This is a genomic window from Microcoleus vaginatus HSN003 (assembly GCF_022701255.1).
GTDB lineage: Bacteria > Cyanobacteriota > Cyanobacteriia > Cyanobacteriales > Microcoleaceae > Microcoleus > Microcoleus vaginatus_B.
The window spans coordinates 5195239-5252909 of the sequence record NZ_CP031705.1; the positions used below are offsets into that span (position 1 = coordinate 5195239).

The 57671-nt window shown below is 46.0% G+C and carries 49 protein-coding genes, 1 tRNA gene, 1 pseudogene and 1 CRISPR repeat array (2 of these 52 only partly in view); of the genes and pseudogenes, 24 read left to right on the top strand and 27 right to left on the bottom strand.

Annotation, left to right across the window (positions count from 1 at the left end; all coding sequences use genetic code 11):
• Positions 1-316, bottom strand: partial view of a 4-hydroxy-3-methylbut-2-enyl diphosphate reductase gene (locus D0A37_RS22490; RefSeq protein WP_242717692.1) — the 5' end (the start) only. It extends 890 nt beyond the left edge of the window; 316 of the gene's 1206 nt are visible here — the first part of the coding sequence; its start codon is at positions 314-316; its stop codon lies beyond the left edge, outside the window.
• A gap of 200 nt (positions 317-516) precedes the next feature.
• Here D0A37_RS22490 and D0A37_RS22495 point away from each other — a divergent pair, with 200 nt between their 5' ends.
• Positions 517-906, top strand: a complete 390-nt coding sequence (locus D0A37_RS22495) for a GxxExxY protein (protein WP_242717694.1) — start codon at positions 517-519, stop codon at positions 904-906.
• Positions 907-1033: 127 nt separating this feature from the next.
• Here the strand turns inward: D0A37_RS22495 and D0A37_RS22500 are convergent, their stop codons facing one another.
• Together D0A37_RS22500 and D0A37_RS22505 are read right to left on the bottom strand one after the other, a co-directional pair.
• Positions 1034-2473, bottom strand: coding sequence for an ammonium transporter (locus D0A37_RS22500; protein ID WP_242717695.1), 1440 nt, complete (start codon positions 2471-2473; stop codon positions 1034-1036).
• A gap of 463 nt (positions 2474-2936) precedes the next feature.
• Positions 2937-3854 carry an SGNH/GDSL hydrolase family protein gene (locus D0A37_RS22505; RefSeq protein ID WP_242717697.1) on the bottom strand — a complete coding sequence of 306 codons (918 nt, stop codon included), beginning with the start codon at positions 3852-3854 and terminating at the stop codon, positions 2937-2939.
• 282 nt (positions 3855-4136) lie between these two features.
• On the opposite strand from D0A37_RS22505, the gene D0A37_RS22510 reads away from it, so the two are divergent.
• Positions 4137-4739 (top strand): IS607 family transposase, encoded by a 603-nt coding sequence (locus tag D0A37_RS22510; RefSeq protein ID WP_242717699.1) that lies wholly within the window; start codon positions 4137-4139, stop codon positions 4737-4739.
• Between the two features lie 417 nt (positions 4740-5156).
• On the opposite strand, the gene D0A37_RS22515 is transcribed toward D0A37_RS22510, so the two are convergent.
• A complete protein-coding gene (locus tag D0A37_RS22515) occupies positions 5157-6758 on the bottom strand; it encodes an ammonium transporter (RefSeq protein WP_242717700.1) in 1602 nt (533 codons plus the stop codon).
• An 83-nt stretch (positions 6759-6841) separates the two neighbouring features.
• Positions 6842-7363 carry a 5-(carboxyamino)imidazole ribonucleotide mutase gene (gene purE / locus D0A37_RS22520; RefSeq protein WP_242717701.1) on the bottom strand — a complete coding sequence of 174 codons (522 nt, stop codon included), beginning with the start codon at positions 7361-7363 and terminating at the stop codon, positions 6842-6844.
• Positions 7364-7598: 235 nt separating this feature from the next.
• Here purE and nagA point away from each other — a divergent pair, with 235 nt between their 5' ends.
• Positions 7599-8828 (top strand): N-acetylglucosamine-6-phosphate deacetylase, encoded by a 1230-nt coding sequence (nagA, locus tag D0A37_RS22525; protein WP_242717702.1) that lies wholly within the window; start codon positions 7599-7601, stop codon positions 8826-8828.
• A 69-nt stretch (positions 8829-8897) separates the two neighbouring features.
• On the opposite strand, the gene D0A37_RS22530 is transcribed toward nagA, so the two are convergent.
• Complete coding sequence (locus D0A37_RS22530) at positions 8898-9629, bottom strand: DUF4058 family protein (protein ID WP_242717703.1); 732 nt, start codon at positions 9627-9629, stop codon at positions 8898-8900.
• A 354-nt stretch (positions 9630-9983) separates the two neighbouring features.
• Here D0A37_RS22530 and bchM point away from each other — a divergent pair, with 354 nt between their 5' ends.
• On the top strand, positions 9984-10670 hold the full coding sequence (gene bchM / locus D0A37_RS22535) for a magnesium protoporphyrin IX methyltransferase (protein WP_242717704.1): 687 nt from the start codon (positions 9984-9986) through the stop codon (positions 10668-10670).
• A 30-nt stretch (positions 10671-10700) separates the two neighbouring features.
• Here bchM and D0A37_RS22540 read toward each other — a convergent pair whose 3' ends face one another.
• The gene (locus D0A37_RS22540) at positions 10701-11012 is read right to left on the bottom strand and encodes a hypothetical protein (RefSeq protein WP_242717705.1); all 312 of its coding nucleotides are present in this window, start codon (positions 11010-11012) and stop codon (positions 10701-10703) included.
• A 13-nt stretch (positions 11013-11025) separates the two neighbouring features.
• Between D0A37_RS22540 and D0A37_RS22545 the strand changes: the two genes are divergently transcribed.
• Positions 11026-11418, top strand: coding sequence for a DUF423 domain-containing protein (locus tag D0A37_RS22545; protein WP_242717707.1), 393 nt, complete (start codon positions 11026-11028; stop codon positions 11416-11418).
• A gap of 41 nt (positions 11419-11459) precedes the next feature.
• Here D0A37_RS22545 and D0A37_RS22550 read toward each other — a convergent pair whose 3' ends face one another.
• Both D0A37_RS22550 and D0A37_RS22555 read right to left on the bottom strand, forming a co-directional pair.
• Positions 11460-12554, bottom strand: coding sequence for a hypothetical protein (locus D0A37_RS22550; protein ID WP_242717709.1), 1095 nt, complete (start codon positions 12552-12554; stop codon positions 11460-11462).
• A gap of 604 nt (positions 12555-13158) precedes the next feature.
• A complete protein-coding gene (locus D0A37_RS22555; RefSeq protein WP_242717711.1) occupies positions 13159-13371 on the bottom strand; it encodes a hypothetical protein in 213 nt (70 codons plus the stop codon).
• Positions 13372-13435: 64 nt separating this feature from the next.
• On the opposite strand from D0A37_RS22555, the gene D0A37_RS22560 reads away from it, so the two are divergent.
• Together D0A37_RS22560 and D0A37_RS22565 are read left to right on the top strand one after the other, a co-directional pair.
• Entirely contained in the window at positions 13436-14869 is a 1434-nt protein-coding gene (locus D0A37_RS22560; RefSeq protein WP_242717713.1) for a phosphoglucomutase/phosphomannomutase family protein, read from the top strand.
• Between the two features lie 463 nt (positions 14870-15332).
• Positions 15333-15608 (top strand): LapA family protein, encoded by a 276-nt coding sequence (locus D0A37_RS22565; protein WP_242717715.1) that lies wholly within the window; start codon positions 15333-15335, stop codon positions 15606-15608.
• A 14-nt stretch (positions 15609-15622) separates the two neighbouring features.
• Here the strand turns inward: D0A37_RS22565 and D0A37_RS22570 are convergent, their stop codons facing one another.
• From D0A37_RS22570 to D0A37_RS22580, 3 genes are all read right to left on the bottom strand, one after another.
• The gene (locus D0A37_RS22570; RefSeq protein ID WP_242717717.1) at positions 15623-16624 is read right to left on the bottom strand and encodes a hypothetical protein; all 1002 of its coding nucleotides are present in this window, start codon (positions 16622-16624) and stop codon (positions 15623-15625) included.
• 154 nt (positions 16625-16778) lie between these two features.
• Positions 16779-17831, bottom strand: a complete 1053-nt coding sequence (locus tag D0A37_RS22575) for a hypothetical protein (RefSeq protein ID WP_242717718.1) — start codon at positions 17829-17831, stop codon at positions 16779-16781.
• A gap of 559 nt (positions 17832-18390) precedes the next feature.
• On the bottom strand, positions 18391-19065 hold the full coding sequence (locus D0A37_RS22580) for an Npun_F0813 family protein (protein WP_242717720.1): 675 nt from the start codon (positions 19063-19065) through the stop codon (positions 18391-18393).
• Between the two features lie 940 nt (positions 19066-20005).
• Between D0A37_RS22580 and D0A37_RS22585 the strand changes: the two genes are divergently transcribed.
• The 4 genes from D0A37_RS22585 (at position 20006) to D0A37_RS22600 (ending at position 24301) form a co-directional block, all read left to right on the top strand.
• Positions 20006-20079: transfer RNA gene (locus tag D0A37_RS22585), tRNA-Arg, on the top strand.
• Positions 20080-20527: 448 nt separating this feature from the next.
• Positions 20528-22054, top strand: coding sequence for a site-2 protease family protein (locus D0A37_RS22590; protein WP_445242558.1), 1527 nt, complete (start codon positions 20528-20530; stop codon positions 22052-22054).
• 241 nt (positions 22055-22295) lie between these two features.
• Positions 22296-23246 carry a hypothetical protein gene (locus D0A37_RS22595; RefSeq protein ID WP_242717724.1) on the top strand — a complete coding sequence of 317 codons (951 nt, stop codon included), beginning with the start codon at positions 22296-22298 and terminating at the stop codon, positions 23244-23246.
• A gap of 539 nt (positions 23247-23785) precedes the next feature.
• Positions 23786-24301: a hypothetical protein gene (locus D0A37_RS22600; protein WP_242717726.1), complete on the top strand. Its 516-nt coding sequence runs from the start codon at positions 23786-23788 to the stop codon at positions 24299-24301.
• Between the two features lie 129 nt (positions 24302-24430).
• On the opposite strand, the gene D0A37_RS22605 is transcribed toward D0A37_RS22600, so the two are convergent.
• The 3 genes from D0A37_RS22605 to glpX all read right to left on the bottom strand — a co-directional run bounded on the left by D0A37_RS22605 (position 24431) and on the right by glpX (position 30150).
• A complete protein-coding gene (locus tag D0A37_RS22605; RefSeq protein ID WP_242717728.1) occupies positions 24431-27451 on the bottom strand; it encodes a UPF0182 family protein in 3021 nt (1006 codons plus the stop codon).
• Between the two features lie 223 nt (positions 27452-27674).
• Positions 27675-28967 carry a glutamyl-tRNA reductase gene (locus D0A37_RS22610; protein WP_242717730.1) on the bottom strand — a complete coding sequence of 431 codons (1293 nt, stop codon included), beginning with the start codon at positions 28965-28967 and terminating at the stop codon, positions 27675-27677.
• A 145-nt stretch (positions 28968-29112) separates the two neighbouring features.
• Complete coding sequence (glpX, locus tag D0A37_RS22615) at positions 29113-30150, bottom strand: class II fructose-bisphosphatase (RefSeq protein WP_242717733.1); 1038 nt, start codon at positions 30148-30150, stop codon at positions 29113-29115.
• A 495-nt stretch (positions 30151-30645) separates the two neighbouring features.
• On the opposite strand from glpX, the gene D0A37_RS22620 reads away from it, so the two are divergent.
• Positions 30646-31263 (top strand): CP12 domain-containing protein, encoded by a 618-nt coding sequence (locus D0A37_RS22620; protein WP_242717735.1) that lies wholly within the window; start codon positions 30646-30648, stop codon positions 31261-31263.
• A 127-nt stretch (positions 31264-31390) separates the two neighbouring features.
• Here the strand turns inward: D0A37_RS22620 and D0A37_RS22625 are convergent, their stop codons facing one another.
• The 5 genes from D0A37_RS22625 to D0A37_RS22645 all read right to left on the bottom strand — a co-directional run bounded on the left by D0A37_RS22625 (position 31391) and on the right by D0A37_RS22645 (position 36551).
• Positions 31391-31777, bottom strand: a complete 387-nt coding sequence (locus tag D0A37_RS22625) for a VOC family protein (protein WP_006631472.1) — start codon at positions 31775-31777, stop codon at positions 31391-31393.
• 150 nt (positions 31778-31927) lie between these two features.
• A complete protein-coding gene (locus D0A37_RS22630) occupies positions 31928-32599 on the bottom strand; it encodes an SOS response-associated peptidase (protein WP_242717737.1) in 672 nt (223 codons plus the stop codon).
• 549 nt (positions 32600-33148) lie between these two features.
• Positions 33149-34093, bottom strand: a complete 945-nt coding sequence (uvsE, locus tag D0A37_RS22635) for a UV DNA damage repair endonuclease UvsE (RefSeq protein ID WP_242717739.1) — start codon at positions 34091-34093, stop codon at positions 33149-33151.
• A 238-nt stretch (positions 34094-34331) separates the two neighbouring features.
• On the bottom strand, positions 34332-34538 hold the full coding sequence (locus D0A37_RS22640; RefSeq protein ID WP_242717741.1) for a hypothetical protein: 207 nt from the start codon (positions 34536-34538) through the stop codon (positions 34332-34334).
• A gap of 360 nt (positions 34539-34898) precedes the next feature.
• On the bottom strand, positions 34899-36551 hold the full coding sequence (locus D0A37_RS22645) for an ABC1 kinase family protein (protein WP_242725704.1): 1653 nt from the start codon (positions 36549-36551) through the stop codon (positions 34899-34901).
• A gap of 315 nt (positions 36552-36866) precedes the next feature.
• Here D0A37_RS22645 and D0A37_RS22650 point away from each other — a divergent pair, with 315 nt between their 5' ends.
• On the top strand, positions 36867-37451 hold the full coding sequence (locus tag D0A37_RS22650) for a Uma2 family endonuclease (RefSeq protein WP_242717743.1): 585 nt from the start codon (positions 36867-36869) through the stop codon (positions 37449-37451).
• A 114-nt stretch (positions 37452-37565) separates the two neighbouring features.
• Here D0A37_RS22650 and D0A37_RS22655 read toward each other — a convergent pair whose 3' ends face one another.
• Together D0A37_RS22655 and D0A37_RS22660 are read right to left on the bottom strand one after the other, a co-directional pair.
• Positions 37566-38627: a mannose-1-phosphate guanylyltransferase gene (locus D0A37_RS22655; protein WP_242717745.1), complete on the bottom strand. Its 1062-nt coding sequence runs from the start codon at positions 38625-38627 to the stop codon at positions 37566-37568.
• A 355-nt stretch (positions 38628-38982) separates the two neighbouring features.
• A CRISPR array of direct repeats spans positions 38983-42953; the repeat unit is 37 nt; unit sequence GCCGGAAAATACCTAAAACCCTATCAGGGATTGAAAC.
• Positions 42954-43587: 634 nt separating this feature from the next.
• Positions 43588-44199, bottom strand: a complete 612-nt coding sequence (locus D0A37_RS22660; RefSeq protein ID WP_242717747.1) for a thylakoid membrane photosystem I accumulation factor — start codon at positions 44197-44199, stop codon at positions 43588-43590.
• 319 nt (positions 44200-44518) lie between these two features.
• On the opposite strand from D0A37_RS22660, the gene D0A37_RS22665 reads away from it, so the two are divergent.
• Entirely contained in the window at positions 44519-45421 is a 903-nt protein-coding gene (locus tag D0A37_RS22665) for an undecaprenyl-diphosphate phosphatase (RefSeq protein WP_242717749.1), read from the top strand.
• Positions 45422-45516: 95 nt separating this feature from the next.
• A complete protein-coding gene (locus D0A37_RS22670) occupies positions 45517-45681 on the top strand; it encodes a hypothetical protein (RefSeq protein ID WP_242717751.1) in 165 nt (54 codons plus the stop codon).
• 184 nt (positions 45682-45865) lie between these two features.
• Here D0A37_RS22670 and D0A37_RS22675 read toward each other — a convergent pair whose 3' ends face one another.
• On the bottom strand, positions 45866-46342 hold the full coding sequence (locus D0A37_RS22675) for a tetratricopeptide repeat protein (protein ID WP_242725708.1): 477 nt from the start codon (positions 46340-46342) through the stop codon (positions 45866-45868).
• Positions 46343-46384: 42 nt separating this feature from the next.
• The gene (locus tag D0A37_RS22680) at positions 46385-47083 is read right to left on the bottom strand and encodes a tetratricopeptide repeat protein (protein WP_242717753.1); all 699 of its coding nucleotides are present in this window, start codon (positions 47081-47083) and stop codon (positions 46385-46387) included.
• A gap of 119 nt (positions 47084-47202) precedes the next feature.
• On the opposite strand from D0A37_RS22680, the gene D0A37_RS22685 reads away from it, so the two are divergent.
• The 4 genes from D0A37_RS22685 to psbM all read left to right on the top strand — a co-directional run bounded on the left by D0A37_RS22685 (position 47203) and on the right by psbM (position 51467).
• On the top strand, positions 47203-48588 hold the full coding sequence (locus tag D0A37_RS22685) for a TIGR03279 family radical SAM protein (RefSeq protein WP_242717755.1): 1386 nt from the start codon (positions 47203-47205) through the stop codon (positions 48586-48588).
• A gap of 140 nt (positions 48589-48728) precedes the next feature.
• On the top strand, positions 48729-50639 hold the full coding sequence (locus D0A37_RS22690; protein ID WP_242717757.1) for a TolC family protein: 1911 nt from the start codon (positions 48729-48731) through the stop codon (positions 50637-50639).
• Between the two features lie 118 nt (positions 50640-50757).
• Complete coding sequence (locus tag D0A37_RS22695; RefSeq protein WP_242717759.1) at positions 50758-51054, top strand: 2Fe-2S iron-sulfur cluster-binding protein; 297 nt, start codon at positions 50758-50760, stop codon at positions 51052-51054.
• A gap of 299 nt (positions 51055-51353) precedes the next feature.
• Positions 51354-51467: a photosystem II reaction center protein PsbM gene (gene psbM, locus D0A37_RS22700; RefSeq protein WP_006631488.1), complete on the top strand. Its 114-nt coding sequence runs from the start codon at positions 51354-51356 to the stop codon at positions 51465-51467.
• A gap of 204 nt (positions 51468-51671) precedes the next feature.
• On the opposite strand, the gene D0A37_RS22705 is transcribed toward psbM, so the two are convergent.
• The gene (locus D0A37_RS22705; RefSeq protein ID WP_242717761.1) at positions 51672-52523 is read right to left on the bottom strand and encodes a universal stress protein; all 852 of its coding nucleotides are present in this window, start codon (positions 52521-52523) and stop codon (positions 51672-51674) included.
• 141 nt (positions 52524-52664) lie between these two features.
• On the opposite strand from D0A37_RS22705, the gene D0A37_RS22710 reads away from it, so the two are divergent.
• From D0A37_RS22710 to D0A37_RS22720, 3 genes are all read left to right on the top strand, one after another.
• Positions 52665-53159: an acyl-CoA thioesterase gene (locus tag D0A37_RS22710; RefSeq protein ID WP_242717763.1), complete on the top strand. Its 495-nt coding sequence runs from the start codon at positions 52665-52667 to the stop codon at positions 53157-53159.
• Positions 53160-53337: 178 nt separating this feature from the next.
• Positions 53338-54486: a hydroxymethylglutaryl-CoA lyase-like TIM-barrel protein gene (locus D0A37_RS22715; protein WP_242717765.1), complete on the top strand. Its 1149-nt coding sequence runs from the start codon at positions 53338-53340 to the stop codon at positions 54484-54486.
• An 82-nt stretch (positions 54487-54568) separates the two neighbouring features.
• Positions 54569-56032, top strand: coding sequence for an MFS transporter (locus D0A37_RS22720; RefSeq protein WP_242717767.1), 1464 nt, complete (start codon positions 54569-54571; stop codon positions 56030-56032).
• A gap of 39 nt (positions 56033-56071) precedes the next feature.
• Here D0A37_RS22720 and D0A37_RS22725 read toward each other — a convergent pair.
• Positions 56072-56515 (bottom strand): annotated as a pseudogene (locus D0A37_RS22725) (SufE family protein).
• Here D0A37_RS22725 and D0A37_RS22730 point away from each other — a divergent pair.
• Complete coding sequence (locus D0A37_RS22730) at positions 56491-56856, top strand: iron chelate uptake ABC transporter family permease subunit (RefSeq protein ID WP_242717769.1); 366 nt, start codon at positions 56491-56493, stop codon at positions 56854-56856. The pseudogene D0A37_RS22725 and the gene D0A37_RS22730 sit on opposite strands and share 25 nt — an antisense overlap.
• Positions 56857-57042: 186 nt before the next feature.
• Here the strand turns inward: D0A37_RS22730 and D0A37_RS22735 are convergent, their stop codons facing one another.
• The gene (locus tag D0A37_RS22735) at positions 57043-57255 is read right to left on the bottom strand and encodes a hypothetical protein (protein WP_242717771.1); all 213 of its coding nucleotides are present in this window, start codon (positions 57253-57255) and stop codon (positions 57043-57045) included.
• Between the two features lie 51 nt (positions 57256-57306).
• Between D0A37_RS22735 and D0A37_RS22740 the strand changes: the two genes are divergently transcribed.
• Positions 57307-57671 carry the beginning of a coiled-coil domain-containing protein gene (locus D0A37_RS22740; protein WP_242717773.1) on the top strand. The gene runs 574 nt beyond the window's last position, so 365 of the gene's 939 nt are visible here — the first part of the coding sequence; its start codon is at positions 57307-57309; the stop codon falls past the right edge of the window.

Sequence of the window (57671 nt, forward strand, 5' to 3'; positions counted from 1 at the left end):
CCCGCAAATGCTGATTGACAGACGGATTATGAATAATCTCATTAGTAATCCAAAGCCGTTCGGTTGGGAAATGCTGGCGAGTCTCGTAAGCAATAGCTACAGCGCGTTCCACCCCCCAGCAAAAGCCAAAAGCCTCAGCTAGCCGGATCGTGACTGCGCCGCGTTCCAGCCTGTAATTATTGTCGCGAATTTGCTGGATCAGACTGCTTTGATAAGCCGTCTGCATCACGCCAGCTACCTCAGCTTCGTGTCCGAAACCCTTGCGGTGGTAGTTTTCAGACTGTTGGAGCGATCGTTTAAAAGCTTTAGTATCCATGCGGTATCGAGTTGAAATCTAGGTTAATTACCTTTGATTTTAGAATGCTTGGGGTGCGATCGGGATTATTGGCTCAGTAGGGAGGAGGAGATATGCTGTTTATATTATCGACACATGAGGGGGAAGAAGGAATGAACCGCGAAGACGCGTTCGGCGAAGCCGTTCCCGTAGGGTAGGACGCGAAGGAAGAAGAAAGAAGAATGAGACAATTGGGCGAACCGCTAGAACACTTAGCCTATAGAGTGATTGGGGCGGCTATTGAGGTGCATCGGCTTTTGGGACCAGGATTTTTAGAATCAGTGTATCAGGAATCCTTAGAACTTGAATTTCGGATGCGAGGGATACCTTGTCAGCCTAAAAAGCCCGTAGCAATCACCTACAAAAGTCATCAAGTCGGCGAAGGTCAATTAGACTTTATGGTTGGCGATATCCTCATTGTCGAACTAAAAGCTGTAGAAAAGCTAGCTCCCATCCACGAAGCCCAAGTTATCTCTTATCTTAAAATGACCAAAAACAGCTTGGGCCTTCTCATCAACTTCAACGTTCCGATCCTCAAAGAAGGCATCAAACGGATCATACTCTCATCTTAACCCTTCTTCCTCTTCCTTCTTCGCGCTCTTCGCGCCTTCGCGGTTCGTTAAAAAAAAAACTAAAAAAAAGCCGAGAGACCCAGATAGCTGAGTCTCTACACGATCGAACTCCCACAAAAAATCCGCTTTAAACCTTCTTCGGCGCAAAAGGAGAACCCGATTCAAACGAACTGAAACCGCCGGCAAAATCCTCACCGTAAGCCTCTTCCCCGTGCAGGTCAATATCCAAACCTTTGTCTTCAGCAGAGGAGGATACTCGCAGTTCCATAAACTGTTCCAAAATTTTCAGGATCACAAAAGTGCCGACACCCGCAAACACGTAAGTAGCTAGAACGCCTATCAACTGGGTTCCGATTTGCCCCGGATTCCCAGCAAACAGCCCGTCATTTCCGGCAGCGTTCACCGTTTTAGTCGCAAATAGGCCCGTCAGAATTACGCCCACTGTTCCGCCGACGCCGTGAATCGGGAAGGTATCCAAAGAGTCGTCAAATCCCAGCTTAGCGCGCCAGCCAATGGCAAAGAAGCAGCAAACCGAAGTGATCGATCCGATCAAAAGCGCCCCCACTGGCAGCACGAATCCAGCCGCAGGTGTGATGCCTACCAATCCGGCGAGGAAACCGCTAGCAATTCCCACTGCTGTCGGTTTGCCTCTGAGTACCCATTCCACAATTGTCCAAGTTAAACCGCCGGCTGCTGTTGAAATCATCGTTGTGACAAAAGCCACTGTTGCTAAAGAACCAGAACCAAAAGCGCTACCACCGTTGAAGCCAAACCAGCCGAACCACAGCAGCCCAATTCCCAGCAAGACGTAGGGTACGTTGTGGGGGGTGTGGGGCTTCTTCAAGTGGTCTTTGCGGGGCCCGATTACCCAAGCTGCGACAACCGCAGAAACACCGCAACTGATGTGTACGACTGTGCCGCCGGCAAAGTCGAGAACTCCGATCGCCTCCAGCCAGCCTCTACCCCAAACCCAGTGGGCTAAAGGAGAGTAGATGAAGGTAGACCACAACAGACCGAACCAGAAATAGGTTTTAAATGTTACCCGTTCGACGATCGCCCCGGAAATCAAGGCGGGAGTGATGATGGCGAACATCATCTGGTACACCATGAAGACTTGGTGCGGTATTGTCGGTGCGTAGCCGATCGGATCTGGTGTGTCCGCCGTGACGTTGTTTAGGAACATCCAGTCGAAGCCACCGATGAAGCTTTCGATCCCTTGACCAAAGCCTTGATCATTGAGGTTGCTGGCGGTGACATCAAAGGCTAAACTGTAGCCCCACAGCGTCCAGGTGACGCCGATCAGTCCCATCATGATTAAGCTCATCATCATGGTGTTGAGGACGTTGCGCGATCGCACCAGTCCCCCGTAGAAAAACGCCAGCCCTGGTGTCATCAGCAATACCAGTGCTGAGGAGACCAACATCCAGGCGGTATCGCCGGTGTCGATCGGATTCGGCACCACCGCCACAGCAGTACCAGCCGCATCTTGAGCTAAGGCATTGTCCGTCAGCGGTACGCTTAACAGCCACAGCGCGATGATGCCGATCGTTAAACTTTTTTTGATCACGTTAGTTGTACCTTCTCATACTCAGCAATTTTCAGGGAAGACCGAGCCGATTTTAGATGCGAGGATTTTAGATGCAATAGTTATTTGGTTTTAAGTCCGTGTTTTAGCGGAACAAATCTTCAATAGATAATTCCCCAATCCTCAACCCCCCGACTTCGTATAGCCGGACTCATCTAAATTCGTCAACTCTCAATCTAATGGTCTATGCCTTTTGGATTGCACCATTTGTATAAACAGCTATTCTGTATCACCCTATACTAAATAGCTAACTATCATATTTCTTAATGTATCCCTCGCTACTTGACATAGCCAGTGACAACAGAGTAATCGGGGAGGGGGAGTTGAGGAGATGGCAAGAATTTTGAGTTGGGGAGAGTGGGAGGAGGAGAGGGGGAGAGTTAGGGAGAATGTTACTTTATCCTTTATGTTTCTAACTAATGACTAATGACTCCTTAGTTATGACTCATGACTCATTTTTCAACTGCATCTGATCGAACAATTGCAGGGCCGATCGCCAAACCAGATAACCTTGATCGTTAAGGTGCAAGCCGTCTGTGCTGAGTTCGGTTGGTAAATTGCCTTCAGCATCCGCAAACAGCGGGTACAAATCCAGATACAAAACATTTTCAGAACTAGCAATTTCTTTCAGCCGTCGATTTATTGCCCTAATCCGGCTGTTAGGAATCGCCAACAGGCGATCGCGATTTTCCCAAGTAGCTTGTTCCCCGCTGTGCGGCAAAATCGACTGCACAACCACTTGTGCTTTGGGGTGAGCCCACCGCAAATCACGAATAATCTGCCGCTGGTTGTCCAAAATCCCTTCGTTGCTTGCGCCGCGCAACAAATCGTTAATCCCAATCATTACAAACACGGTATCCGGCGCAGTTCGATCGAACAACTGCAACCGCTTCAGCAAACCCACGGAAGTCTCCCCCGAAATCCCTTGATTCAGCCAAAATCGATCGACTGGTAACAGCTTTGTTGGAAACCACATACTGAGAGAATCGCCAGCCAAAACACTTAGTCTGGAGGGTCGATTCGCCGCCGCCGCCTCAGCTTCGCGACCCAACTGCGTCACCCACTGCTGGTAAGTCCATTTATGTCGCGGTCCTGGAACGGGCACGTCTAGCAATGCCTTTGCAGAGAGCGTCGATTCGTCCATTTGTTCTTCAGCGGCTTCTGCCGTCACTGCCGCACTTACCGGGAAGCTTTCTGTCAAGTTGTTTCCCCGCACCAGTAGTTGAGCTACTGTGATTATCAGTACCCCGTTCGTCACCAAAGAGAGCAAAGCCCAAACCGGAACAGTTTTCGATCGGCTAACTTCCATCCCTAAGAGGGATTTATGAGTTCTACTTCTGCTACCTCCTCCAAACTTCTCCATAAACTCAAGCTATTTGCAGGCATCACACCGAATAATTTGCATTCATCACTACATCCAATTTTACCGCTCAATTAAAGCGTCAATTCTTGTAAGAATCAAGCGCTGTGCTGTGTTGAGCGCGACGGCGATGCAGAACTTTGCTTTTTCGCACTACTTTACCATAAAAAATCTGCCTACCAAACTTTCTTGCACATAAATTCGGGTGGGTCTCGGTCTGCTGACTGGACAAAAATATATCTAAAACTTACCGAAATTACTCATTTCTGATGCTAAAATCCAAAAATGAAAAAATTAACTATAACAGAAGCAGCCAAACTTAAAGGTGTGAGCGCTTCCACCTTGCGCCGATGGGAAGCCGAAGGCAAGCTAATACCGGAACGCACGGCTAACGGTCACAGACGCTATGACCTAGCTCATCTTCTCGGCTTAAAACGCGAGGGCGCTTTAACCGTTGCTTACGCTCGCGTTAGCAGTCACAACCAAAAAGATGATTTAGACAGACAAAAACAAGTTTTGGAATTGTTTTGTGCATCTCAGGGGTGGCAATTCCAAATCATTGATGATGTAGGTTCTGGGGTTAATTACAGTAAGCGGGGTTTACAACATCTAATTCGGGCGATCGCAGACAATCAAGTAGAAAGGTTGGTATTAACTCACAAAGACAGACTGCTGAGATTTGGTTCGGAACTAATTTTTAATTTGTGCGAGCACTTTGGAACAGAGGTAGTGATTATAAATCAAACCGAAAATACTAGCTGTGACGAGGATTTAGCTAAAGATATACTAGAAATAATCACTATTGTCTCCGCCCGCCTTGATGGCAGCAGGAACCCCAAGAACAAGCGCATCGTTGAAGAACTGAAAGCCATTGCCGGTAAACTCTGATCAATACACCAGTTTGCAAAGCTAGTCAGTTACAGATTCTCAATTCCCAATTACCAATTACCGCCCCAAATCTCATGCAATCGCAAACTACTATATGTAAGGCGTTGCATAATAGCGGCATGATTTTGATTTTTTTGTCGGATGGGATCTCTTCGCCCGAAGCCGTGTATTTTCACAGCAGGCGGGACACCCCACAATCATCATCAAATTGTGCAACGCCATATGTCAGCCCTTAAAAGTCAACTAAACATAAAATTATGCCCGCGTTCGCATCGAAGATTGAAACGCGAGCACAACGATAGATAGCCATAAGTAGGCAGATTTCAGATGGTGGTTTTTCTGAATAAAGGCGTGAATTAGCTGATAAATAGCTAACCTAGGCCACGAAAGCTCAAGTGGTCGATCCCTTCGCACACTCTACAGTTTGGTAGTCTTGCCTCCAGAACCCCCACCATAACCGCCGTAGCTGGTCTCACTTCTGTTATCCAAGCTCGTTTCCTTCACAAACCCGGTGTAAGCTTCCATCCCGTGTTCGCCGATATCCAAACCTTCAGCCTCCTCTAAAGCAGAAACGCGGATACCCAGCAAAGCTTTGAGCGCCATCCAAAAAATCGTACTCAGCAGCACGGTCATCCCGCCTACAGAGATAATGCCGACCAACTGCGCCCAGAGTTGAGCGAAACCTCCGCCCACAAGCAATCCGGCTGCCGGGCCTGTGGTATAAAGCCCAGTTGTAGGCCCGTCAGCAAACAGCCCAACTGCCAGAGTTCCCCAGATGCCGCAGACTAAGTGAACTGAAGTTGCGCCTACAGGGTCGTCAATTTTCAAGTTGTCGAAGAAAGTGACGGCGAAAACTACCAGGATACCGGCGATCGTGCCAATAATGGCAGAGTTTGGCACGTTGATCCAAGCACAGCCCGCTGTTACCCCGACTAAGCCGGCGAGGATACCGTTGATAATCATCGAAAGGTCGGGTTTGCCCAGGTACAGCCAAGCAGTAATGGTTGCAGCAATTCCCCCGAAGGCAGCGGCAGTGTTGGTGGTGATCGCAATGTGGGCGATAGCATTTGGATCGAGTGCCATTGTCGAACCGGGATTGAAACCGAACCAGCCCAACCACAAAATCAAACAGCCCAGGGTGGCAATGCTCATATTGTGTCCCGGCATCGCCACAGTATCGCCGTCGCGGTACTTACCAAGCCGCGGCCCCAAAAATGCCGCTCCCATCAAAGCAGCCCAACCGCCTACCGAGTGAACCACTGTCGAACCGGCAAAATCCCAGAAGCCTGCGTCTGCCAGCCAGCCGCCGCCCCAAATCCAGTGTCCGGTAATCGGATAAGCAATACCTACTAGCAGCAAGCTGAAAATTAAGAATTCAAGGAATTTAATTCGCTCTGCAACGGCTCCAGAAACGATCGTGGCAGCAGTTCCAGCAAAAACTAATTGGAAAAAGAATTTAGCGTTAAGAGGCACTCCCGTCCAGTTTAATGCGCTGAAAATGCCTTGATAAGCGTCTCCTGTGGCGGGGCTGTTGTCGGGTACATTCCACAGAAAAAATCCGCCGCTGCTGCCAATAAAACCATTGCCGTCGCTAAACATTAAGGCAAAGCCGATCGCCCAATATGCGATCGTTGAAAGCGCAAAAACAATCAAGTTTTTGGAGAGCACGTTGACTGCATTTTTTTGGCGGCAAAAACCGGTTTCCAACATACCGAAACCGGCGTTCATAAAGAACACTAGCATCCCAGCAACCATGACCCACATGGTATCCATGCCCACCTTAAGGCTTGCTAATTGTTCCTCGGTGGTTGGCGCGGGAGCTGTTTGGGCTACCGCCGCATATCCCCACACCAAGACGATGATTGCAGCTAAAGGTATGCAGGCTTGCCAACTTGGAGTGAGGCGGGCGATCGCCCTTTGTAATTTCTTCAACCTGTTGACTTTCGTAATAAATTTAGCTGCTGGCAAATTTAAAGCCTCCCGCCTGACTTGTTTCGACTTTTTCTTTCCGACAGTCATTTTAATCACTTTTACCCTCTTTACGGCTAGTAAGCTCAGCAATATTCGTAAAACTTTCCAATCTTACTACAAAAGTTTATGGATTATTTGTTGAGATTGAGATAGTTATGATAGCCTAGCTCTTCTAGTTGATTTTGTTTTTTCAGTACAGATTCGGACAAAGTTTTGCGGTAATGCAAAACTCGCTCTAGCAATTCTGGCTGATGAGCTGCCAGTATCTGAACTGCCAGCAAGCCAGCATTCTTAGCGTTGCCGATCCCCACTGTGGCTACGGGTATCCCGGCTGGCATTTGCACGATCGAGTACAGCGAATCTATGCCTTGCAGGTGGCGGCTCGGTACCGGCACCCCAATTACGGGCAAGGGCGTTAAAGATGCTACCATACCCGGGAGGTGCGCCGCTCCCCCGGCACCTGCGATAATGACTTTCAAGCCTTTTTGGTGCGCGGTTTGGGCATATTCCACCATGCGATCAGGGGTGCGGTGCGCCGAGATGATCGCCACGGAGCAAGCAACGCTGAATTCTTCGCAAACTGCGATCGCATCTTTCATGGTTGGCAAATCCGAATCGCTACCCATGATAATTCCAACTGTCGCTTGATTCATGCAATTTTCCGATTTCAGATTTCAGATAAATGCTAATTTTATAATGATTGCGTTAATTCAAATTTAGATATTTTGTACCAAAACTGACCCTTAAAAGCAATTTTTCCACCAGCGCCGGTCTGAGCAGCTCTGTAGCCAGCAAAAAGCCAAAAGCTCCGCATCCTCATAGCCAGCCACCGGATTTATCCGTAGCGAATATAAAATCTACAATCTAAAATCTACAATCTAAAATCGGATGACTGAAGCCAAAACCCCAACTGCCGCCCGCACAGATATTCTCAATGTTCGCCTCCCCGGTTGCAAGGATTTGCAGATGCTTGCTGTTAACAAAACGGGTATTATTCAAGAAGTTTGCCCGATGGACGCCGTATTTAAAAGGATTTGTCCTCCCGATTTGCAAGTGCTGGATGTAGCAGGCGATTGGCTTTCTCTGGGCGGTGTTGACTTGCAGATTAACGGAGCCCTCGGTTTTGCTTTTCCCGATTTAGAAAGCAAACATATTGAAATGTTGCCGAAAATTTGTCAATTTTTGTGGAATCAGGGAGTCGATGCTTTTGTGCCGACTTTGGTGACAACTTCACTCGATAAGTTTAGGCGATCGCTCTCGACTATAGCTGATTATATCCGCACTGTACAAACCGCTGCTCCCGCCACAATTAAGCCCAATACAGCGGAAATTCTTGGTGTTCACCTCGAAGGCCCTTTTCTCAACCCCCAAAAGCGAGGTGCTCACCCAGTTGAGTTTTTACTACCGCTAACTATAGAAAATGTCAAGCAAGTTTTAGGAGATTGTGCCGATATTGTCAAAATAATTACTTTAGCGCCGGAGTTAGACAGCACTGGCGAAGCCATTTCCTATTTGCAAAGTTTGGGGATTTCCGTGAGTCTCGGACACTCCCAAGCGACGGCAGAGCAAGCCAAACAAGCATTTGAGCGGGGAGCTTCAATGGTAACTCACGCTTTTAATGCGATGCCGAGTTTGCACCACAGAGAACCGGGTTTGTTGGGAGCGGCGATTGTTTATCCGGGCGTAAAATGCGGTTTAATTGCTGACGGGAAGCACGTTTCTCCGACAATGATTGATTTTTTACTGCGCGCTGGTAGGTATGAAAAAGGCATTTTTTTGGTGAGCGATGCTTTGGCTCCTTTGGGTTTGCCTGACGGTGTTTATCCTTGGGATTCCAGACAAATTGAAGTCAGAAAAGGTACAGCTTGGGTAAGATTAGATTACCACTCGCCCCTGGAATCTGCTACTTTGGCGGGTACAACTCTGCCGCTGTTGGCGGGAGTGCAGAATTTGGTGGAGTGGGGAATTTGCGATGCCGAAAGTGCGATCGCCCTGGCAACGGAATCTCCGAGAAGGGCGATCGGAATTTCGGGGTTTATCGGCCAATCGGCCAATCAATTGTTGCGGTGGAATTTAAAGCCGGGGACAAAGGAATTAACTTGGCATCGTTTGTTTTAAGTGTTGTCAGATCCTGTTTGGTTGATTTGTTCTTCCTTCTTCCTTCTTCCTTCTTCCTTCTGCTATACGCTAAGCGCTGCTAACAGCAATTCGGTGCTCTCGGCAAGTTCGATCGTAAATATTATTTAATTCCACAGCCAAGCAAATCTCGCCCCGCAGCCACAACGGTAAAGCAGGAAGCGCGCAGCCCACAGCCAGTTTTTCCTGCCAAATATCGAGGCATGGGTGGCCGTCTCGCTCGATCGCTCGATAAGCTGTACCATAGAGGTCAGCGTCCAAGGGCGAAGGGCTTGCTCCCGTCAGACGGGCTAACAATTCATTATGAAGATTGGCCTTCCTTCCCGTGACGACATCAACTATTATCAACCCAATTCCCTGGCGCAAATACGTCTCGCACTTAGAAACAAAAGCACTGCGATGAGTAGAACGATCTTTGTTGGCCGGACTTACTAATTCAATTGCACCGGCTAATACCGGGCCGGCTTCAGTGTTAAAAATACTGACTTGCACGGTTTCCGCCGCAGTTAGAAAAGGCACGGTTTGGGCTGGGGGTGACATCCAATTGTTTGGGAAATCTATTGGCAAACGAATTACCGTCTCTGGACAATCAAACTCTGGTAGAGGTTCCTCAAAAGCTGCTACATCAATTTCAATCCCAAACTGCACATTGGGTTCGGCAAAGTAATTTGCGGGTAATTTTGCATTCAAATCGGATGCAATGTAAGTCGCCCAGGCATTGTGAAAGGCGTGCCAGTGACGGCGCACAGACAGCGGCGGGTGGAAATGATCTTGTAGCACCATATTTTTAAAAGTTAGGGCTGATTAAAATCATCGATCAAATGGGCGATCGGCTGCCACTCGATTTTTATTGAATAAGTGTCTCAATTCGGGATTGTTGGAGTTGCGATCGCCCGTATCAATAAATCTAACTCAATTTTATGGGGTGGGGAGTGTTAAGAGATTTTAGATTTTAGATTTTAGATTTTAGATTTTAGATTTTAGATTTTAGATTTTATAATTGAAAATTGAAAAGTGAAGAACTGACCCCACTGATAAATCGGGGGCCCCGGACTAAATTACTTTCGGTCAACAATAGCGGCTGCTGCGGCTTTATAATATTTAACCGTTGGCAATAACTCAGCAGCAGGCAAATCGATGAATTTGGTAGACGACAAGACTATAGTTAGACAGTATTTTAACTCGACGGGCTTCGATCGCTGGCAGCGAATTTACGGTGACGGGAAAGTCAATAAAGTTCAGCTAGACATCCGCACCGGGCACCAGAAAACGGTGGATACAGTCATCGAATGGCTGCAAGCTGACGGAAATTTGCGCGGGCTGTGTGTCTGCGATGCTGGCTGCGGTGTAGGCTCTCTGAGCATTCCTCTGGCTGAGGCTGGGGCAATTGTTTGCGCTAGCGATATCTCTGAAAAGATGGTAGCAGAAGCTTACGATCGATCGACAGCAGTTCCCGGCAAGCTCTACAACATCTCCTTCGCCGCCCAAGATTTGGAAGCTTTAACCGGCAAATTCCACACAGTGATTTGTTTGGATGTGCTAATCCACTATCCTCAAAATAAGGCGGCAGAAATGATCGCTCACCTAAGTTCGATCGCCGAATCGCGACTAATTCTTAGTTTTGCCCCCAAAACTTTAGCACTCACCGCCCTCAAAAAATTTGGCGAACTTTTCCCCGGCCCGAGCAAAACTACCCGCGCTTACCAGCACCGCGAAGCTGATGTTATCAAAATCTTAGAAAACAATGGTTTTGTTATTAACAGAACAGCGATGACTAGCACTAGCTTTTACTATTCTCGCTTGCTGGAAGCTGTGCGGAAATAGGTTAAAAATATCTGCCAAAAAGATAATTTATCATAAACCTAGGGTGCGCCCCGCGCACCTTCCCTTACCAAAGTTACGCAAGTGCACCTCCATACTGTGCGATTGGTTCGCTGACACTGGCAATGACAAGTAAGGCTCGCACCCTGCACCTTCGATATCAACAATTAGATATTTTTTCTTCTTCCGTCTTCCTTCTTCCGTCTTCCTTCTTCCTTCTTCCGTCTTCCTTCTTCCTTCTTCCTTCTTCCTTCTTCCGTCTTCCTTCTTGCGTCTTCCTTCTTCCTTCTTGCGTCTTCCTTCTTCCTTCTTCCTTCTTCCGTCTTCCTTCTTCCTTCTGCCCAATTAGATAAATATTATGTCAACGCTAATTTTAATTCGCATTTTTATAGCAGCGGCAGCCGTATTCGGAGGTTTATCCGTTGCAGGCGGTGCTTTCGCCTCCCACGCTTTGAAAAATCAATTGAGCGATCGGGCTTTAGCAATTTTTGAGACCGGCGCCCGATATCAAATGTATCATGCCCTGGCTCTATTACTCGTCGCTTTACTCTTGAGCCGCGCCCAAGACTCTCAAACCTTTTTTGCAGTGGCTGGATGGGCTTTTATTGCCGGCACAATCATCTTTTCAGGGAGTTTGTACGCCCTGAGTTTGAGCGACATCAAATGGCTGGGTGCCATTACCCCTGTGGGAGGAGTTGCTTTTATTGTCGGTTGGGGATGTTTGGCAGTCGCAGCTTTTAGTTTTAAATAAACAACTGGTAAATTTTGAAGCAATTACCAATTAGCAATTACCTAATTATCAAACACATCCCTGGAAAACATCTCTGTCAAAGTACGCAAGTAAGGTAAAAATATCGTTAAATCTTCAGCAGGAAGTCGCTCGCATATTTCCCAAAACAAAATCAGCAGCATATCCTGCACTAACTCCCAACTTACATGAAGTTTCGGATACAACATCACGCAAATGGGAAACAATTCTTGCTGTACCGGATGAATGCTACCTTCCAAAACGCACCAGCACAAATAGCTTTGAAAAATCTCTACATCCCGGATACCAGAAATTTTTACCTCTCGATCGCTCAAATAACCGCTGCTGCTGCGGTATCCTTGATGCTGGAAACTAGCGCGATCGTACACTGCACTGGCAATCTGAGTCGTTTGCTGCAACAAATGCTGAACTGCTAATAAAGCTCTTGAATTCGGGGGCTGATTCGCCGCCGCCTCGTTAATCTCTCCGTAGGGAATGTGTAGGTAGTCATCTACAACTTTTAAGTATGGTGCAAATTCTGCTCTCTCTGACTCCGAAAGACATCCTAACAAAATTTTGCTAATGTATTGAAACTTCACCGTCACAAATCCCAGCACTAACGGATCTGTGTCTGAGTATTTTCGCCTCACTTTGATAAGATCTTTTCCCACCAGCACTGACAAGCGGAAAATAGGTTCTCTATCGGCATAAGCATCTATTGCTTTCCGATATAACGTGCGAGAATCGCCGGCAATTTCTAAAGAATTAATTAAGCTTTGATCGATCCCGTGCCGCTCTATTTGTTCCCCTAAAAGAGCTTCTACTCTACTCCAAGCTATCTCGCTCGCTAATTTCAGGGTATCTGTCAATTTGTCAACTATTTGGGGTCGATTCCCCTCAAAATTAGTTAACTCTGGGCTTTGGGGAATTTGTCGCGGGGCTTGGTTTTCTCGTGCGGCAACTGTACTGTAATATTTTTTGGCCCAGCTAACAGCGAAAGAAGAAACGCTGACGCTTTTAGCCTCTGGGAGTTTGTCAGTCTCCAATCCGCTAATACCTTCGGGCGCCAGACTGTCGCCATGTTGAATTTCGTCGGCTGCAGGTAAAGATTTTGAATATATTTGTGAAATACCCGTCATGATTAACCTCGTTTTTTTATTAAGCCGCACCCGATCAATTCCCCTACTTTTTAACGTTGTTAACTACAATTTTCTGGATTTGTACGCTGACAGTCATCCGCAATTGTGCTTAAAGGTATAAGCCATTTGGCTCTACTTCCTGCATCTTTTATAAGCTGCACGTTAATAACGTTATTGATTGTGCGAGGGATCACAGTCATTCTGTGATCGCAACCCTAATTTATTTGGTTGACCTATCAAGAGAGCTAGAAAGAAATTTAATTTGTCTTAAAATCTGATAATTAAATTCAAGTCTGCCTCAAAAAAACTACTGCTTGAAATACCTTATCTTTGTTTTGGAGCGCTTTGGTAGATGCCCTCGTTTCTTAAAGAAGCTAGGCTACAGCAGGATCGAGCGGTGACGTTGGTTAATTGATTTCTATAGCTGAATTAGAAATGTATTTTGAGTCTGGCGATTGTTAGGAAACCCTAACAAATTTAACGCTCGGCTTTTCTAAATAAAAAATTAAATTTGAGGTTAGAATCAGATTTATGTGCATTTCGTTACTGCCATTGCCAGTGTGGTTTTTTGCGATCAGTTTTTTAGCTTCCTCGTGAAGCGAAGCTATCCCGTAGGGAATCGCCCGCAATAGATCGTCATCGCTTCGATCGGCAAACTACCCTTCAAAACCGGAATTAGCGACTGACGAGCCCGATCGCTCGCATATTTTGCCAACTCTGACTTGTTCGAGTCCTGCAGGAGGCGGAAGCCTGGCGCTACAACCCTAGGATTAAGTTGAGGCGGGCCCCACTGGCGATCGCTCCTCAAAAACAGCATGGCCACTAGGTCTTTAAGGCTATGCCTTCGGGTAGGATGAATAGGACGAGAGGAAGTGGATAAAATGAGCGCTAGCAGCAATTCAACAGAAATCAAGTTTGGAACCGATGGGTGGCGGGGACTGATTGCCCATGACTTTACTTTTGCCAACGTGCGAAAAGTCACCCGGGCGATCGCCAGTTACCTAGAAACCGCTTACACAAAAGACCGCCCAGTTCTAGTCTCCTACGATACGCGCTTTTTGGCAGACGAGTTCGCCCGCACCTCAGCGGAAGTATTGGCTGATTTGGGATGGACGGTGAAAGTGGTCGATCGAGATTGCCCCACACCAGTCATCGCTTACAGCGCCAAGCATCTCAACTCCGCAGGAGCCCTGATGTTCACTGCTTCCCACAATCCCGCACCTTACTGCGGCATCAAATACATCCCCGACTACGCGGGGCCGGCCACCCCGGAAATTACGGATACAATTGTGGCAAATATTGCTGGTGCTTCTGATGCCCCAGCCAAAGGCAGTCACAACGATAAAATTTCCACTTTTGACCCGAAACCCGAATATCTGAAGTTTCTTTATACTTTGATCGATGTGGAGCGGATTCGCTCTGCTAAGTTAAAGGTGAAATACGACGCCCTTTATTCGACTTCTCGCGGCTATCTTGACGGCGTTTTGGAACACTGCGGCTGCGATGTCGAAAGTTTTCACACCTACCGCGATGTGCTGTTTGGTGGCGGAATGCCGGAACCCAAGGGCGAACAGTTAGTTGAGTTGGTGGAAGCTGTTAAGAAGGATGCGGCGGATTTGGGTTTGGCTACGGATGGCGACAGCGATCGCTTTGGTATTGTTGACGAGTTGGGAAATGTCTTGACTCCAAACACCGTCCTGTTGCTGCTGGCGCGTCACTTGGTTAAGAATAAAGGTTTGACTGGGGCGATCGTCCGTACAGTCGCAACTACCCACTTGCTGGACAATTTGGCCGCCAAGTACGGTTTAACAATTTACGAAACCGCAGTCGGTTTTAAATATATCGGCGAAAAAATGCGGGAAACTGCGGTGCTCATCGGTGGCGAAGAATCTGGCGGTTTGAGCGTTTTGGGTCACATTCCCGAAAAAGACGGGATTTTGGCTGATATGCTAGTTGCTGAGGCGATCGCCTATGAAGGGAAACCGCTTTCTCAGCTCGTTGAAGAAGTCATTAAAGAAGCCGACGGCCCCCTGTACAATAAGCGCTTGGACTTGCACCTAGAAGAAGCCCACAAAGCAGCCGTTTTGGAATCTTTTACCAAGAATCCCCCCACAGAAGTAGCAGGTATCCGCGTTAAGGAAATCGGCCGCAAAGACGGGATTAAACTTTATTTAGAAGACGGCGGCTGGGTACTGCTGCGGCCTTCGGGAACCGAACCTTTGATGCGCGTTTACATGGAAACCAATTCTGTGGAAAAAGAAACCAAAGTTGCCGAACACATGGAAAAGGTAATTTCTCAGTTAGAACCTGTTTAAATTTCCACCTATTCCAACGCGGGGTTTTTCTCTACCGCTTGAGATTGTGAGGTGCCCGCAGAGCACCTCACATCTTTTTGATAACTCTTGCAGATCATCTGAACATTAATCATCGATAATGGTCAGCTCGTTATATATTTGCAATACACGTGGATTTGTTAAAGTTTGGGATTGGTAAATTTATTTATTTTTAATTCTTAATTAATTAAAATTTTCTCAATTTTTTCCGCATCTACTTGACTTTTTGCCTCATTTTATTGTATATTATTAAATAATGGTATGTTGGAAAACATAAAAATTTTACACAGATTTAGATTGTCAAACAACTATAAGCTAATCCGCCTTTAAATTGCCTGGTCAAATAAATTTTCACTCTTGTGGGGTGGGCATCCTGCCCGCCATCAAAATACAATTTAAATGCACAACAGCTTATAGGGTAAATTATTAGCCTGTCAACCATTTTATGAAAACAATTCCTCTGGTCGCCATTAGTTTTTTAGTAGCAATTTTAGCAAGCGCGATCGCCATTATCTCAGTCCAGAACGCCGCCCCAGTATCCTTAAACTTTATTTTTTTTAAATCGATACAACTGCCCGTAGGAGTAGTATTGGCAATGAGCATTAGTGCAGGACTGATTGGAGGTGCGCTACTGCAACCGCTGTGGAACCTTTCAGATTCCCAAAACTCTCGTCGTAAATTTCCGGCCAATCCAGAAGAATCCGACACCGTACAATATTAAATAGATTTAATCCCTTAGACGGAATATACGTGACCCTCAATCAGCAGCCGAGTAATTCCCTTAGCTCGCAAATAAGGTGCTGCTTTTTGCAGCATACTGCTGTCAGGAATCTTGAAAACTCTTTGATTGCGAGTAGCAAATCGGCGGGCCACTCGGTGATTGTCAAACACTGCTAGGGTTTTCTCGCGAATTTCTGCTGGCGGAATTTGACCGAGTTCGCCAAAAGCTTTTAGAGGTCTAGTGATTAACTCCGCTGCCCGATCGACTACTAAATAGCAGATTTTGGGCAGAGATGCTTCGCTTAAAGGCAAAACTTGAATCAGTCCTGTACCCCGAAGCTCGTTAGCGAAGCCCTCGAAGAGGATCGACTCCGACGATAGTGAACCCAGGAGACTGCCTTCAAACAGAGAGTCTTCATGCTCTACATCTTCGTCGAAGTCGTCATCTAAATCGTCTTCATCCTCCTCATCCTCATCGTCGTCCTCGAAATCGCTAAAATCTTCACCTGCCAGCAGCCCTTCTGCTGGCAGCATAGCGTTTAGTTCACCAGTCACAACAGCGGGGTGGCTCTGATCGGCAAGATTGGGTGCTTGGGCATCTTGCAGATCAGAAACATCCAAATCAGACTCTACATTTCCTTGAATTTCGAGTTCTGCAACTGGTTCAGGGACTGCTCCAGAACGCTTTCGGATCGTCGGTCTCGAATTTGAGGCTGACTGACGGACTGGGACTGACTCGGATAGCGGGACACCTACAGGATCGGTTTCGCCATGTGCCGACAATTCAACAGTCGCCTCTGTCGGTTCAGAAACACTGGTGCGATCGGACAAACGCTTTTGTTTTTGCTGGACTAAAGATTCGTATTCCGGCTCCGACAAAGCCCCCTGAAGGATGCGCCTCACAGTGGAACTGCTCACTCCGTAGCGCTTTGCCAGAGTGATAGTATTCTCGTTGGACTGTCGGTACAGCCTGATGAGTTCGCGTTTGTCTGAATCGGAGAGTTTTGTAGGCGTCATGCCAAGTTTTCCAGCAAAAAGATGTGAAAAGACGCAGGCTAGCAGTCAGGGAACTGTGATTTTTCATCTTCGATTTCAAGCTTAGAGATGCCGACAAGGGCAAAGAAGCTTTCGCGTCCCCATCGCTTGCCAAAGCAACCCCAATCTCTAATCGCTACGCTGCGCGACGACTGCGCCTGCTCTGACGAGAGCGGGTTGAGATGTCATGTTCCAAGATAGCTCCAATCCCAAACAGGATGGCGCTGAAAACAAAAAAGACTTCCAGCAAACTGCCGCTTTGATAACTACCCTCAGCCTGAGTATCGCGCCATTTAAAGTACATATCTGCGATGTAAAGCGAAAAAGTTGCAGCCGCAATCATTCTCCAAGATTGGGAAAAACGTCCTCCCCAAAACGCCAGCAGCAGTGCAGTAGCAATAATTAGCAGAAAAACGTCCCCGACGATGTAAAACAAATTAATGGCATTTTTGTGAGGCGCCAGTTGCTTGTCCAGTGCCATCACCCATCCCGGAGCTTTGATTTGTGCTTCTTCTTCGGGTTCTGATGCACCCTCGGTCGCTGCTGTTTGTGCCTCTAACTTGGACGAATTCTCCAAAGCAGGCGCTGTTCCTGTGGCAGTGGTTGCTGCTTCAGATTCTGTCACTACTTCTTGAGTGGCTGCCGGAGCCATTCCTAGCTGGACCCTCCAAGAGTCAGGTGCAGCAACCCATATAGCTACAGCAATCCCGAAGGCTGCAATTCCCGCTAACAAACCCCACTGCCAAATTTCTAGATTCAGTCGCTTGGAAGTCACAGCTACAACCATGCCACCGATCAGGACCACATAGCTGCCCAGATAAAAGGCATCTGCTGGAGACACGTCCGGGTCTAACCCGAAATAGAGTTCCCAAATCCCGAACAGCACGCCGGCTATGAAATAGAAGAGCATCCCCAGACCTATGCCCAGCCAGACGTTGCGCCCACTGACCATGTGGGGGCTTTGCCAGTTTCTAAAACAGACTAAAGCCGCTCCCAAGTATGCTCCACATTCAAAAATATAAGTGCCGATCGAGTACCAAAGAGGTAAACCCTCTTCTGCTGAGAGGGGGACGCTGAACAGCAAAAAGAACAGCAACGCCATTACAGCCCAGACAATGCCCGCAATCACTAGGGTCTGAGCTGACAGTAAAGATGAAGATGTAGATGACTTTTCTGAAGTGCTACTCATAGGGATTCCACGAGACCTAACTAGCGGTTGAACGCACCCCATCTCAATCTTTGATTGGAGATGAGGATTCTTTCGCCAAAAAACCTTAAAAAACCTTGCTCTGACGCTTCCGGAATAACTGGCGTCCTCAGTGTGTCGTCGGGACGTTGGCCCTTGTACACTCTAGAAAGACTAAGCAAGAATAATATCTATTTACTAATTCAATCAATTAGTTGTTAGTCGATCTTGTACCCGGAAATATAATGATAGAAATACGGTATATGTCTTTACCCTTAAGGTTTGTACAGTACCCAATCTATCTCTGAAATTCTACCATCAAAGGTTGAGGTATCTGTTTTTTTGCTTTCACACTCCCCCACTCATATCAATAATTCTGGGTGGGGACTGCGCTCGAAACTTAGTTAAATTGCCAGACCATAGGTGGCCTCCAAACCGAATCAACAATTTAGTTGGTCAATACAAGTTGGCAATCCAACCTGTATATCACCTACCCCCTACAGTGCAATTATCTAAGCTCAATTATCTCAGTCCAATTGTCTGAGCAATTGTCACAGATTTTCTATCCTGCGATCCACAATTTGTTGAGGGCTGATTGTTTCAGCCAATCTAGAAACTGAGTCCGATCCGGGGCTGGCATATCTTGCAGCACATCGCTGACTCCCTCAGCGAAGTCCGTATTGCCAAAATATGATTTCCCCAAACGGTGGAGTTCTTGCAATAAGGTTTTGAGATGCTGCTCTTGCCAAGGAGGCACCTTGTGATTTTGCAAGGGACTAACGGTTAGCCAATTTTTGATCGCATCAGGGGAGTCTGCCTGGGGGAACTTTCCCTGCTGAAATACCTTGGCGATATCTTTCTGAAACGATGTGGCTTGCCTTGCGCCTAAGAGGTCTTCTACATCGAAGTAAACAGCTTGAAGCAGTAGCAGACAACCCTGCGCGAACAGCGGTGCTTTGGTTGCTTCATTACTTGCCGGTTCTTCACCCGCAAGCTGATCTAAACGGACTTTTCCCCAGACGCTATATCTCTCCGGCTCTTCTAGCAGAACACAGGCTTTGCCTCGGTTGTCGGTTAAGTCCCGCCACAAGGCTCTGGCGTCTTCTGCTTGCTTGCCGTTAAAGGCGCTGATCAGGCGAAAAGTCTGCCCCTGATAATTGAGAATGGGAATTTGTTGATCCCGTTTTGGGTGTTGAAAATTGGTTATTTCAACATCCTGCCGTTTCAGAATAAACATGACACTGCGATTTGACTCCTGTCATGGCCGAGGTGCTGTGCTTTTGACACTCCCCATGCCTAAAGGCGAGGGGATTCTTGATTCAGCGAGTCCACTTAAATTAGCAGGATTGCTCCTGATCACCCAGAGATGGTTCTCTCCTCAAGCGTTCCGATACTTTTTTGCTAACAAATGCTAACAAATATCTGAGCTGAGATAGTCTCTCAGCCTGGGCCTATAAATCAATGCACGAAGGAAAATCCCCCGCGCACAATTTACGACTGCTGTACTGGCAACGTTTGATTTTCGCGCTCATGCCGAGCAGGCGATTGACTGTTTTGCTTTGATGCCGTAGAGGAAGCTTACATAGAGGCTCCGTACCATCAGGGATTTTCACCTGAGTCTTTCAATCATAGTTCTACCACATTTTTCTCAAATATCAAGTCGAGCAGAATGTTAGCAAACATAACTAAACATCAGCCAATTAGTCATTCTGTCTCAACTCATACCTAAAATGAGGGGACGAGCTCTGGTTTTTCGCTAATGTGGTCAGCGTTTTAGGCTTTGCCACTAGGGGATGTTACCATAACCAATAGAAATCGGGGAAAAAGCACCTGTGACTCTTGTGCTGTCTGAGTTCCGTCTTAATTTGGGGAGAGATGCGATCGACCAAATATTTTGGTTTGTACTCGACCTCTAAATACTTTACCCGAGTTCACGTCCTACCTAGTTTGGATGGTAAATTTACAAGTGTGCTGTTTGCAGGTGAGTCGCTCCAGCTTGGGTGAGATACAGGAAGAGGACGCACAGGCACTCTCATCACCTTGGTTTTTTTCCCAGCCATCGCGCTCCACGCCGTCTTTTTCTACATCAAAGTGGTTTCTGGGTAAGTCATCATATAATTTACTTGCTCGATCGCACACTGCACCGATACAATAATCTTGTTAGCCATTTTTGACTTGGGTGCGTAACTCAGTTGGATAGAGTAGCTGCCTTCTAAGCAGCGAGCCGCAGGTTCAAGTCCTGCCGTACCCGTTACACAAAATTTAATGATATCAAGGGTTTCAGCACTTTTCTACCACCAAGGAAAGAGCGACTGATATCTTATTTGCTTCGGATTTGTTTCCGATGCCCGAATCCGAAACAAATCCTTAAAAAAGCCCCGCCTGCCAAACCTGGGCCAATCTGCCCGCTTCTGGGCGATCGACACTGCTACGCTTCTGAGTATATGTTTGGCACAGCCGATGTGGTATCATAAAAAGTCTATTGTGTCAATAGCCTAGATCCTGCGATGTTCAAACAGCACCAGCAGCAGGTTGTGGGCCGAGTAGCCCTCAGGGGTTATCCTTAGTAATCAGGCTAGTTTCCGATAGGTTTGGATATGTTCCCAACAACTCTATTTCATATTCCCCAAAATTTAATGCTATTACTCGACCGCAGCGCGATCGACCGATTAAAGCCCCTATGGGCGCAAGCAACCGGAATGCCTATAGTTGCATCGGAAAATACGGCAACAATTGCGCTCGTATTGGTTGCTGTGGGAATTCTAGGTTGGGGATTTTATCGCGCCAGACCTTTTGGCAAACTGGGAATTTTGGCTTGGTTGCAGTCTGTTGCGTTGATGAGTCCCTGGCTGCTGTTCTTTGGTTTGTTCGCCGCAGGGATTTACCTCAATCTAGTTGCGGTATTGTTGCTGCTGGTGGCATCCACGGGATTATACATTTATCTGGGTCGGCAATTGCGTAAGGCTGCATCGGATGCAGTGCTGCCGCGCCCGGATGCTGCTGAGGTAAAGTCCCAAAGCGATGCTTTCTCGGCCCCTGACTCCCAGGGAACACCAGGCCCAGAAACCATTAAGATCGTGACATCCTCGCCTGCGAATAAGGAATCAGAAATAATTCCCGTTCCAGTTGAAGACCTCAAAACAATTAAAGGCATCTTTGGCATTGATACTTTCTTTGCCACAGAAACAATTCCTTATCAAGATGGGGTAATTCTCAAAGGTAATCTCCGGGGAGACCCAGAACAAGTACACTCACGTTTGACGGCAAGTTTGGAAGAAAGATTAAATGATCGCTACCGCCTATTTTTAGTAGAAAATCAGGACGACAAGCCAGTAGTTATTATCTTGCCCAGCACCAACGACCCGCAGCCAACTACCGTATCTCAAAAAATCCTAGCAGTCGTGCTGCTGCTGGCAACAATTGCTACTAGCTTAGAGACAGGCGGTTTGCTGCTAGGTTTCGATTTCTTTAACTCGCCGACTAGATATCTAGAAGTTCTGCCAATTGCAGTAGGAATTTGGGCGGTTTTAGGCTCTGGGGAAATTGCTCGCCGAGTGCTGGCAAATCGGTACAAGGTTGGCTTGAGTTGGCCGTTTTTTATACCAACTTTGCAGATAGGTTGTTTTGGAGCGATCGACCGTTTTGAGTCGCTGCTGCCCAACCGTAAAGTTTTGTTTGACATCGCTTTTGCCGGGTCAGCGGCTGGGGGTATAGTTTCTCTGCTAATGCTGGTAACGGGTTTGCTGCTGTCTCACCCCGGCAGTTTGTTTCAAATTCCCGCAGAATTTTTCAAGGGCTCAGTTTTGGTGGGAACTTTGGCAAAAGTGGTTTTGGGTTCGGCGTTGCAGCAGCAGATTGTTGACGTTCACCCGCTGGTAGTTATAGGTTGGTTGGGCTTGGTAATAACGGCGATTAATTTGATGCCGGCGGGACAGTTGGACGGGGGTAGAATCGTGCAAGCCATCTACGGTCGGAAAATAGCCAGTCGCACTACTTTGGCGACTTTTGTGGTGCTGGCTATCGTTTCTTTGGTTAATCCTTTGGCTCTGTATTGGGCGATCGTGATTCTGATTTTACAGCGGAATCTGGAACGGCCCAGCCTCAACGAGCTGACTGAGCCTGACGACGCTCGCGCGGCTTTGGGTTTGCTAGCTTTGTTCTTGATGATTGCTGCCCTGTTGCCGTTGACTCCAGCTTTGGCTGGCCGTCTGGGCATCGGGAACTAACAGTAGTTTGGCATCTTTGGTAATAGGCTCTTGGGTTGCGGTAAATTAGTGGAATCTAGGAATTGACCGATCGAACTGGAGAACTGAAGGGCGATCGGGTTCCTAACTACTAATTTCCAATTAAGACCCCCGCCCTGGGCAATTTATCTACTACCAAAAGTTGATTTTTTTATATCCCAAAATTTGTTTAAACTTGATCGATTAAGTTTAAATAACTTATCTGAGCCTATAGGATAAAGTCATGGCTAATCAACTTCCTCCTTTATTGGTAACTTTTGATGCAGATGTTTTAATGGCTGGCAGAACCCAAGTTTGGCAAGAATATGCCAAGGTGGGAACTTGCTATATCCCGGAAGTAGTGTACGACGAAATAGATCGTCTGACAGGGCAGGCCGTGGAAAAAGATCAAGAGCAAGTAGCTAGAGAGTTTATGCGATTTTTTGCCGACAGTGGCTGGATTGCAACTGACGCTCAGGAAACACACCGAGCTCTCGAACCTTCGATCAAAAATCAAAGCAAGCCAGCAATGCTAGTAGTGGCTACGGCTCAGTGCGTTTACGGTTTGGCGACCGAACACCCGGAGGCATTGGTGATTTTTGTCTCCAACAGCCAGCCTCTGCTGAAGCGGCTGGCTTCTGTAGGTGCTACGAATCTCTGCGGGATTACCGGGGCGATGCTGTTAAATTGGGCCAGGAAAGGGGAACGCCCGCCGGCGGCGACTCAGCAATTGCAAAGTTTGATGCGTACCCTCGCCGAACGCAAATCGGCTCAGCGCCCTAACAGCAGAATTCAGGATGCTGCTGTGGGCCAAACGGGGGCTTCTGCTAGCAAGTTAACGGGAACCCGCGGCGCTTCTGAATTGAAGTCGGCCAGCAGTTTTACTAAAACTAATAAAACGGGTTTGACTGAGAAGCGCAGTGCGAGTTCGCGCCCCAAAACGCCGCGGCGCAGTCGCGAGGAGTCGAAAGATTACGAGCCGGCTGTATATCGCATTAAACATATTACACCTCCGAAAAAAAGGAACAGCGGTTTTCTGTCTACTGTGTTCAATTTTTTGGGAGCGTTATTTTTCTTGACGGTAGCGGTGGGTATTTTGTGGCGAGTGTTCGATGTTAGGGGTTTTAGAAAAACTTTTGTGCCGGCTCTACCGCAGCCTGTACAACAATTTGTTAAGTCGATCGACCCTAAATAATCTGGTTGTCTGAAAATTCTACCTTCAGATCCGGCTGACTTGTGCATTCGGTCATCGTTAATCTCGCACCTTCGGAAACTGCGATCGCACGCTTGATTCACAAATTAGTTCGCTCCCCTAAATATAGCGGTAAGGTTCTTGTGGCGCACCCTAGGGTTAGAATTTCTGGCCTTAGTCGGCTGGGAATTTTCAACGGCTACTATCACAACAGAAGATGAAGGCTTCACTTTAGTGTTCTAAAAATCCATCGCCATGCTGAACGGGAATGAAATAATTAGTGGATTAGCACTGGCTTTTGCGGGTTTTGCTTATGCTTTAGTATTTTTTGTTCTTCTTCCTTTCAGATAGTACGATTATGCAGCACCACTTGGGGCAATAGCAATGGCGATCGCCTTTACTCTAGCAATAATATCGTTTCCGGTTGCATCGGAATAATAAAATCGAGTCAACAGTTAACACTCAACCATTCAGTTTTTCGACCCCGAGGTAACAGTCAACAGTCAACAGTCAACCATAATTCCGGTGCAACCGGAATTGGTATGAATTGGCTACTATCTGCATTGTTGCTAACTGGCTGGAGTTGGGTGGCTGCATTATGTGGTTTTCAGATAGCCCTCAGGTTTTTTGGTAGCGTGTTTCTGGAAGATGGGCTGTACCTGCCAAATTTGTTGTTTTTTGGAACTATGATCGTAGGATATACGAGCGTTTATACCAGTTTTTCACAACAAAAAACACTGGTAATGGTGGGTTTATGTACAGGATTTTTTCTGGATTCAATGTACTTATTTTTGATTGGTGGCTATGTGATCAAAGGCAAAAATCCGTTTCATGCTTCTTCTACCCAGATGCTGCCACTGTTGAATCAAAGGGTAGAAATTATCACCGACAATCCCAAACAATTGTATTTGAATGGCAAAACAGGCGAACTCACGCATATTAACCGTTATGAGGTGACAGTGAAACTAGATTTTGGAGGAGACGAGAGATTGATGTGGCGCTATGTCGATGTATGGTGGCAGGATATTAAGGCTGCTAACAAACAGAAATCCCAGTAATTTATATCATTTTCGCTGGTATGGGAATAATAAAATTGAGTCAACACTTAACACTCAACCATTCAGTTTTTCGACCCAGAGTTAACAGTCAACAATCAACAATCATGAGGAGTGTAACCGGAATTGATATCAATCACTATTTAAAGCTGGCGCTGTTCCTTCTACAGGTCGAATAATGATCGGTTTAGTAGTAGATGGTTGCTGAAAAAGTGCCTTGAGTGCCAATTCAAGATTTTCTGCCATGACTATGCGGTTTTCGTAGACAGCAATAACTCTGACTAAAGTTGGCAAACTATTGCGCTCTGCTTCTAAGTAAAGAGGTTCCACATACAGTAAAGATTGTTCAATGGGAATTACTAATAAGTTTCCTTGAATTGCTTGTGAACCCTGGCGACTCCAGAGAGATATTTGTTCGGAAATAACGGGATCTTGATTAATTAAAGCTTCTATTTGTTCCGGGCCATAAACTAATCGCTGTTTGGGAAACAGATACAACAGCAATTTTCCGTAATTGCCACCATCGGATCGCCCTGCAATCCAAGCAATTAAATTGTTGCGAGTTACTGGTGTAAATGGGAGCAGCAAAATAAATTCTTCTGCTGTTTCCGTGGGCAGTTTTGTAATCAAATAATACGGTGCTACGGGCTGCTGTTCGCTGCCATAAATTTCATTGGGAACTCGCCATAAATCCTCCCGATTGTAAAATACTTGCGGGTCTTCCATATGATAAGTTAGCAAGCGTTCGGATTGAATGCTCAACAAATCTACTGGATATCTGATATGTTTGCGTAGAGCCGGAGGCATTTTGTCTAGGGGTTGGAAGAGTCCGGGAAAGATAGCCATCCAACTGTTAATAATCGGATCGGAGGGATAGGCAACGTAGAAATCAACAGACCCGTTGTAGGCATCAATTACTACTTTTACGGAGTTACGGATGTAGTTAAATTCATGATTTCCGGGGTCAGAATAGGGATAGCGAGGACTTGCTGTATAGGCATCGATAATCCAGTAAAGATAGTTGGGATGTTTATCATTAGCAGAGGGTGAAGGTTTAATCTTGTTGCCATTTCCCTCCCTTTCTTTTTCTATGTCCTCATTGCTAAGATTGGCGTTTGCTACTACTAAATACGGGTCGGAATCGTAGCGCAAAAAAGGAGCGATCGCCCGGACTCTTTTGTTAATATTTCGGCGGTACAGCAATTTAGTTTCTGGCGTAAAATTGCGGGTGAGCGCCATTTGCCAATTTTTGAGATAATTAGCAAACAGCCAGCGCCGCCATATTGAACCGATCGCAATTCCGCCCCTACCCTTGTAAGTATTGTAAACATTTTCTTCGCCGCTGGGATAATCAAATTCTTTGACTTTTGTGGGCGTCATGGCGTCTGTATCGGTGATTTCGCCGTAGTAAATTCGCGGGTAGCCGATCGGAATACTGGCCCGAATTTGAGCGCTAGTGACTTCCAAAGCAGTCTCTCCTTTCTGGGCTGCAACTCCAATATCTTTGACAAAATAATCGGGTAAACCGCCGACACCGACTCTGTTTACGGGAGAAAGAGTAAAGCCGTAACCGTGAGTGTAAACTAGGTGTTCGTTCACCCAAGTTTGAGCTTCGGGGGCAACTGCTGTGTAATCTAATTCCCGGGCTGCCAGAAATACTTGTTGGCTGTCCGAATCTCCCTTTTGTGCTTTTTCATTTTTGATTGTGTAGCGATCGATATCGGCATCAGGAAATGTATAATATGGTCTAATTTGCTGTAATTGTCGGTTTGTTTGCAGCAGCGGTCGCTTGTCCCACAGCCTGATATTGCTAATAGTAAGTTGATTTTTTTCTAAGTCGGCATAAGTAAGTTTGCCGGCGGGATCGAATGTTTTTATTTCAATTTTGTTGAGATCAAAGGCTTCTTTAGTAAAGGCTATGCTGCGCTGAATGTACGGCCTTTCTCGTGCTAGTTCGTTGGGTTGAACTATGAGCTGCTGCACAATTTCGGGCAGCAGCATACCTCCCACCACAGTTAAAGTTAGCCATGCTAAAAGAATTTTTTTTATGAGTTCATTTTTAATTTTGAATTGGTAAACCTGCCACAGCATCAAAAGCGCGATCGCCCCCGCCAAAATACTCAAAAATCCATAGACGGGTAGCCGCACCGTCACGTCAGCATAATTTGCCCCGTAAGTAACGTCTCCTCGCGAATACAGCAATGCGTAGCGCCCCAACCAGTAGCGGAATGCAATGGCTAGCATTAAAGCTGCACCCAACCCGTACAAGTGACGCTGCTGCGATCGAGAAAATCCCAAAAATATCCCTTGACTCAGGCTATTTCCTGACAGCAAATATGTTAAAGCACAAGATACTAAACTATACAAAAATACAACTGTCAGCCCGAATCCTAGCAAATCTAAGATGGGCAAAATAAATACATAAAAGCTAATATTTTGATTGAAAAGAGGGTCGGTTGTGTTAAAGTTAATAGGGTGAAAATATTGCAAAACATTTGTCCAGCGACTGGCGACAATAAGCCCGATCGCCAAACTGAGAAAAAAAGCGATCGCCCGCAGCCAAAAATCAGGCTTAATTACCACAGCTAACATTGTCCCCAGCAACAAGCCCAACTGCCACCAGCGAGAAAATAGCTGCACCCCTATTTGCTGGATTGACTCTATTCCCAACTCCACGGGCGGCGCAGGTAAATTGTCAGCTATACCGAAATAGGTGATGCTGCTTGCAGCTAACAGCCCGCAGTGAATTACTGTCAAAGTTGCGATCAAACTCAATCCGAATACTGCTAACAGCAGCCAGGAAAAGGTAATTGGGGATTTAGCAACAGGTATTTCGTAATTCTTCCCGGTATTCTTCCGCGTGTTGTTCGCCCCCAGTGAAGCGAATAGCGCCCCCACAACGGGCGATTTTCTTTCCTCTGCGGGATGTTGCAGGCGGCGGGCTAAAGCCAAATTTCCGAGCAAAAAGACAGAAGAAACAGCAATTGCGATCGTCCCCAGCAACCCTTGAGTTTTCAGCTTTAATAGAAAAACCTGAAGATATCCAACTTCCTGAAACCAGAGAATTTCTGCCGCCATGCGGGAGGCAAGTTCAAAAACCAGCCATAGCCCCGCAATCAGTAGCATTATTTGATAAATTCGCCTATTAGTCATTAGTTATTAATCATTAGTTATTAGTCATTAGCTATTGGTTGAATGATAACTGATATCAGGTTCGAGCAATTTACCCTCCCGAACGATGCTTTTGCCGCAAGGGTTGGAGGCATTTTTATTCATGGTAATTGACCCGACATAATATGACTCCTGCTTTCCTGTCAACGGCTAACTGCTTTCCTGTCAACTGACTAATGACTAATGACCAATGACTAATGACAAACTAGCTGTACTGCTGATTGACATCCACATCCAAATTAAACAGTGTTTGCAAAGTTTGCATCGCTTGCCGCCGCGCCTCAATATCCTGCTGAGCCCGCAACTGTACCATCGGATCGTGCAAAATCTTATTCACAATCCCCCTTGTTAAAGATTCAATCACGTCTTGATGTTTCTCCGAAAATTCCGAACCCAGACGCGATAAAGCTTTTTCTAACTCTTGTTCTCGAATCAATTCTATCTTATCCCGCAAACAGCTAATAGTAGGAACAGTTTCCAAACTGCGCCACCAGAGATCAAAAGCCTCTACTTCCTGTTCCAGCAAGCCCTGAGCTTCCATTGCCATTTTGCGACGGCTTTCGTGATTTTGAGCTACCACTGCTTTCAAGTCATCCACATTAAACGATCGCACATTAGCGAGTTCGTTCGCATCCGAATCAATGTTGCGTGGCACAGAAATATCCACCAACATCAAAGGGCGATTCGGTTCTAAAACCGATTCCAATTTAGCTTTATTTAACAGTGGCTCGGTAGCTGCCGTACTGGTAAAAACCAAGTCAGAACTGGCAATTACCTGCATCATTTCCGAGAGCTGATACAGGTGCAATTCAGCATCTTTAAACTGACCGGCCAACTCCAGGGCGCCCCGCACAGAGCGGTTAACGATCGAAATATGGCTAGCTCCTTTTGAGAGCAAATGCTGTACCAAAAGCCGCGACATTTTGCCAGCACCGATAATCGCAATTTTGCTGCTTGGTAAATGCTGACCCTTCATTTGAGCCAATTCTGCCGCCGCCGAAGAAATCGAAACTGCACCAGTACCGATGCTAGTTTCGGTGCGAACTCGCTTCCCTGCTGTGAGAGCTTGTTTGAACAAGCGCTCTAAAATTCTGCCTACACCTTTGTACTGCTGGGCGAGTTTGTGAGTTTGTTTCACCTGAGCCAAAATTTGTCCTTCTCCGAGAACCAAACTGTCGAGGCCAGAAGCCACTCGCATCAAGTGCATCACAGCATCTTCGTGCAGCAAAATAAACAGGTGAGGGCGCAAAGACTGCAAAGGAACTTTACTGCATTCCGAAAGGAACTGAATAACCTCTCGCACACCAGGTTCCGACTCGCTGGTAACAATATAAATCTCTAAACGGTTGCAAGTGCTGAGAATAGCAACCTCTTGAATGTGCGGGTAGCCGCGCAATTGGGCGATCGCCGCTTCAACTTTCTGTTCTGGAATGCTCAGTTTTTCGCGAACTTCAACCGGCGCTGTTTTGTGGCTGAGACCTACGACTGCAATATTCATATCTGTGATTTGTCACTATTTCTTTCTTAGTTGTTAACAGTCACCTGCTATTAGTTCTTAGTTTATCGCTAATTGCTAATCATCGGTGACTGTTAACATTTAACTGTTAATTGTTAACATTTAACTGTTAACCCCTAACTAATCACTAATTCAATTGCAAAGATTTCGGCTGGTCAAACATATGGATTGTATCCACAAACCGAGCAGTTTTCGACTGAGAAGAAATTACCAAACTTTCAGTGCGAGCGCCACCACCAAAGAAGCGAACTCCATCCATCAGCGTTCCGGGAGTAATCCCGCAAGCTGCAAACAGAACTGTTTCTCCCGATGCCAACTCTTCAGCATTGTAAATCTTGTCTGGGTCTGTAATGCCCATGTCATTAAGTCGAGCGATATTGCTCTCTTTGCTTTCACCGATCAAACCAGTTTTTACAACAGCCGGATCGTAAATTAACTGCCCTTGGAAGTGACCGCCCAAACAGCGCATTGCTGCTGCGGAAATCACACCTTCGGGTGCAGCGCCAATACCCATAAGTGCGTGGATGTTGGAACCAGAAAACGCGCAAGAAATCGCTGCCGAAACGTCGCCGTCGCTGATCAACCGAACTCTTGCACCCGCTTGCCGAATTTCATTAATTAAATCTTTGTGTCGGGGGCGATCCATGACCACCACCACCAAATCTTCAATACTGCGGCCGAGACAATCAGAGATAATTTTGAGGTTTTGAGTGGGCGTTTTGCGAATATCTACATGATTCTTAGCAGCCGCAGGAGCAGCCAATTTGTTCATGTAGAAATCCGGTGCCGCAAACAAACCACCTTTTTCAGAGATTGCCAAAACTGCCATCGAACCGTTTTGACCGTAAGCAACCAGGTTAGTACCTTCGCAGGGGTCAACAGCGATGTCAATTTCGATCAGTTCATCTAGGTTGCAGACATCTTTGGCATCTTCGCGGGTACAAATACCTACTTGTTCGCCGATGTAAAGCATGGGTGCGTCATCGCGTTCGCCTTCGCCGATCACGATGCGGCCGCGCATATGAATTTTGTTCATGCGCTCCCGCATGGCTTCTACAGCCACTCTGTCGGCTTCATCTTTCTCGCCTTTGCCCATCAAGCGAGCGGAGGCGATGGCTGCCTGCTCAACTACTTCGATAATCTCTAAACCGATTACATTGTCCACGAACTAGATCCTCCCAACTGCTGATGCGTGCCTTGTGCTCTTTTGCACTCCCAGCAATCAAGTTTATCAGAGGCGGGGATCTCTGCGAGCGCAAGCACTTGCTTAGTTTGTGTTAACTTTTGCTTCTTTGGGACTAGGGCTGCAAAATCTGAGTCGAACCAGCTCAAGGATCTGATCGCCCCAATACTTCACTCTTGCTTGGAGAATCGCACGCTAGCCCCGTCTGAGCGCTAAATCGCGGACTCCAGAGGTTCCGGGGGAGCGAGGGGCTGTTTGAGCCAATTTGTCATCCCGATGGCCGTTAAAGGTTTTATGATTAGTTTGCGATCGCACGATTTCTCAGAAACCTGGTTGCTAGACCGGATTTCTCGTTACTAAACCCAAAATTTTGGTAGAAACCCGATTTCTGAGGGTAAGTCCTAATGATGATCACCAATCAAATGGACCGCCCCAAATCGGGACCCAGTAGACTTTATCAGCGGGAAGGAATAAAAAATGATGATGAAAGCCCAAGATATTATGACAAAAGAAGTGGTCACTATTCGCGGTTCGGCAACTGTAGCTGAAGCGGTAGCGATGATGAACGATTTGTGTTTGCGTGCGTTGATTGTGGAACGCCGCCACGAACAAGATGCCTACGGCATAGTGACAGAAACGGATATTGTCTATAAAGTAGCAGCCTACGGAGTAGACCCGAAAAAAGTCCGCGTCTTCGAGATTATGACCAAACCGTGCATTACGGTCAATCCTGACTTGGGTGTGGAATATGTCGCTAGGTTGTTCGCGAATACCCGCATCCGCCGGGCGCCGGTGATTAAGGACGAGCTACTGGGGATTATTTCGGTCACAGATATCTTGACAAAAAGCGATTTTGTCGAGAAACCGAAAAGTGTTTTATTTGAGGAAGAAATCGAACAGGCGATCGCGGATGCCAGAACTATCTGTGCCGAGAAAGGCGCTACTTCTAGAGAGTGCGCGGTAGCGTGGGATATTGTAGAGGAAATGCAGGCTGAGGCTTCTCACCAGCGATCGATGAAGCTTGACAAAACGGCTTTTGACGAGTATTGCGAGGAAAATCCCGAGGCCGCTGAAGCGCGGATGTACGAGAGTTAATTTAGTTATTAGTAATTAGCTATTAGTTATTAGCTATCAACTCTTATTTATGGATTGATAACTAATAACTAATAGCTAATAATCGGAACTAGCTTTTTTTCTGCGATCTTCACCAAAAATAAAAAATTTAAATGTTTGGCGCCATCATACAAAACACGTTCAGCTTATTCCCATCAAGATCCCGAAAATATCCCGCATAAAACCCCGGCAACACTCCTCTTGGTCCGGCCGGTCCTTCATCCTTAGCCCCCAGTTCGATCGCTTTGTTATAAACTAAGTTGACTTTTTCTGGACTGTCAACTTGAAGAGCTATCATTACTCCATTGCCAACAGTTGCTGTGTTACCATCAAAGGGTTTTGTAATAGCAAGTCCTGGTTGCTCAATAGAAACGCCCCATGCGATAAATTGGTCGAATTCCATGAATCGTCGAGCGCCAATTTCAGCAAGCAAAGCATCATAAAACTTGGCGGCAGTTTCAATATCGTTGGTACCGAGTGTAACGTATCCGATCATATTTTTTGTCTTCTAACTGATGTTAAGATTAAAAAAATGTTTGAGCCAATAACAACTGAGTTAAACTGATCCTTAGAAAACCAAAGCTACAGCTCAAACATCATTTTAGATCATAACTCAAACTATCTCGGTTTTGTCCGCTGCAATGATTTATTGCGGATCGCTAATACATTCGGGAGTGTCTCTACTTGGACTGTTGACGATCGCACTTACCGCTTTTGCTTTCATGGCTTCGGAAGCATACGGTTTTAACAGCGGCAAAACTTCCTGAGCATTTTTAACAGAAGGATCGAGCCACTGTTCCCAATCGCTGTCGGGGAGAATCACTGGCATTCGATCGTGCAGCGGCTCCACTGTTTCGTTAGCAGCGGTAGTAATTATACTGCAAGATACAATGTTTTCTTTTTCTGGAGACTCCCAATTTTCCCACAAACCGGCAAAAGCAAAAGGTTCTCCGTCTGCCTTTTGAAAATAGTAAGGCTGTTTGTTCTTTCCCTGCTGTTGCCATTCGTAAAAACCATCAGCGACTATCAAACATCGCCTGTGCTTGATGGCGCTGCGAAAAGCAGGTTTTTCGGCTACAGTTTCCGATCGCGCATTGATCATCTTGCTGCCCATTTTCATGTCTTTTGCCCAACTTGGAATCAAGCCCCAGCGCATAAATTGAAACTGTCGCTGCATTTGCTTTTGAGAAACTGTGACTGTCGCCACTGATTGAGTTGGGGCGATATTGTATCGCGGTTTAATGTCGGGAACTTCCGACAGTTTGAAGAATTCGGCGATGATTTGACCTGAAGTAGTTAAAGTGTATCGTCCGCACATAATTTATAGTTGGTATTAACGCGGTTTTCTCTTATTCCGGCAGTCCAGTATTGGTCGGGTTATCGACAGTCCGGCAGGGGTTTAAACCCCTGCCAGAATGCTAAATTCGGTTAAAACTGAGATATTGCAACATTCTCAATTACTTGTTTAGGAACAGGCAAGATGCCTGTTCCACAAGAGATGAATTTTATTGTGGAACAGGCATCTTGCCTGTTCTTGACAAGAGTGCAAGATGTAAGTTAAAACCGACTGGAAATACGATCTCAATATCTATCTATTTTAGTCCTCTTTTAGAGGACTTTAGCTATGAGACAGGGGTTTTTAACCCCTGTCGGATTGTCGGACTAAACCGGGCGGGCGGGACACCCCAAAATAAAATTCATTCTTTGTGGAACAGGCATCTTGCCTGTTCTTGCGGGACACTCACCCCACAATAAAATTCATTCTTTGTGGAACAGGCATCTTGCCTGTTCTTGGGATTTACCGTTGGGTGGGGGCGGGTTTTCGAGATGATTGGTTTTAGGCAATTATTGTTAGTAAAATTTCCCCCTATGAGACAGTGCTAAGTTGTGGAACATTCACAGACAACCATTCACCGCGCAACTTTTCAATAGCTAATTCTTTGAATTTAGCTTCTACTTCAATCCAAGGAGCTTGATAATAGCAATTAGGCATTTCTGTGATTAAATCGCTGTGGCGCGGATCGGTAAAAAACTCTTTTCCATTCGATATGTGTACTAATTGCCATTCAGGAACAGACCAAGTTGTGCGGGCTGCTGCGAGCATTTCGGCAACGCTGGGATCGTCGTAAGTTTCTAAATGTTCGTGAATGACGTGGTGGTGGGCGTCAAAAACCATTGGTACGCCGGTATCGAGACAAACTTCTAAAATTTCCGAGGAACTGTAAGCGTATTCGTCATTTTCAAAGGTTAAGCGCGATCGAATTGATTCGGGTAAATCGCGGATGACTGACTGGAGTTGCGAAGTGCGATCGCTCTTGCCGCCGTGAATGTTCATCAGCGCCCAGGGCGATCGGGGCTGTCCCAACATATCTAAAATTAAAGCATGAGTGGCGAGAATTTTAATACTGTTGGCAACGACATCAGGCTTGTCGGAACTGAGCACGACAAATTGATCGGGGTGGAGTACCAAACGGATGTTGAGGGAAATTGCGCGATCGCCCGTAATCCGCAATTCCTCAGTCATGGAGTGTAGCACCGCTTCCCCCAAATCTGTATCTGCAAAAGGGAACAGTGCAGAAGTCATCCGGTAGAGCTTAATCTGATTAGCTGAACAGAAGTCGATCGCTTTGTCAAGCCTTTTTAAGTTGTCTGTATAAAGCTCGCGCAATACTTTTTCTTGTTCAGTTTCCGAAAGCTGTAAAAGTCGTTTCCGCGTGACAGTGCGAAAGCGCACTGCATCGGATGTTGTAATGCAGACCAGCCCCAATTCCGGCAATTTTTCCTGTTCCACTACTGGGTTAATCCCGCTCATTTAGCAATAATTCCTAACTTTAATTTTATGTAAAATAGGTTTCTCGTAAGGACTTGAGTTTTTAGTTGTGAAGTTTTTAGGTACTACTGAACCTGCCCAAAGAGCCCGACCGAGATTGGAATCTCTGGCAGACTCTGGGGACAGGTACAAGATGTAATTAGTACAAACGTGAGTTGTTATCAAAAATCTAATGAACCGCCTCGCAGATAGCATATCGGTGCTAATTTAATCGATATAACTATTGCTGTGTTTCGCCAGACTCAGCCTCTTCGTCGGGCCGCGCGGTCGCTACAGGATTTTCCATTGCTTCATTATGGAACGGATAACCGGATGTTTCTTGATTTAGCGGGTCAGCGGGTTGGTCCGCAGGGGATGTAATTTGACCGTTAGTGTTGGTATTGGGTTTTGTGGAAGAGCCTTTATGGCTGGCGTGACCGCTACTCATGTTTTTTTCCTCATTTAGGTCGATCGAACAATTCCTAGCTTAGACTTAATTGCTGCGGGCGATCGCCTATCTTAAGTCAGAGATGTTGCTTAACAGTTGAGTATGCGATAGCAGTCCTAAAGGAGTCGAAAATTTTTTACCCCACGCCAACCCTCCCCTTACTAAGGGGAGGGAGTAAGAAATTCACAAATGATTTAGGATTGCTATAGCACTCCTGGCATAAATCATGAAATCTTTCTCTTCTATTCTCAACATTGACCTCAATATAGCGTCTTCGCGGTTTGTTCACAAAAAAAGCCAGTTGTGCGTTTCCCGAAAGGATTGCTATATCTCATGATTTTCCCTATTTCCCCTTTCCAATCAACTCCGCAAACGGCCTGACCTGAGAATGCTAATAATCAACCAAAAACCCAAAAAACTCGCCGCCCCAAACAAACCAGTGCTCAGAAAAGATAACTGAGAAGTTTGTGCGTTAGAAGAAATAATTGCTGCCCCTACAATCAGCGAACCCACGACAATACTAAAAGAAAGTCGGTTCGCAGAATCGCCCAGAGTGCGGCGTAGTGGATCGAGTTCTTTTAGTGTCAAGTTCCACTTCAAAGTTTCCGAAGTAACTCGGTCTAAAAGCACTTCCACCTGTCGCGGAGATTGCAAAGATAAGCTTTTGAGATCCAGGGCAGTTCTCAGCAGAGCTTGGATTGGATCATCTCCTAATAACTGACGCCGAAACATATCGGTCATCAGGGGTTTGACCTGCTCTACAATATTAAATCGGGGATTAAAAGAGCGCGCCAGTCCTTCCAGATTAGCTAGAGTTTTTGCATACAAACCGAGATTGCTGGGTAGTCGAATTTTATTTTTACGGGTGATTTCCAGCACCTCGTAAAAAATTTCCGACAAGTTCATTTGTGACAAGCTGACATTGTAATACTTGCGGAGCATTCGAGCTAAATCGTTCTCTAGATTAACTAAACTTGTCGGCTGAGCAAATTCTGCCATTTCTAAAGTTAATTGAGCGCAACGCTGAGCATCTAAATCGACAATGGCCAGCAACATTTCTGTCAAATTCTGTTGAGTTCGCGGGTCTAATCGGCCGACCATACCGCAGTCTAGCAAAGCTATCCGGCCGTCTGTTAGATAAAATAAATTGCCGGGATGCGGGTCTGCGTGAAAGAATCCGTCGATGTACAACTGCTGGAAGAAAACGCGGCAAAGTAGGGTTGTAATTTCTTCGCGTTCGGCATTTATATCTCCTTTGTGGCGAATTCCTTGCAAATCGCCTAACAAAATCGGGACTCCGTTCAGCCACTCCATTACTAAGAGTTTTTTTGTGGTCAACTCCCAGTTAATTTCTGGTAAGACAACTTGTGTGGGGTCAAACCATTTACTTTTAGATAAATTGCGGCGCAGTTCGTCTGTATAGCTGGCTTCTTGAATGAAGTCTAATTCTGCACGCAGGGCGATCGCAAATTCTTCTGCTAGGGCGACAATATCGTATTGTTGACCGAAGTCTGTGAGCATGACAAGTTCTGCCAAACCTCGGAGCACGGCGATGTCTTGTTCGATGACAATATCAATACCGGGGCGCTGAACTTTGAGGGCGACTTCGCGGCCGTCTTTTAAAGTAGCTTTGTGGGTTTGGGCGATCGAACCTGCGGCGATGGCTTGAGTGTTAAATTTGGCGAAGGTATCTTCGAGGGATTGTGTGAGTTCCTTGCGGACGATAAATTCTACTTGCGACCAGGGTACGGGCGGCACTTCCGCTTGTAGCGTGGAGAGGGTTTCGATGTAGACGGCCGGCAAAAGGTCGGGACGGGTGCTCAGCAATTGTCCCAATTTGACAAATACTGGGCCTAATTCGACGAGGATGTTGCGGAGAACTGCTGGAGTTGGGAGACTGGGTGCGTCGGTTTTGCGGCCGGTTAGGAGGCTTTTCATGTAGTCCCAACCGTTGCGGAAGACGACCTCTAGAATTTCTCCTTTGCGAGAATTGTTTTGAACTAGGCTAAACAAGGGGCCTCCGGGTCGATCGGGTTTAAGGGCTATATAACTACTAGGATAGCGCTGTTGACCGGGCTGACCAGTGTCTTGGGGAATAAATTGGGCGAAAGGGTGCGATTCCCTACGGGATAGCTTCGCTTCACGAATTTTGGGGTGTGGGGGCGATCGGTCTTTGGCCGTGGCATTGCTCCTCATAGTAATATACAGTTAAAGCAGACATGATATTTTTATAATTAAATTTATTGACTTGAAAACTTGTCTCAAATAATTGAATGAGTAAGTTATTACAAACCAGATTCTCAATGTGTTTAATACCGTATAAGAGACATGATTGCCATCCAATTTCCTACCAACTCGATCGAATTATCCATCAACTTAAGTGACGAGCAATTTTTTCAGCTTTGTCAGCACAACCGCGATTATCAATTTGAACGTACAGCATCAGGGGAATTAATTATTATGCCACCGACAGGCAGTGAAACTAGCAGGCGTAATGCCGATTTAACATCTCAACTCCGAGTCTGGAACCGTGAAACTAAACTGGGAGTTGTTTTCGACTCTTCGGGAGGCTTTAAACTCCCCAATGGTGCCGATCGCTCTCCTGATGCCTCTTGGGTCAAAAAAGAACGGTGGGATGCTTTAACACCGGAACAAAAAGAGAGTTTTGCTCCTTTGTGTCCAGATTTTGTTGTTGAGTTGCGTTCTCGGACTGATTCCTTGAAAAAACTTCAAGAGAAAATGCAAGAATATATAGATAACGGTGCTAAATTGGGTTGGTTAATTGACAGGCAAAATCGGCGGGTAGAAATTTATCGCCCCGGTCAAGATGTTGAAATTATCGAAAATCCTGCCACTCTATCAGGGGAAGATGTACTGCCTGGTTTTGTGTTGAATTTAGAAGAAATTATGTAAATAAAGTGAAGAGTAAGGCACAACACAGATTCAAAAACGAATGCCTGGATAAACAGTGATGAATAGTTGGTGTATCCGTCTTCAGAATCCGTGTCGTGCTGCCTCATTTCACCTTCACAGCAAATCTTTCAACTTCTCATCTTCTCCCAAAACCTTAATTACCTGTTTAATCTCCTGCGTCCTGTCCTTTTTCACAATCAAAGTCACATTGCCATCTCTGACAACTACGACATCTTCTAAACCAATGGTGACGATGACTTCATTCTCATCCGCTGCATAAAAAATGCCGCCCTTGGTATCAATTCCGACGTGTTTTGCTAACTCGACATTAGGCTTATCTCCTTGCAGCAAACGGCCGATCGCATTCCAATCACCCAAATCGTCCCAGCTAAAGCCTACGGGCAGAACACAGGCTTTTTGCGTCTTCTCCATCAGGGCGTAATCGATGCTTATTTTGGGTAATTCCGAGTACGCCTGCGCGCCTTTTGTTTCCAAAGCTGCCATCATTTCCGGTACATGATTTCGCAATTCTGTCAAGACTGTTCCAACTCGAAATACAAAAATTCCGCCGTTCCAACTAAACTTGCCACTGGCTACAAATTCTTCCGCAGTTGTGCGATCGGGCTTTTCGGTAAACCTCGCCACCCGATAGGCTGGAAAACCTCCAAAACTGCCAATTTCCTCGCCTTGTTCGATGTAGCCGTAGCCGGTGGAAGCATAACTCGGTTTTACTCCCAAAGTGGCGATCGCATCCTGATTTTTCGCCAACTCGGCCGCCGCCTCCAAAGTCTTGACAAACTCCTCCGGTTCCCCAATCCAGTGATCCGCCGGAAAAAAACCCACCACCGCATCTTCGCCGTAACGCTTCGCAGTTTCTATAGCAGTCCAGGCCACCGCTGGCGCAGTATCGCGGCCCTCGGGTTCCGCCAGCAAGTTCTCAGGAGGTAAAAGCGGCAACTGTTCCCGGACTCCCGCAGCCAACATTTCCGACGTTACCACCCACAAATCGTCCCAGCCGTTACCTAATGTTAATAGTCTTTCTGCTGTAGCTTGCAGCAAACTCTTGCCGCTACCGTCGAGACTCAAAAACTGCTTGGGGCGCTGCTTGCGGCTGAGGGGCCAGAAGCGTTCGCCTTTACCGCCGGCGAGTATTACGGGAATTAAGGTTTTGGTCATGGTTTGAAGTTTAAGGGTTCTGATCTATTTTGCTCGACAGCTTATAATTATGAAGAGAATTGTGGCTGTCTGCGGGTTTTGGGCGCGACGTATATTTTTGGGAAAAATGCGTCTGTTGCTGGGTGTAAAATTCGAGAGGTTAATTTTGTGGGCTGTAATCCAATTTATGTAAGGGTTTGAGGCCGATTCCTGGGGAAAACGGCAGACACAATTGCTGAAGCCTTTATATGATAAGGGTTTGAGGGGGAAAGTCTAAATAGGGTATTGACAGGCCGGAGGCTGAAATGGTATTTTTGCTAATACAGACCCAAATGAACGTTGAAAACCAAATACAGCAAGGCTTCTGGAACGGGCGGCCGGAAAATACCTAAAACCCTATCAGGGATTGAAACCCTGGTTTTTCTTTCTTTTTTTCGGTGTCTGCGGTGGGCCGGAAAATACCTAAAACCCTATCAGGGATTGAAACAAGGGAACTACCCTAGCCAAGAAATTTTGTCAAGAGCCGGAAAATACCTAAAACCCTATCAGGGATTGAAACGCTCCCACTAGCGGAGATTCTTCCGCCACTAACGAAGGCCGGAAAATACCTAAAACCCTATCAGGGATTGAAACCCACTCTTCTACCAGCATCGTGCTGCTGCCATTCTTGATGGCCGGAAAATACCTAAAACCCTATCAGGGATTGAAACGCCGAATGCGGGCTTCGTGCGATCGCAGAAATTCAGGCCGGAAAATACCTAAAACCCTATCAGGGATTGAAACAAGTAATTTACGAGGAACGATACACAAATGGGATGGCGCCGGAAAATACCTAAAACCCTATCAGGGATTGAAACAAAGCACTTACCTCTAAACGGCTACTATTTGTTCAACCCATGCCGGAAAATACCTAAAACCCTATCAGGGATTGAAACCCAAATCAAGTGTCACGAATTTGCCCGGATTTTGCCGGAAAATACCTAAAACCCTATCAGGGATTGAAACAGTCGAACAAGCTTGTCAGTCCGCACTTGCCCAAGGCCGGAAAATACCTAAAACCCTATCAGGGATTGAAACATTGAGTTTTCTATGGACTGGGCTGTTAAAGCTGGTGCCGGAAAATACCTAAAACCCTATCAGGGATTGAAACAACTGGTCATTCCGTCCTACAGTCTCTCGCCATTTGTGCCGGAAAATACCTAAAACCCTATCAGGGATTGAAACGACGATGATGACAAAACAGCACTCCGACGCGGCAGCCGGAAAATACCTAAAACCCTATCAGGGATTGAAACTGGTATATCAGTATTGCTACGCTAGACGAAAATATTGGCCGGAAAATACCTAAAACCCTATCAGGGATTGAAACGGGATTGTTCGATTTATTGGGCTTGGCACTGGCGATCGAAGGCCGGAAAATACCTAAAACCCTATCAGGGATTGAAACGTACCGGTGGTTTCTTCTCCCGTGTTTGTCGGCTGCGCCAGGCCGGAAAATACCTAAAACCCTATCAGGGATTGAAACTTTTTCTGTTAATGGTGACGCCATTATTTGACTGCCGGAAAATACCTAAAACCCTATCAGGGATTGAAACTGAGGTAGGGGCTGCCAACTATGGGGCGATTCTCCGCCGGAAAATACCTAAAACCCTATCAGGGATTGAAACGAGCAAGTACACCCTACCAGGGATTGAAGCTAACAGCCGGAAAATACCTAAAACCCTATCAGGGATTGAAACCTGTGTCTCACTCACCTTACCACGCAGCCTATGCAGGCTTAGAGAGCCGGAAAATACCTAAAACCCTATCAGGGATTGAAACCTGTGTCTCACTGGGAATCCGTACTTGTTGGTCGTGCCGGAAAATACCTAAAACCCTATCAGGGATTGAAACATGATGTTGTTGGGAAAAGAAACGCTCCTGAACGGCCGGAAAATACCTAAAACCCTATCAGGGATTGAAACATCACTCAGCTAATCCGCGCTCGCCAGGAGGTGGCCGGAAAATACCTAAAACCCTATCAGGGATTGAAACCCACTTAACGGGATCGACTCATTTTCGATTGAGCCGGAAAATACCTAAAACCCTATCAGGGATTGAAACGGTCTAGTCCAAACTTCTGGCTGTCAAGGGTATTTGCCGGAAAATACCTAAAACCCTATCAGGGATTGAAACTAATTAACTCACCTTTGTACAACGGAACATCAGGCCGGAAAATACCTAAAACCCTATCAGGGATTGAAACATTAATAAAGCATTAATGAAAATTGAATTTCTGCCCATGCCGGAAAATACCTAAAACCCTATCAGGGATTGAAACTCAACCGACACTCACGGTCGATCGCTCACAAGCGGCCGGAAAATACCTAAAACCCTATCAGGGATTGAAACGGAGGGCAAAACTGGGTATAGGCAATGCTGGCCGCTGCCGGAAAATACCTAAAACCCTATCAGGGATTGAAACTGGGCTGGAAGCTGGAACCCACTATCAAGTTGGGCCGGAAAATACCTAAAACCCTATCAGGGATTGAAACTAGAGTCCAAGCGGAAATGCTTGATTGGCTTAAGCCGGAAAATACCTAAAACCCTATCAGGGATTGAAACGTGACCTGTAACTTGGACACCTTCTAAAGATTTAGTGCCGGAAAATACCTAAAACCCTATCAGGGATTGAAACAGGTGCGACTTACTTTCCGAAACTGCCTATCTACCGCCGGAAAATACCTAAAACCCTATCAGGGATTGAAACTTGTAAATACGACGAAGCAGAAGAAGCTTGGGGCAGGCCGGAAAATACCTAAAACCCTATCAGGGATTGAAACTTTGGTGGAGGTGCGCTCGCCTTGGGGGGAATTGCCGGAAAATACCTAAAACCCTATCAGGGATTGAAACTGTAGCACCACAGGGCATTTTAATTTTTTAGGCGGTCGTGAGCCGGAAAATACCTAAAACCCTATCAGGGATTGAAACCCGGTGCCGCTGGTGTCAACAATGAATTTATGTTGCCGGAAAATACCTAAAACCCTATCAGGGATTGAAACTCTTCCGTTTTCCTGTGGGTAGGACTGCCACATAGCCGGAAAATACCTAAAACCCTATCAGGGATTGAAACATGACTACTTTAGAGCCTGCCGTTGTCCCTGTTAAGGCCGGAAAATACCTAAAACCCTATCAGGGATTGAAACTAAATGCTTCGGCTGTGGCGTTGGCGGCGGGCCGGGCCGGAAAATACCTAAAACCCTATCAGGGATTGAAACTATAAACCTAGAAGTAAAACTTAGGAGGAGGCATGGCAAGCCGGAAAATACCTAAAACCCTATCAGGGATTGAAACCGGATTCTCGCATCAATCCACAGGCTATCTGTGTGAATTCTGGCCGGAAAATACCTAAAACCCTATCAGGGATTGAAACACCAAGTATGGAACCGAGGAACAAAAAAGATCTTGCCGGAAAATACCTAAAACCCTATCAGGGATTGAAACCAAAAAGTTCAGGGGCTAGTCCGACACCGGGAGCCAGCCGGAAAATACCTAAAACCCTATCAGGGATTGAAACAGTCGCGCAAAAATTTTAGCACCTTCAACAGGATGCCGGAAAATACCTAAAACCCTATCAGGGATTGAAACTTCAGGATCGAATGGGACTAAGAGGCCCATATAGAAGCCGGAAAATACCTAAAACCCTATCAGGGATTGAAACTAAATGCGACTTCTGCCGGAGTATCACCGCTGGCAGGCCGGAAAATACCTAAAACCCTATCAGGGATTGAAACATTTGTGTTTCCGTAGCCATAGCCATACCCATCACGCCGGAAAATACCTAAAACCCTATCAGGGATTGAAACGGGCATTCCTGACTATTACGGCTCACAAAACCTAGCCGGAAAATACCTAAAACCCTATCAGGGATTGAAACGCCTCGGTGTTTGGCTCGGCTTCAGGGTCTGCCCGCCGGAAAATACCTAAAACCCTATCAGGGATTGAAACTCCCGCCCAATTCCACAATTTCTGCCCGCCTGACACCGCCGGAAAATACCTAAAACCCTATCAGGGATTGAAACTACAAAAAATTACTTGAGAGGAAATCGAAACCAGCCGGAAAATACCTAAAACCCTATCAGGGATTGAAACTCGGTTTGTCGCTCCGGCAGCGGCGCCAGTTCGCGCCGGAAAATACCTAAAACCCTATCAGGGATTGAAACTCGAGTGGCGATACTGTTTCTGATGTCTTGAATCAAGCCGGAAAATACCTAAAACCCTATCAGGGATTGAAACCCTTGGCTGTGTGGTTGGCTTTGATGAGCAATAAGGCCGGAAAATACCTAAAACCCTATCAGGGATTGAAACAAGTGCGATCGACCTCGGCAAGGATAGCGGAATAGAGCCGGAAAATACCTATTTTCCCATCTAGGGCTTGAAACAGCAGCGGGATGGGAAGATCAACGATCGCACTCATAAACCCGGTTTTTTTGCTACCATACTTCCGAGCCCGCACAAACGGCAAAAAACCCGCCTTCTTTGATTTTGATGCCTATTCCTCTTAATATCCTCAAAACTCAGCCGCAATTAACCCAAAACCCTATCAGGGATTTTTTGTCACCCGATCAATATCCAACTTTTATCAATACTTGGCCCACTTCATTTTTATTTCTCTTTATCTCGTACTGTTCCATACTTGGCGGCGCCGCTTTTTTCAGCTTTAATATTGTTCCCGATCCAGCCGGAAACGATATGAATTGGTTTGATAGCTATTCGAGACCTGACTTGTTCAAGAAGTCGGGCCTCGCCAGTATATCGTTTGTGGAAGTTAGCTTATATCCTTTCCAGTTGCATCGGAATGATAAAATCGAGTCAACAGTTAACACTCACCCACTCAGTTTTTATACCCCGAGTCAATAGTCAACAGCGTTGCGCTGAGCCAAGTCGAAGGGTCAACAATAATTACGCTGCAACCGGAACGGATATTACTTATTGCAACATTTTACTTCGATAATTCGACATTAAGTTCGTTCACAACGCGGCGTTTTAGCGGGAGGGATTTTTCACGGGGCAGCAAATCAAATACTTTCCGAAAAGCATCATCAACCTGTTCAAAGGGTATTTGTCCTTTCTCGTTAAAAACTACTTTTCCCGATTGGTCGAGGATGAGAGTTTGAGGTACAAAACCTTCGTAATAATGGCTCGGTTCTGTGAGTTCCGGTGACGGTTGCGGAGGCAAAGAGTCAACACTTATCGGCATAAAATCGGCTTCGCGGCCGTAAAATTCCTGGAGTTGAGAGACGACGATCGCGTATTGCTTGGAGTCGCTGCTGTCGTCTGTGTAAAACACTAATAATACGGGTTTATGGCGTTTGAAAGAATCTACAAGCTTGACTTTAGGAGGAACTAGGGAACCGTTGCCGGCGTAGAGGGCAAAGATTGTACCGTCAAAGCGATCGTCGGTGAGAGTTGCTAAGGCTGGTGGCGTGCCGGTTAGCAGTATCAAGCTAAGTGCGATCGCGACTGTTAAAAGACTCGCTGACAAGATTCGCCGCAGCAAGCCTAGGCCAGTAGCAGGAGTAACAATTGAATTTTTGTTCTCAGGAAATATCATAGGGTGTTGGCACTTGCTGTAAGGAAATCGAAATCAGATGCAAAAACTTTCCTAAGTTTATCAGCAAAATGTAGGCAAATGTTGGTGAGTAGGTTAAAGTAGTTTCGGCTCGACTATCATAAATTGCTGATAGTGGCGATCTACAAGGCGATTATACTGACCGAAGAGCACTATTTGCGATCGGCTTTTCAGGGCCGGGCTCGAAGTGTCCGCGCCCCAATAAAATTTATTTGTGGGATGGACTTCAAGCTTCCCAGAAAGGTGCAAAATCTTAAATCCAATTGATAACTAGAAACTGACAACTAGGAATTTACAACTAATGATAGCTTTGCTTGACGCACTCCTCGCCCAAACGCCCGCTGCTGATGTTTCCGGGCCCGCTCAAATCAATCTGGTGCAGGCCTTTATTTTAGGAATTGTACAAGGATTAACCGAGTTTTTGCCCATCAGCAGCACCGCTCATTTAAAGGTAGTGCCGATCGCCCTAGGATGGGGCGATCCGGGGGTTGCTTATACTGCTGTAATTCAGTTGGGCAGCATTGTGGCAGTGCTTTGGTATTTCTGGAAAGACTTGACAACTATAACTTTAGGTGCTGTAGATGCCGTGGTGCGGCGCGACTTCAAATCGCAAGAATTTCAAATGGCGGTGGGACTGGTTTTGGGAACAATACCTATACTCTTTTTTGGGCTGCTAATCAAGGCATTGGTTCCAGATTTTGACAACTCGCCACTGAGAAGTTTGGCCAGCATCGCCATTGCTTCGATATTCATGTCGCTACTTTTAGCAACAGCCGAAAAAATTGGCAAGCGCAATCGCACTTATGAAAAGTTAACTGTTCAAGACGGTATTTTGATGGGATTAGCTCAAGCAATAGCCTTGATTCCGGGGTGTTCGCGATCGGGTTCCACTCTCACAGCAGGATTGTTCATGGGATTGGAAAGAGCCGCCGCCGCGCGGTTTTCTTTTTTATTGGGAATTCCGGCAATTACTCTGGCTGGATTAGTAGAATTAAAGGGTGCTGTGGGAGAAGGAATCAGCGATGCTGGAGTTGCAGCTTTGATAGTGGGGACGATTTCGGCATTTGTATTTTCTTATTTGTCGATCGCGTGGCTGATCAAGTTTCTGCAAACTCAAAACACCTGGGTGTTTGTGTGGTATCGGCTAGCTTTTGGCGTGGCCATTTTAACCGCGATCGCAGGTGGGGCCGTGAACAATATTTAAAAGATAAATCCGATAGCAGTAGGAGCCACTTATGTCGCTCCTACTGCTATCGGTAGAATTAAGAAATAGAATGCCCCCTTACAAAATTATTACCAATGAAAGAAAGTGGGAAACCTCAACAGCAAGAGAATCTAGAGAATCTGTTGATGCAGTTAAAAATAAATTTAGATCAGGACGATTTAGATAAAATGTGCGCCCGTGCCGTTAAGGAGAAAGGCGAAAGATTTGTCTCCCCCCTTTTTTTCTTGAATGTGAGTTGACCACTTTTCTTTTATTTACACAAATCATTCATAGGTGGTAGAGTAACGAAAGATATAAAAAAATAAATTATCGGATTCTGATAATGTTTAATTAGATCCTCGACTTCTTTAAGAAGTCGGGGATCAGCGTCTTCTATTTTTTAGCGATTAGTAGTGCGATCGACCTTTGGGGAGTTTTTGCAGTTTATCGAAGTCTCCTAACATTGTTAAGGGCTTTTTGATAGTTATTTTTATCTCCTTGCTTCTGAAATAAGTCTGCTGCTTTCTGAAAATCTTGAATTGCACCCTGCTTGTTTCCTAATTCAGAGCGGGCAAATCCCCGGTTGCCGTAGGCTTCGGCATAGTTAGGATTAATTCGTAAAGCTTGGTTGTAATCGGCTACAGCACCCTGGTTGTCTCCTAAGTCAGAGCAGACAACTCCCCGGTTTAAGTAAGGTTTAGCAAAGTTAGGATTAATTCGTAAAGCTTGGTTATAATCCGCTAAAGCACCCTTGTTGTCTCCTAAACGATAGCGGGCAAGCCCCCGGTTGTTGTAGGCTTCGGCAAAGTTAGGATTAATTCGTAAAGCTTGGTTATAATCCGCTAAAGCACCCTTGTTGTCTCCTAAACGATAGCGGGCAAGCCCCCGGTTGTTGTAGGCTTCGGCAAAGTTAGGATTAATTCGTAAAGCTTGGTTATAATCCGCTACAGCCCCCTTGCTGTCTCATAATTCAGATCGCAGCATTCCCCGGTTGTTGTAGGCTTTGGCATAGTTAGGATTAATTGGTAAAGCTTGGTTGTAATCGGCTACAGCACCCTGGTTGTCTCCTAATTCAGAGCGGGAAATTCCTCGGTTGTAGTAGGCTTTGGCATAGTTAGGATTAATTCGTAAAGCTTGGTTGTAATCGGCTACAGCACTCTGCTTGTCTCCTAATTTAGAGCGGCAAATTCCCCGGCTGTGGTAGGCTTTGGCATAGTTAGGATTAAGCTTAATTGCTTGAGTGTAAGCGGCTATAGCGCTTTGACAATCTCCTTTTTGATACTTATCCTCACCCCGAATAAAGAAATCCTCAGCTTTCGTTCCTGCCGCCAAATCTGAGTTGGCAATCTTAGCAACGCTGTACTTTTGAATGTTGGTAAATTCTACAACTGTTAAGTCAACTTCTGGCAGTTTTTTTAAGGTAGCGTCAGCGTCACTCCCCTGCATCAAAGTGAATAGCAAAGTCCTATTCGTACAAGTATCATCTTGATTAACAGCAGCGCACATCACGGGTTCTGCATTCATAATCCCAGTGTTAATATATTTGAGAGTGCCGTTGTTAAAAAAGCTATCATTTGCCGCACGGCTGGGTTGACAAAAAACTACACTTGTGGTACAAGCAACTAACCCGGTTAGGAGTCCTGTCAAGATTTTGAATTTCATAAATTAAAGATTTTTGCTTTATTCTGTCACAGCTCAAATAAATTCACAACCCAGAACAAACCCTGATTCTAAAGGCGATCGCCTTTAGCAAACTTCAACAAATAACCGATAATATAACCATGAGCGACTTATCAATCCGGCCAGCCCTAATCACCAAAGTTATCCCCGAAAGCATCTGCGCCGAAATGGGATTTGAACCCGGAGACTCAATCGTCGCCGTCAACGGTCAAAAACCCCGCGATTTAATTGACTATCAATTTCTGTGCGCCGATGAATTTCTCGAATTAGAAGTATTAGACACTAAAGGCAAAACCCACAAGTTAGAAATAGAAAAAGATTACGACGAAGACTTGGGAGTTGAATTTGAAACCGCTCTTTTTGATGGACTAATTCAGTGCAACAACCGCTGCCCTTTTTGCTTTATCGACCAACAACCACCGGGCAAGCGCGAAACTCTCTATCTCAAAGATGATGACTACCGCCTCAGCTTTCTTTATGGTAGCTATCTCACTCTCACAAATCTGACTCAAAAAGAGTGGGACAGAATCGAACAAATGCGGCTTTCTCCTCTCTATGTTTCCGTACACGCTACCGAACCGGAAGTACGAATTAGGCTGTTAAAAAATCTCCGGGCTGGCAAGATTTTAGAGCAAATCAAATGGTTTCAAGAACGCCGCTTGCAAATTCACGCTCAAGTAGTTGTTTGTCCCGGTATTAATGACGGCGAACATTTAGAACGCACTTTGTTAGATTTGGCCAAGTTTCATACAGGAAGTATTCCCGCTGTAGCATCGGTGGCTGTAGTGCCGGTGGGTTTAACTCGCTTTCGCCCTGCCGAAGATGAACTAATCGCAGTAACTGCGGAAAAAGCGCGAGAAGTAATCGAACAAGTGCAGAAAATTCAAGTGCTTTTGAGTCAAGGAAAAGGTGGCAAAAAGGCGAAAAAGCAGCATTCAAAATCGCGCTGTATTTGGCTGGCTGACGAGTGGTTTTTAATAGCGGGTTTAGATTTGCCGTCGGCTGCTGATTACGAAGATTATCCCCAAATTGGTAACGGTGTGGGTTCGATTCGCCAGTTTATCCAGCAGTTTGAAACGGCTTTTGAGAAGCTGCAACCGATGCAAGTCGAGCCGGCGCGCAAGCTAGTTTGGGTGGTGGGGAATGCTGTCGAAAAAGCTTTTGAGCCGATCGTACAACAACTCAACCAAATTCCCGGCTTGTCCGTCAACATGGCAGCTTTGTGCAGCCACTACTGGGGACAAACTATCACTGTTACGGGTTTGCTCACCGGGCAAGATTTACTCGAAGCTTTGCAGGGGCGAGACTTGGGAGAGGGTATCCTGTTGCCGTCGGTGATGCTAAAACAGGGGGAACCGCGTTTTCTAGACGACATGACCCTCGAACAGCTAGCCAGCTCCCTAAAAACCCGGATTTTGCCCGTGAGCGGAGTAGAGGAACTAATCTCGGCGGCGATCGGTCTGGCAACTGCTGAGGTTGAATTCTAAATTTTGAATCGAACATTCAAAAGTTAACATGAGTAGGGTAATTCTGACTTGTAACTGGAGAGTTCAGGCTACAAACTAGAAACTTGAAGCCAACTCTTGCTCTAAAATTGTCTCTAGAATTGCAGACTAATTAAAAAATTATGCGTGTTTTTCGTCAAATCGTGGTAGTCGGAGTGGGCGCTGCAATTACTTTCAGCAACGCCGCACAGAGTGCTTCAGCACAGCCTCCGGCTCAATCTCAGGACAGTTCCGCCCTTAGCAATCAGCTCGAAGTAGGGCAGAATATTCGATCGACCTCGAACACAGCACCAGAATCAGCATCCGATCCCGAACAGTCGATCGCCCTTAACCCTCAAACCTCCAAGTCTCAGCAGCCAGGGGGAGCAAACATCGCATCAACTTCCTCAACCGGGCCCGAGCAAGCATCAAAGCCTCAACAGGCTGCTCCGGCTGCCCCATTAACTCTGTCTCAGGGCGGTTCAACGCCTCTTAAAGGGTTGGAACCGACACAGGTTCAGCAGCCTTCTCCCACCCCTCCCAACAATGTTCCGGTGCCCAGTGCCCCGGTGCCCAGTTCCCCAGTTCCCATCCTCCGGGGCACTCCGAACGAAAGTTTCCCCGCTGTGCCGCCGAAGGGCATTTTAAACACCAACCCTCCGGCTTCCCTGGAACCCAACCCGAATCCGCTGCTGTTTCCGACAAACCCCGAGGATGTCAGGATCGAGCAAACTGAGTCAATTACCTTGCAGCAGGCGATCGACCTCGCGCGGCGCAACAGCCAAGTTTTGCAAATCGCCGGACAGCAAGTGGAACAAAGCAGAGCAGCTTTGCGCGAACAGCAAGCTGCTCTTTATCCAGACCTAAATTTTCAAATGGACGCCAGCCGATCTGTGACTGCCGGCGGAGAACTCGGAATTCGGGCTACGCAGCGCCGTATCAACGCTGTGGCTAACCGAACCGGGCAGCCCGCAGAGCAAGCCGGCACAAATTTCGGCAACAACAGTCTCAACAGCACTTTGCAGTTGAGCTATGATGTCGATTTGTTCGGAAGACGGCGCGCTACCATCCGCGCGGCAGAGGAACAGTTGCGCCTTCGGGAACTGGATGTGGAACGCCAAGCCGAGGAACTGCGCTTCGACACTGCTGAGGCTTACTACACCTTGCAAAACGCGGACGGACAAGTTGCCATCCGCCAAGCTTCGGTGAGAAATGCCGAGCAAAGTTTGCGGGATGCCGAAGCTTTGGAACGGGCAGGGGTGGGAACCCGGTTTGCTGTGTTGCAGGCTCAGGCAAATTTGGCTAACGAACAGCAACAACTGTCAGTTGCTCGTCGTGATCAGCGAGTTGCCCAGCGGCGTCTGGCTGAGATTTTGAATATCAGCCAGTCGGCGAACTTGACAGCGGCTGACCCGGTAGAGCAAGCAGGCTTTTGGAGGCTGTCTTTGGAAGACAGTATCGTGCAGGCTTTTAGGAATCGCCCCGAGTTGGAACAGCAGTTGGTGCAGAGAGATATCAGCAAGCAGCAGAGGCGAGCGATTCAGGCAGGGCGTTTGCCTCAAGTGAGTGTGGGGGGTAGTTACAACGTACTGGGACAAGACCCTGATAACCCCGATCCGTATGCTGTTCGTGGCTGGGCCGATGGTTATTCGATCCGGGCGAGTCTGACTTGGAGTATCTTCGATGGGGGCGCGGCGAACGCCCGGGTGAGACAGCGGGATGCTGATATTGCGATCGCCGAAACTCGATTCGACCAACTCCGCAATCAGGTTCGCCGCGAAGTGGAACAAGCTTATTTTGGCTTAGAGTCGAGCTTTGAGAATATCGAAACTTCTGAGGCGGGAGTTTTGCAGTCGAGGGAAGCTCTGCGTCTGGCGAGACTGCGGTTTCAAGCTGGTGTGGGTACTCAGACGGATGTGATTCAGGCGGAAACTGATTTGACTAGGGCTGAGAGAAACCGATTGTCGGCAATTATCACCTACAACCTGGGGCTGTCGTCTCTTCAGCGGGCTGTGACCAATCTGCCCACTAATAACCTCTCAGACGCTCCTTGAGATTCAGTTGGGGCGAGCTTTAATTACCAGATCAATGGGACATCCTGTATTAAACGTCCGACACATTAGTTAATATTTGGTAATAGAGTTCCATGTCAACTGCGTTAAGGGATCGGCAATGGCCAATATCAAGTTTGTGAAGGAAAATCAGGAAGTCATCGCAGCAGACGGAGCGAATTTGAGGCTCAAAGCTCTAGAAAACCGCATCGATTTGTACACGTTTTCGGGAAAAATGATGAATTGCGGGGGCATCGGTCAATGCGGCACCTGCATTGTGGAAATTGTCGAGGGCAGTGAAAATCTGTCGCCCCGCACTGACTTTGAAAACCGCAAGCTCAAGAAAAAGCCCGAAAACTATCGGTTGGCTTGTCAAGCTATGGTCAACGGCGCGGTGAGTGTGAAGACTAAGCCGTGACTTTCAGAAGGCAGAAGGCTAGAGATGCTAGAGATGCAGAAGGAAAGAAAAATTCAGAATCCAAGAATTTTGTTTTTTTTTCCTATTTAACTGTATAATAATCATCTCTTTTCCTCACCTCGGAAAAGCAACTTAGTTTCTACAAAAAATAAAAGGTTGGTCTGCGAGCCATCCACGCAGAACCTGGGTTTCGACGCTTGTCCGTAAGCCATTCTTCTGTCTTCGAGTTTGCCTTTTGCCTTTGAGTGATATCCTAGTTGTGTGTATTTTCCTATTTTCCGATAGAGGCGAGCGTCTTCATGGAAGTTAACGATTTAGGGTTTGTGGCAACCATTCTGTTTGTATTGGTTCCCAGTGTTTTTCTAATCATTCTGTACATTCAAACGGCTAGCCGTCAAAGCAGAAAAGATTAGCAACTGCTGCTGTTTCTGTCTGGTGCAAGCGGCTTGCAAAAAAAAGCGCCAACAGCTTTTTGCTGAGGCGCTTTTTTTGTTAAATATTCTGTGTTGGCTGCTATAGCAGAAGGAAGAAGTAAGAAGCAAGAATAGCTCATGTTTGAGCAATTAAGAACGTCCTAATTCTGGGGGGCGGTTGCTATAACTGTTAACGTTGAGAGTCTAGCCGACTGTGCGGGCTAGCAAGACGGGACAGTTGGCGTAGACTCGCACGTAATCTGATAGCGAATTTCCTAGGAGTCGATCGATATCCACAAAGTTTTTGGCAACGCTGGGTCGCCGATCCGGGGAACCGAGCACCAACAAGTCGGCATTCATATCGTCTGCAATCCGACAAATTTCTTCCCCTGGCTTGCCTGTAGCACTCACGCAGCGGTAGTGAACTCCCATTTGTTTCGCTAGTGCTACTGCCGGAGCTAATACGGGGTCTTTGTCAGCACTTGCTGTTAAATCTGCGGTGGATTTTCCAGTCAAATCTTTGGTGACGTGTACTAAAATTATCTCTCCGCCACTGACTTCTTTGACCAAAGATAGCGCAAGCTGGAATGACTGTTTGGCGGATTCCGATTTATCGACGGCCACCATAACGCGCTTGATTTTTTTGACGTAGATGTCGTCTTTTACTAACAGCATCGGTCGGGATGTTAGCTGGAACACGTACTGACTGACTGAGTTTTCAAAAATCGATTGCAGCCGTCCGAGTCCCCGGGAACCCATAATTACTAAGTCGGATTGTTCTTCTTCTGCGACTTGGCAAACTGTTGTTTTCGGGTCTCCCTGTTTGAGCCGGGGATTGACTTTGCTGGGATCTATTTTCAAAGACTGGACTGCTTGTGCTAATATCTTGCCTCCTTCTTCCAACTTGGCTGCCATGCCCTCGGATGTTACTTGTGGCGGCACGACGTGCAAGACGGTGACAGAGGCTTTTTGCAAGGAAGGGATGTCCATCAACATATTAAACATCTCTTCGCACAAGCCGCGACCGGCTACGGCTACTAAAATTTTTTCTATCATGGTTTTGGCGGTAAAAACAGTTGAGTTTTCTTGTGCGAGGTTAAACTAGGGCGTTGGTACTCTAGTTTCTTACTGTCAAGCATAAGCCTGAAGTTTGTCTTATGATTTGTAGAAATGTAGCGTTTTGGAACGATTTGTAAAGTGTTAGAGAACGATCGAACTCAACCAGAACTCGCACCGGCTGGTGCTATTCAAAACCGGGGCGGGATGGACTCTGAGGGCTGGTTTGAATATTTGGTGCGAGTGTACCCTCACCATACCGACTACAGCGGTGTGGTTTGGCACGGGACTTATCTGGCTTGGATGGAGGAAGCTAGGGTGGAAAGTTTGCGCTCTCTTGGCATCGAGTATGCAGACTGGGTGGCGCAGGGTTTGGAATTGCCCGTGGTGGAACTTTCGCTGCGCTACCACCGCTCTGTACAAATGGGTCAATCTGTGGCAGTCAGAACGCGGATAGGTGCTAGGGAGGGTGTGCGGCTGCTTTGGGATTACGAAATTCGATCGGCTGATACTCAGGAGTTATATGTGACAGCACAGGTAACTTTGGTTGGTGTCGATCGTGACAAAGGTAAGATTATGCGTCAATTACCCCCAACAGTGCAGGCAGCTTTGGCAAAGTTGGCGGTCAACCCTTAGACTTATCTATTAGATCTCCCCAATAACTTTTGTGGAGCAGGCATCCTAGCGGCTTTTGACTGTATTTTTTGGAGATATCTATTGGGGGTCATGGCTCAAGTTTGTATAAGGTATTGTGCCCTCGGCGATGCCAGCCCCTTTTTCAAGATTTTGTTAGTAGCTAAATTGATCGTAGATTATGATTAAAATTCTTGATTCTACCTTGAGAGAGGGAGAACAAACCCCTGGAGTTTATTTCGCACCTGAAACAAAGTTAAAAATTGCGGAGTTTTTAGACCACATAGGAGTTGATATTATTGAAGCTGGCAATCCTGCTGTAGATAGCGAAATTGCTTTAGCCGTTACCCGCATTGCCAATGCTGGACTAAAAGCAAAAATAGGCGCTCATTCGCTCTGCCGAATAGATGATGTTAAAAAAGCCCTGGATTGTAATGTCAGCTTTTTAGGCGTGTTTTTTAGTGTATCCTCTCAACGATTGCAATGCGACTATAATATCTGTTTAGATGAAGCCATAGATAAAATTGTGGAAGTAATAACTTATGCTAGAGAGCAGAATGATAGTTTATTAATTCGCTATACGCCGGAAGATACAGTTCGCTCTCCTATGAAAAATGTGATTGAGGCGGCTAGTGCAGCAGTGCAGGCTGGAGCTAATATAATCAGCATAGCTGATACCACTGGATATACAACCCCATTTCAACAAAAACGTAGTATTTATTATTTTGTCAAAATCCTGAAGGAGGAACTAGCCAAACGAGAATTATATCCACAAATAGAAGTTCATTGCCACAACGACCGAGGTTTAGCTTTAGCAAATGCCTTGGATGCCTACAGAGCGGGAACAGATATTATTGATGTCAGCGTGATGGGACTAGGGGAAAGAGCTGGTATAGTGGATTTGGCTGAGTTACTAATAAATTTATCCGACCTTATTGAGGAGAAAAACTTTTGGAAACTAGGATATTTGAAAGATTTGTATAATTTGGTAAGCGAGTATTCTCATGTACCTATTTCTCCTCATCACCCTGCCGTGGGTAAAAATGCTTTTACCCATTATGCAGGTGTTCACGTTACGGCAATGGCAAAAGATGAGCGCCTATATCAAAGTTTAAATCCAGAAGTTTTGGGAATTAAAAGTAGTATAGCATTAGGGATGCAATCGGGATTGACTGCTGTAGAATTAGCTCTCAAGCAGATTGGCAGAGAGGAACTGGCTGAAAACAAATATTTAGTAGCTAAGATTCTTAAAGAAATTAAAGAAATTTCTAAAAGAGGAACCCCAATCGATATCGATAAAGAATTTATAGAAATTATTGATAATTGCTAATTTACAGTAGCACCTACCAAGTGAAAAATGCTATATTTTGGATGATTTCAGAATAATACCCACCTCTTTCTAGATAGTAATAATGTCAATAACCCCAACAGAAAACTCTAACGAATTAAGGCAAGAAGAGAAGAAATCATCTGAAAAATGGTGGACTCTAGTTGGTATTGGTATTGGTGTATTCATTTTTGCTTTGGATGTGTATATAGTTAACTTGGCTTTGCCAGTTATGGTTGAATCTCTCCATACCAGTTTTGCCACGATTCAATGGGTAGTTTTAAGTTACTTGCTGGCAATCGCCATATTTGTAATATTGGTATCAAAATTAGGTGATATCTGGAACAAGAAGCGATTGTACATTATTGGCTTAACAATCTTTACGATCAGTTCACTATTGTGTGGAATTGCGCCAAATGTCTGGTTTTTAATAGCGTTTCGAGGATTGCAAGGAGTAGGTGCTGCGTTTTTATCTGGCTTGGGAACTGCGATGATTGTGGAGGCATTTCCAGCGGCAGAGCGGGGAATGGGACTAGGTATTAGAGCGGGAATTTACGGAATGGGGATTACCTTGGGGCCCATGGTAGGAGGACTGCTGATGAGTGTGGGAGGCTGGCCTTTAATTTTCTGGGTGAATGTTCCGATTGGGATTTTTGCCATTTTGATTGTGGCTTGTTTTGTACCGAATTCTGCGATTAGTGGAAACCCAGAAAACTTTGATATCATCGGTACGCTGATATTGACCATCGTCTTAACTTCTTTTATTCTTGGCATTACCCTATTACAGAAGGGTAATTCTCATATTGCCATAAATATGCTGGGTTTTTCAGTCGTCAGCTTGATTGGCTTTTTATGGTTTGAATCCCGAATAGCAGCACCAATGATCGACTTAAAAATATTTCGATCCGTAGAGTTTAGCCTGGGCTTAACGCTACGTTTTATTGCAAATTTCGCGATCGCAGGTGTCATCTTCATCCTTCCTTTTTTCTTCACCTTCCTTGAACACTATTCAACTCAAAAATCTGGTTTTTTAATGGTAGTACCGTCACTTTTGATTGTGACGACTGCGCCTATTTCGGGTATTCTTTCCGACCGTTTTGGCACGCAGCTAATTACTTTAATGGGTCTAGTATTTATGGCAATTGGATGTTTTTTAATCAGCAGATTTGATACTGAATTAACTGTCATCAAGTATATTTTGGGGATTATTCCCTATGGGGTAGGAGTGGCGATGTTCAACTCTCCTAACAATAGCTCTATTATGGGAGCCGCACCAAAAGAGCGATTAGGTATTGCTTCGGGATTGTTGTCATTTTCCCGGATATTAGGGCAGATGCTGGGAGTACCAATAGTAGGTGCTTTGTTCTTCTTTACCACAAATTTTAGCGCTAATTTTGCACCGAATATCGATATTAGCAATGCGCCTGTACAAGCATTACTTTTTGCTACACATACTACTTTTTCGGTGCTTGGGGTTTTATTAATGGTTTCGACAATGTTTGCAACTTTCTTTTGGTGGATAGAGAATAAAAAAGCGGCTCTCCTATAAAAATCATTGGCTGTTGATTTTAGTGAGGATTTTTCATGCTTAATTCAGTTCTGATTGCTCACTTCCCTGGGATTCCAGCGCTTTCTTTTTCATCATTTGAAAAATGTTGTAAAATCCGTTAGCGCGGGAAGGTATCAAACTCACATTCAATCCCGTGTCATGAATAAAATATGGGGTAAGGGTGACAATTTCAGCAGGCGTTAATCCGCTCAAACCTTCCACCAGCAAGCCAACTAATCCTTTAACTAACTGAGCGTCTGAATCGCCTTGATACAAAACTTTTCCGTCTGCAAAATTTGCAGTAATATAAACTTGCGGCACGCAGCCAGAAACTTTGTTTTCCGGCAATTTATCGCTTTCGGGAAATGCTGGGAGTCTCTTGGCATACCACAGCAGTTGTTAGTAGCGCTGTTTCGGATCGGAATGTCGCTGAAAGCGCTGGACGATTTTAGCTAGGGGTGCCGCTAGCGTCGAGCGATAAATTTGCTGCCTTTGGGCGACGATTTAGCTGTTGGTTTGGGGGTTTCGCTGGTGCGATCGCGCTTATTGATTGGGGGGTTGCTACTTTGCTAGCTGCGAGTGCTGTCAGCATCGGCGGATTGATTGGTTTTGTGGGATTGGTTGTGCCTCACGGGGTGCGTTTGTTGGTTGGTAATGATTATCGGTTTGTGTTGCCGCTGAGTGCGATCGGCGGTGCTTGGGTGTTGACTTTTGGTGATTTTTTGGCTCGTTTGGGTGCGGGAGAATTGCCTGTGGGTACGGTTACGGCTTTGTTGGGTTCTCCGCTGTTTATCTGGCTGCTTTATCGGCGTTCTAGTCAGTAGGAAAGAAGGAAGAAGGAAGAGGGAAGAAGGAAAATGAAAAAACTCAAATGTTAGGCTTTTTTTATTTCTTATTTTTCCCCTATTTTGAATTCCCAATTTTTATTTTTCAAGTCTCAATTTTTAAATCTCAATGCTTAAGGCTCAATTCCCAATTACCAAAATAGAATGTCTTTAGAAATTAAAAATTTAACTGGGGGTTACTTGGATTATTTGCTGACTCAGCATATCGAGGTTATTCCTCATATTGTGGATTTGCTGCATTAACCGGACTTGCAGGGTGCGCTGCACCTTACCTGTAAACAAAAGGTATTTGTAAAGAAATATAAATTGTTGACCCAAGTGAACACAGGCTGGCAAGTTGTGATAGCTTTGGGTAAGATAGCGATTTGTAGATGTCAATTTTTTTTGTCATGGTCAAAATAACTCAATTTATATTAATTAGATAAAAAAATGGAAGCATTACTTTTATTAATAGGATTTGGAGGCGGGGCAGTAGTCTGCTGGCTAATTTTGAATAAGCGACATTCACGCAATTTGGTGCGGATGCAGGGTTCGCAGGAGGCTATATCGAATTTGGCTGCTCAATTGGATGCCCGAAATTCGGAATTGCGGCAAAAGGTGCAGAATGAAAATCAGCTAAATTCTGAATTGTCCCAGTTGCAAAGTCGGTTGGAAACTGTGACTCGCGAGCAAGAATTGTTAAAAAATCAAGTGTCGGAAATGGAAGAATTTTTGGCAGGAATTGCCCAAGATCGATCGCAAATTGATGCTCTGATTGCTGATTTGCAGTTTCAGCTAGAAAATGCTCAACAAGC

Bases quoted from the DNA above. Each gene is read 5' to 3' on its own strand.
- D0A37_RS22680 (WP_242717753.1), bottom strand. From the start codon at position 47,083: ATGAAATTCAAAATCTTGACAGGACTCCTAACCGGGTTAGTTGCTTGT.
- uvsE (WP_242717739.1), bottom strand. From the start codon at position 34,093: ATGAGCGGGATTAACCCAGTAGTGGAACAGGAAAAATTGCCGGAATTG.
- D0A37_RS22575 (WP_242717718.1), bottom strand. From the start codon at position 17,831: ATGAGTAGCACTTCAGAAAAGTCATCTACATCTTCATCTTTACTGTCA.
- D0A37_RS22610 (WP_242717730.1), bottom strand. From the start codon at position 28,967: ATGAATATTGCAGTCGTAGGTCTCAGCCACAAAACAGCGCCGGTTGAA.
- D0A37_RS22530 (WP_242717703.1), bottom strand. From the start codon at position 9,629: ATGGTGCTACAAGATCATTTCCACCCGCCGCTGTCTGTGCGCCGTCAC.
- psbM (WP_006631488.1), top strand. From the start codon at position 51,354: ATGGAAGTTAACGATTTAGGGTTTGTGGCAACCATTCTGTTTGTATTG.
- D0A37_RS22595 (WP_242717724.1), top strand. From the start codon at position 22,296: ATGGCTAATCAACTTCCTCCTTTATTGGTAACTTTTGATGCAGATGTT.
- D0A37_RS22600 (WP_242717726.1), top strand. From the start codon at position 23,786: ATGAATTGGCTACTATCTGCATTGTTGCTAACTGGCTGGAGTTGGGTG.
- D0A37_RS22510 (WP_242717699.1), top strand. From the start codon at position 4,137: ATGAAAAAATTAACTATAACAGAAGCAGCCAAACTTAAAGGTGTGAGC.
- D0A37_RS22655 (WP_242717745.1), bottom strand. From the start codon at position 38,627: ATGACCAAAACCTTAATTCCCGTAATACTCGCCGGCGGTAAAGGCGAA.
- purE (WP_242717701.1), bottom strand. From the start codon at position 7,363: ATGAATCAAGCGACAGTTGGAATTATCATGGGTAGCGATTCGGATTTG.
- D0A37_RS22690 (WP_242717757.1), top strand. From the start codon at position 48,729: ATGCGTGTTTTTCGTCAAATCGTGGTAGTCGGAGTGGGCGCTGCAATT.
- nagA (WP_242717702.1), top strand. From the start codon at position 7,599: ATGACTGAAGCCAAAACCCCAACTGCCGCCCGCACAGATATTCTCAAT.
- D0A37_RS22570 (WP_242717717.1), bottom strand. From the start codon at position 16,624: ATGACGCCTACAAAACTCTCCGATTCAGACAAACGCGAACTCATCAGG.
- D0A37_RS22545 (WP_242717707.1), top strand. From the start codon at position 11,026: ATGTCAACGCTAATTTTAATTCGCATTTTTATAGCAGCGGCAGCCGTA.
- D0A37_RS22660 (WP_242717747.1), bottom strand. From the start codon at position 44,199: ATGATATTTCCTGAGAACAAAAATTCAATTGTTACTCCTGCTACTGGC.
- D0A37_RS22715 (WP_242717765.1), top strand. From the start codon at position 53,338: ATGATTAAAATTCTTGATTCTACCTTGAGAGAGGGAGAACAAACCCCT.
- D0A37_RS22640 (WP_242717741.1), bottom strand. From the start codon at position 34,538: ATGAGTAGCGGTCACGCCAGCCATAAAGGCTCTTCCACAAAACCCAAT.
- D0A37_RS22685 (WP_242717755.1), top strand. From the start codon at position 47,203: ATGAGCGACTTATCAATCCGGCCAGCCCTAATCACCAAAGTTATCCCC.
- D0A37_RS22670 (WP_242717751.1), top strand. From the start codon at position 45,517: ATGAAAGAAAGTGGGAAACCTCAACAGCAAGAGAATCTAGAGAATCTG.
- D0A37_RS22580 (WP_242717720.1), bottom strand. From the start codon at position 19,065: ATGTTTATTCTGAAACGGCAGGATGTTGAAATAACCAATTTTCAACAC.
- D0A37_RS22605 (WP_242717728.1), bottom strand. From the start codon at position 27,451: ATGACTAATAGGCGAATTTATCAAATAATGCTACTGATTGCGGGGCTA.
- D0A37_RS22590 (WP_445242558.1), top strand. From the start codon at position 20,528: ATGCCTATAGTTGCATCGGAAAATACGGCAACAATTGCGCTCGTATTG.
- D0A37_RS22695 (WP_242717759.1), top strand. From the start codon at position 50,758: ATGGCCAATATCAAGTTTGTGAAGGAAAATCAGGAAGTCATCGCAGCA.
- D0A37_RS22505 (WP_242717697.1), bottom strand. From the start codon at position 3,854: ATGGAGAAGTTTGGAGGAGGTAGCAGAAGTAGAACTCATAAATCCCTC.
- D0A37_RS22720 (WP_242717767.1), top strand. From the start codon at position 54,569: ATGTCAATAACCCCAACAGAAAACTCTAACGAATTAAGGCAAGAAGAG.
- D0A37_RS22550 (WP_242717709.1), bottom strand. From the start codon at position 12,554: ATGACGGGTATTTCACAAATATATTCAAAATCTTTACCTGCAGCCGAC.
- D0A37_RS22630 (WP_242717737.1), bottom strand. From the start codon at position 32,599: ATGTGCGGACGATACACTTTAACTACTTCAGGTCAAATCATCGCCGAA.
- D0A37_RS22705 (WP_242717761.1), bottom strand. From the start codon at position 52,523: ATGATAGAAAAAATTTTAGTAGCCGTAGCCGGTCGCGGCTTGTGCGAA.
- D0A37_RS22565 (WP_242717715.1), top strand. From the start codon at position 15,333: ATGAAAACAATTCCTCTGGTCGCCATTAGTTTTTTAGTAGCAATTTTA.
- D0A37_RS22665 (WP_242717749.1), top strand. From the start codon at position 44,519: ATGATAGCTTTGCTTGACGCACTCCTCGCCCAAACGCCCGCTGCTGAT.
- bchM (WP_242717704.1), top strand. From the start codon at position 9,984: ATGAATTTGGTAGACGACAAGACTATAGTTAGACAGTATTTTAACTCG.
- D0A37_RS22560 (WP_242717713.1), top strand. From the start codon at position 13,436: ATGAGCGCTAGCAGCAATTCAACAGAAATCAAGTTTGGAACCGATGGG.
- D0A37_RS22625 (WP_006631472.1), bottom strand. From the start codon at position 31,777: ATGATCGGATACGTTACACTCGGTACCAACGATATTGAAACTGCCGCC.
- D0A37_RS22515 (WP_242717700.1), bottom strand. From the start codon at position 6,758: ATGACTGTCGGAAAGAAAAAGTCGAAACAAGTCAGGCGGGAGGCTTTA.
- D0A37_RS22620 (WP_242717735.1), top strand. From the start codon at position 30,646: ATGATGATGAAAGCCCAAGATATTATGACAAAAGAAGTGGTCACTATT.
- D0A37_RS22495 (WP_242717694.1), top strand. From the start codon at position 517: ATGAGACAATTGGGCGAACCGCTAGAACACTTAGCCTATAGAGTGATT.
- D0A37_RS22650 (WP_242717743.1), top strand. From the start codon at position 36,867: ATGATTGCCATCCAATTTCCTACCAACTCGATCGAATTATCCATCAAC.
- D0A37_RS22555 (WP_242717711.1), bottom strand. From the start codon at position 13,371: ATGCTGTTTTTGAGGAGCGATCGCCAGTGGGGCCCGCCTCAACTTAAT.